Origin of the sequence: Streptomyces cavernicola (assembly GCF_029968035.1) — a bacterium.
Lineage (GTDB): Bacteria > Actinomycetota > Actinomycetes > Streptomycetales > Streptomycetaceae > Streptomyces > Streptomyces cavernicola.
In genome coordinates, this window is the sequence record NZ_JASCIQ010000049.1 from 1 (window position 1) to 54,856 (window position 54,856).

Consider the following 54,856-nt stretch of genomic DNA (forward strand, 5'->3'; position numbering starts at 1 on the left):
GCTGACTTGGGCCCCTTGCCCCGGGGCTGCCGCCCCCGGGCCTGCCTCGGGGCTCCGCCCGGGACCCCGTCTCGGGGGCCAGCCCCCGGAGCCCCCGCTCCTCAAACGCCGGAGGGGCTAACTTTGGCCCCTTGCCCCCCGCCCCGGGGCGGACCCCGCCGGAGGGGCTGGATTTAGACCCGGCAGGGGCTGGTCTTTCAGGGGCGCGGGGAACTGCGCGATCAGCCCCGACGGCGCGGCAGCCGAGAACGAACCGGGGTCCGGGGCGCAGCCCCGAACCAGGGGCGCGGGGAACTGCGCGATCAGCCCCGACGGCGCGGCAGCCGAGAACGAACCGGGGTCCGGGGCGCAGCCCCGAACCAGGGGCGCGGGGAACTGCGCGACCAGCCCCAACGGCGCGGCAGCCGAACGACAACCGGAGTAGGAGGGCGAAGCCCCGAACCGGCCGGGGCCAGGGCCAGGGGCGAAGCCCCGAAGCGGGGTCCAGGGGCGGCAGCCCCGGGGAGTGGGGGGCCTGGGGGCGCAGTCCCCGGAGTCGTCCGCTGAGGACTTTCGGGAAGGGGCGGGGAGGGGAAGAAAAAAGTCTCAGCCCAACGACCGCTCCCGCGTCTCCGGCAAAGCCAAAACGCACAGCAACGACACCACAGCCATAGCCGACACGTACCACCCCACCGCCCCCGACCCGAAAGCCCCCTGCAACCGCGTAGCGACCAGCGGAGCAACCGCCCCACCCGCAACCCCGCCCAGGTTGTAGGCGAACGAAGCCCCCGAGTACCGCACCCGAGCCCCGAACAGCTCCGGCAGGTACGCCCCCATCGGCCCGTACACCACACCCATGCAGAACAGCGCACCGCCGAGCGCGATTGCGATGAGGACCGGCCGCTCGGTGTCCATCAGCGGGAAGAGGACGAGCCCCCACACCACCGCGAGCCCACTTCCCGCCAGCACCAGGCGGCGCCGGCCGCCCGCGTCGGAGCGGGTCGCCGCGAACCAGGTGCCGGCCGCGAGGAACACGCAGGCCACCATGGAAAGGCCGAGCATCGTGTTCCGGGGGACGCCGAGCGTGTTCGTCCCGTACGCGAGGCAGTAGGTGGTGGCCGTGTAGAACAGGCCGTACGCGACGACCATGCCGCCGGCGCCGAGCAGCAGCTCGCGCGGGTGCCGCTTGAACACCTCGAGCGCGGGCGCCTTGCTGGCCTCCTGAGCGGCCATCACGCGCGCGAACACCGGCGTCTCGCTGATCTTCAGGCGGACGAACAGGCCGACCGCGACCAGCAGGAACGAAAGCAGGAACGGCACGCGCCAGCCCCAGCTGCGGAACGCCTCGTCGTCGAGGACGGAGGAGAGCAGCCAGAAGATGCCGGTCGCCGCGAAGAATCCCACGGACGGGCCGAGTTGGGGGAACGCGGCGAACATGCCGCGTCTGCCGCGCGGCGCGTGTTCCACGGCGAGCAGCGCAGCCCCGCCCCACTCGCCGCCGAGCCCGACGCCCTGCAGGAAGCGGAGCAGTACGAGCAGCAGCGGCGCCCAGATGCCCCACGTTCCGTAGCCGGGCAGCAGGCCGACGAGGGCCGTGGAGAGCCCCATCAGGAGCAGCGAGGCGACCAGGACGGACTTGCGGCCGACCCGGTCCCCGAAGTGCCCGAAGACCAGCGAGCCGATGGGGCGCGCCGCGAAGGCCACCGCGTACGTGGAGAACGCCGCGAGCGTGCCGTTGACCGGCGACAGGTTGGGGAAGAAGGCGTCGTTGAGGACGAGCGCGGCGGCCGTTCCGTAGACGTAGAAGTCGTAGAACTCGATGGCGGTGCCGATGAAGCTGGCCACCGCCACGCGGCGCAGGCTCTCCGGACTCTCGTTGCTCGCGTCGCTCTTGTCGCTCGCGTCCGTGGGAGCCGCGCCGGTGGCGGTCTTGCTGGTGGAGGGGTCGTCGTCGATCACGTCGGCACTGTGGCGATCGGTGTACCGTGCAGTCAATACGTGGGACGGCTGGTCCCGGATACTGAGACCGTATCGATGCCTGCGGCACCCCTCGGGCCGATCCTCAGCGGTACGCCAGATACTTCCGGCGCAGGTCCCGGAACTCCGCCAACTCGTCCTGCCAGGCGGCCACCACCTCGTCCGGGCCCGCGCCCGCGTCGATCATCGTGCGCACCTGCGTCGAACCGGTGAGCTTGTCGATCCAGTTGTCGCTGCGCCAGGCGAACCCGTCCCAGCTCCGCTTCGCCGTCACCAGGAGCCCGATCCCGGTCGCCACCGCGTCGAACGCCTCCCGGTCATGGACGTGCAGCTGCACTCCGCCGATCGTCTTGCCCTGGAACTTGGAGAACGTCGGCGCGAAGTACGCCTCCCTGAAGTGCACGCCGGGCAGGCCGAGTTCGTTCGCCGCCTGCGCCCACCTGCGGTCGATCCCCTCCGCGCCAAGGAGCTCGAACGGCCGCGTCGTGCCCCGCCCCTCCGACAGGTTCGTGGCCTCGAAGAGACAGGTGCCCGCGTACACCAGAGCCGTCTCGGGCGTCGGCATGTTCGGGCTCGGCGGTACCCACGGCAGCCCCGAGGAGTCGTAGAAGTCGTCCCGGCGCCAGCCCGACATCAGCACCGTGTCGAGCTCCACCGGCCGCTCCAGGAACTCCCCGTTGAACAGCCGCGCCAGCTCCGCCACCGTCATCCCGTGCGCCTGCGCGATCGGCTCGCGCCCCACGAACGTCGCGAACTCCTTGTGCAGTACGGGCCCTTCGGCCGACCTGCCGGACACCGGGTTCGGCCGGTCCAGGACCACGAACCGCTTCCCGGCCAGCTCGGCTGCGCCCATGCAGTCGTAGAGCGTCCAGATGTACGTGTAGAAGCGCGAGCCCGCGTCCTGGATGTCGAAGACGACGGTGTCCACGCGCACTTCCGTGAAGATGTCCGCCAGTGCCTGCCCGTCCGTGTGGTACGTGTCGAACACCGGCAGGCCCGTCGCCGGGTCGTCGTACCGGCCCTCCGAACTGCCCGCCTGCCCTGTGCCGCGGAAGCCGTGCTCGGGCCCGAACACCGCGACCAGGTCCACGCGTTCGTCCGCGTGCATCACGTCCACGATGTGCCGGACGTCGCGGTTCACGCCGGTCGGGTTGGTGACGATGCCGACGCGCTCGCCGGCCAGGAGCCCGTAGCCGTCGTCGGCGAGCCGCTCGAATCCGGTGCGCAGCCGGTGCCGGGCCGTGGGGTCCGCGACGAGGGCGGGGGAGGAGGCGGCGGCGGTCGCGGCGACCGCTCCCGTACCGGTGGCGAGCAGGCTCCGTCTGGAGAGATTCATTCCGTGACCTCCGTGACATCGATGAGCGCGGCGGCTGACATGCGCACGCACGCTACTGCGCCCCCGCCCCGCGCGGAACGAACCCGGCGCGGACCGTCGCGTCCGGCCCCTTCCCCCGTGGCATACCGACTGGTTAGTCTGCGATCGCGCAGAGCCAGTCCGAGAGGGGAGAGACCAGGGTGGAGAGCATGCGGGACAAGGCAGTCGTGGTCACGGGGGCGGGGGCCGGCATCGGCGCCGCCCTGGCCCGCCGGTTCGCGGCCGAGGGCGCGCGGGTGGCCGTCAACGACCTGGACGCGGACAAGGCGAAGGCCGTCGCCGAGGAGATCGGCGCCGTCGCGGTGCCCGGTGACGCCTCCGCGATCGTCGAGCCCGCGCGCGAGGCGCTCGGCGGCGTGGTCGACGTGTACTGCGCCAACGCGGGCCTAGCCTCCGGCGGTACCGAGGCCGCCGACGAACAGGTGTGGGCCACGGCCTGGGACGTGAACGTGATGGCTCATGTCCGTGCCGCGCACGCCCTGTTGCCCGGCTGGCTGGAGCGCGGCGAGGGCCGCTTCGTCTCCACCGTGTCGGCCGCGGGCCTGCTCACCATGGTCGGCGCCGCCCCGTACAGCGTCACCAAGCACGGCGCGTACGCCTTCGCCGAGTGGCTCTCGCTGACGTACAGGCACCGCGGGATCAAGGTGCACGCGATCTGCCCGCAGGGTGTGCGCACCGACATGCTGACCGCGTCGGGCTCGGCCGGTGAACTCGTCCTCGCGCCCAGCGCGATCGAGCCGGAGGACGTCGCCGAGGCCCTCTTCGCGGGCATCGCGGACGACCGCTTCCTGATCCTGCCGCACCCGGAGGTCGCGGGATACTACGCAGCGCGCGCCGCGGACCCCGACCGCTGGCTCGGCAACATGAACCACATCCAGCAGAAGTGGGAGGCGGCCCAGTGACCGACCCGGCCCCGAACGGGATCTACGCCGCCAAGCCCTGGCTCGACCGGCTCAGCGAGGCGCAGCGCGCCCCCGTCGAACCGCCGCCCTCCGTCGTGCACGCCTTCCGCGCCGCCGTCGCGAAAGCCCCGCGGCACACCGCCCTCGCCTACTTCGACGGCCGGCTCTCGTACGCCGAGACGGACGCGCTCAGCGACTCCGTCGCCGGACACCTCGCGGCCCGTGGCCTCGGCCCCGGCGACCGGGTGGCGATCATGCTGCAGAACACCCCGCACTTCGTCCTCGCCCTGCTCGGCGCCTGGAAGGCCGGGGCCACCGTCGTCCCCGTCAACCCGATGTACAAGGCGGGCGAGGTCCGGCACGTCCTGCACGACGCCGAGGTCGCCGCGCTCGTCTGCTCCGACCGCGCCTGGGACGCGTACCTGCGCGAGACCGCCGCCGAATCCCCGGTACGGATCGTGCTCACCGCCTGCGAACTCGACCTGCAGAGCCGCGGCGACGCCCGCGTCCTCGGCTTCGAACGGCTCCCGCAGCCGGCCGACGCCGACGACCTCCTCACCGTCGCCCGCGCCGGCGCCGAACCGCCCGAGGACCGCGAACCGGCCGCCGACGGCGTGGCGTTGATCAGCTACACCTCTGGCACCAGCGGCACCCCCAAGGGCGCCATGAACCTGCACGGCAACATCACGTACAACGCCGAACGGCAGCGCGGCGGGCACGGTATCGCCGAGGGCGCGACCTACTTCGCGCTCGCGCCGCTCTTCCACATCACCGGCATGGTCTGCGAGCTCGCCGCCTGCTTCGCCAACGCGGGCACCCTCGCCCTCGCGTACCGCTTCGACGCGGGCGTCGTCCTGGACGCGTTCCTCGAGCACCGGCCCGCCTATACCGTCGGCCCGTCCACCGCGTTCATGGCGCTCGCCGCGCACCCGGACGTCAGCCGCGACCACTTCTCCTCGTTCGAGGTGATCTCCTCCGGCGGCGCCCCGCTGCCGCCCGCCCTGGTGGAGAAGTTCCGCGCCGGCTTCGGCCCGTACATCCGCAACGGCTACGGGCTCACCGAGTGCACCGCGCCCTGCGCCTCCGTGCCGCCGCAGCACGAGGCGCCCGTCGACCCGGCCTCCGGGACGCTGTCCGTGGGCCTTCCCGGGCCGGACACGGTCGTACGGATCGTCGACGAGAACGGCGCCGACGTGCCCTTCGGCGAGCCCGGCGAGATCGCGGTCACCGGCCCGCAGGTCGTCCCCGGCTACTGGCGCCGCGCAGAGGCCACCCAGGACACCTTCCCCCAGGGCGAGTTGAGGACCGGCGACATCGGCTTCATGGACGCCGACGGCTGGCTCTACGTCGTCGACCGCAAGAAGGACATGATCAACGCCTCCGGCTTCAAGGTCTGGCCCCGCGAGGTCGAGGACGTCCTCTACGGCCACCCCGCCGTCCGCGAGGCCGCCGTCGTCGGTGTGCCCGACAGCTACCGCGGCGAGTCCGTGAAGGCGTACGTCAGCCTGCGCCCCGGCGCGAGCGCGGATCCGGACGAGCTCGGCGCGTACTGCAAGGAGCGGCTCGCCGCGTACAAGTACCCGCGCGAGGTGGAGATCCTGCCGGAGCTCCCGAAGACCACGAGTGGGAAGATCCTCCGACGGGAACTGCGTTCCCACCCGTAGATCGCATACGGTGCCCACCCGACAGCAGACGTACGTATGAAAGGCAGGTGGCGGCCATGGCCAAGGTGACGGAGTCCGACGCCGGCACGCCCGTCCCCCAGCGGCTCCTGGCCGCCGCCACCCGGCTCTTCGCCGAGCAGGGCTACGACCGCACCTCCGTGCAGGAGATCGTCGAGGCGGCAGGCGTCACCAAGGGCGCGCTGTACCACTACTTCGGCTCCAAGGAAGACCTGCTGCAGGAGGTCTACGCGCGTGTGCTGCGCCTCCAGCAGGAGCGCCTCGACGCGTACGCGGACTCGGACGCCCCTGTCGAGCAGCGGTTGCGGGACGCCGCCGCGGACGTCGTCGTCACCACCATCGAGAACCTCGACGACACCCGGATCTTCTTCCGCTCCATGCACCACCTGAGCCCCGAGAAGAACAAGCAGGTGCGCGCCGAACGCCGCCGCTACCACGAGCGGTTCCGCGCCCTGATCGAAGAGGGCCAGGAGGCGGGAGTCTTCGCCACCGCCACCCCGGCCGACCTCGTCGTGGACTACCACTTCGGCTCGGTCCACCACCTGCCGACCTGGTACCGCGAGGACGGCCCGCTCACGCCGCAGCAGGTCGCCGATCACCTCGCCGACCTGCTGCTGCGCTCGCTGCGCCCCTGACCTCCGGGACTACAGGTACTGCTTGAACTCCCGCCGGGCGAGGGAGCGTTGGTGCACCTCGTCCGGCCCGTCCGCGAGCATCAGCGTGCGCGCCGAGGCCCACAGCTCGGCCAGCGGGAAGTCCTGGCTGACACCGCCCGCGCCGTGCAGCTGCACCGCGCGGTCGATGATGTCGACGACCGTGCGCGGAGTGGCGATCTTGATGGCCTGGATCTCGGTGTGCGCGCCCTTGTTGCCGACCGTGTCCATCAGCCAGGCCGTCTTCAGGACGAGCAGCCGCAGCTGCTCCACCGCGACCCGGGCGTCCGCGACCCACTCCTGTACGACGCCCTGCTGCGCGAGCGGCTTGCCGAACGCCGTACGGGACACGGCGCGCTTGCACATCAGCTCGATGGCCCGCTCCGCCATGCCGATCAGGCGCATGCAGTGGTGGATACGGCCGGGGCCGAGCCGCGCCTGCGCGATGGCGAAGCCGCCGCCCTCCTCGCCGATCAGGCTGGACACGGGCACCCGCACCTGGTCGAAGACCACCTCGGCGTGCCCGCCGTGCCAGTGGTCCTCGTAGCCGTACACCGTCATCGCGCGCTTCACCGTGAGGCCCGGGGTGTCGCGCGGGACCAGGATCATCGACTGCTGCCGGCGCACGTCCTCGTTGTCCGGGTCGGTCTTGCCCATCACGATGAAGATCTTGCAGTCGGGGTTCATCGCCCCGGAGATGTACCACTTGCGCCCGGTGATGACGTACTCTCCCCCACTCTCGGCTCCGCTCGAGCGGGAGGTACCCCCATCCTCGCGCTCGATCCGGGTCTCGATGTTCGTCGCGTCCGACGAGGCCACCTCGGGCTCCGTCATCGCGAACGCCGAGCGGATCTCACCGGCGAGCAGCGGCTCCAGCCACTGCTTCTTCTGCTGCTCGTCGCCGAACTGCGCGAGCACCTCCATATTGCCGGTGTCCGGGGCCGCGCAGTTCAGCGCCGTCGGCGCCAACTGCGGGGCCCGGCCGGTGATTTCGGCAAGCGGCGCGTACTGCAGGTTGGTCAGCCCGGCCCCGTGCTCGGCGTCCGGCAGGAAGAGGTTCCACAGGCCCTGCCTGCGCGCCTCCGCCTTGAGGTCCTCGACGATCTGCGGGACCTCCCAGGGCGAGTCGAGCTGGGCGTGCTGCTCGTGCAGCACCGGCTGCGCCGGGTACACGTGCTCGTCCATGAAGGCGAGCAGCTTCGTGCGCAGCTCCTCGGTGCGGGCGTCGAATGCGAAGTCCATGGCGGATCAGCCTTCCTGAAGGGAGGTCAGGCCGTGCTCGATGAATTGCGGTACGAGTTCGCCGATGCGGTCGAAGCCGGGGCCGACGGTCTGCCCGAGCGTGTACCGGTAGTGGATGCCCTCGAGGATCACGGCGAGCTTGAACCAGGCGAACGCCGTGTACCAGGCGATCGCCGACACGTCGCGCCCCGAGCGCGCGGCGTACCGCTCGATCAGCTCCCGGGCGTCCGGGTGCCCCGGAGCCGAAGCGGTCGTGGAAATGGGGGAGTTGGGCAGTTCGAGCCGCGCGCTGTACATCGCGAGAAGCCCGAGGTCGGTCAGCGGGTCGCCGAGCGTCGACATCTCCCAGTCGAGGATCGCGGTGATCTGCTCGCGGTCGTCGATCAGGGCGTTGTCGAGCCGGTAGTCGCCGTGCACGACGGTGGCCGCGGGGGAGTGCGGCAGCTGTCGGCCGAGCGCCGCGTGCAGCTCGTCGATCCCCGCGAGGTCGCGGTTGCGGGAGGCGTCCAACTGCTTGCCCCAGCGCCGCAGTTGGCGGTCGAGGAAGCCCTCGGGCCGGCCGAAGTCGCCGAGCCCCACGGCCTCCGGGTCCACCGCGTGCAGCTCGACCAGCGCGTCCACCAGGTTGAAGCAGGCCTTACGGGTCCGCTCGGCCCCGATCGCCGCCAACTCGCCCGCGGTGCGGTACGGCGTGCCCTCCACGAACTTCATCACGTAGAACGGCGAACCGATCACCGACTCGTCCTCGCACAGAAGGACCGCCTCGGGCACCGGCACCGCGGTGTCCCGCAGCGCGCTGATCACCCGGTGCTCGCGCTTCATGTCGTGCGCGGTGGCGAGAACGTGCCCGAGCGGCGGGCGGCGCACCACCCAGCGGTCTTCGCCGTCGGTCACGGTGTACGTGAGGTTCGAGCGCCCGCCCTCGATCAGTCGCCCCTGGAGGGGGCCGTGCACGAGCCCGGGGCGCACGCGGTCGAGATGATCGCGCAGTACGTCGAGATCGAGGCCCGGTGGCTGGTCTGAGGCCATGCTGTCGCTCCCTGAGTGTTGACCCGTGCGTAAGTACTCCCAGGAGCATCATGCCGACCAGTCGGTATGCCGTCTACCCTGTCGGTCGAAAGTGATCGGGCTCTCGCGGGGCGGGGCCGCCGCCCGTCCGGGTCAGGCCGGCCGGGGCGCGGCCGGCCGGGGTGGGGCAACGAGAACCCCCGGGCAACAAGAACCCCCGGGCAACGAGAACCCCCGCCCGCCGCACCCTTCCGGCGGGCTCACACGGGAGAGCCTGCCAGTCGGGGCGGGAGCGGGGGAAGTGCGGTTCGGGCCGACCGTCTCAGTGGTCGTCCCAGTGGCCGTCGTGCGCGGCGTGCCGGTGCCCGTCGTGGAGGTAGTCGACGTGGTCGCCGTGCAGCACCGACTCGTGGCCGCAGTCCTGGCCGTGCTGGTGCGTGTGCTCCTCGTGGGCCTGGTGCTCGGCGGGCTCGCACTCGTCCCAGTGCCCGGCGTGCTCGCGGTGCATGTGGCCGTCGTGCGCGTAGTCCACATGATCGCCGTGGGGGACGGCCGGGTGCCCGCAGCCCTCGCCGTGCGTGTGCTCGTGGGTGGGGTGCTCCAGGTGGAGGGTGGTCATACTGCTCACCTTCGGTGCGTTCCGGGGGTGGGTGACGGCACCAGGCTAGCCCTGTATGCCCGATTAGTCCGTGCGTAACGCCGGGGCGCGGACGGTGCTTTCGGGGGCGCGGGCGGTGTTCCCAGGGGCCCGGGGAACTGCGCACCCCCGCCACGACGGCGCGAAAGCCGAACGGCGCCCCCGCGCAAGGGCGGACCCGGGGAGGGGCGAGCACCCCTCACCGCCCCTCAGCGCACCACGGCCACCGCGAACACCGCGAGCGCGATCGTGCAGCCCACCGCCCCGAACGCCGTCGCCCGGCGCATCGGCCTGGGGCGCGCGCTCGCGAGGGCTCGGATGCGCCGGCCCGCGACCAGCACGAACACCAGCCACAGGACCAGCGAGAGTCCGGCCGCGAGCAGGGCGAGCGGGCCCGAGCCGCCGTTCAGTGCCTGCTTGCCCGCGAGCAGCGCGGCGACCATGAACGACAACGTCGTACGCCGCCACGCGAGTCGGGTCCGCTCCGGCTGAAGTCCGGGGTCTCGCGCGGGGGTTGCGGTCGAGGCGGCCTCGCTCATCCGCGCACCGGGGTGTCGCCGCAGCCTCGTACGCGCACCGGGGCGTCGCTGCCCCCTCGTGCCGGCCGGGTCATCCCTCGGCCCAGTCGAACAGCACGACCACCACCATCGCGAGGGCGACGAGCCCGACCGCCAGGGCGAGCAGCGCGGGGAACCGGGACACCGGCAGGTCCTCGCCGCGGCGCATCGCCAGCTCGCAGCGCACCCAGTGGTTCACGGCCCGCAGCGCGCACAGCACGCCCACCACGAGCAGCGCGAGCGCGAGCGTGATCCGCCACCCCCCGCGCAGGTCCGGCAGGAACTGATCGACGGCGAAACCGCCGCCCACCAGCGCGAGCGCCGTACGGATCCAGGCGAGGAAGGTCCGCTCGTTGGCCAGCGAGAAGCGGTAGTCGGGCGTCTCGCCCTCGTCCCGCACCCGCGCGGGCGCGAACCACAGCCGCAGCGACTCCACGAACCCATTCATTATCCGCACCCTACCCGCGTCCGATCACGCCGCCCCGATCCCGCCCGGTCGTGCCCGGTCACCGCGCACGCCAGGCCTGGAGCCGCTCGTACGCGGCGAGGCCGTCAGGCACCCAGTCCCACTCGCCGAGCCGGCGCTCCACCTCAGCCTCGGTCAGGAAGGCGTGCCAGGCGACCTCCTCGACCTGCGGGGACACCGGAAGCTCGCAGCGCACCTCGTAGACGTACGACCACCAGGTGTGCTCGTCCGTCTCGTACAGGAACTTGAACAGCGGTACGGGCTGCGGGAGTCCGGAGACGCCCAGCTCCTCCTCGGCCTCGCGCAGCGCCGCCGTGTCGTAGGACTCGCCCGCTCCGACGACGCCGCCCACGAACATGTCGTACATCGAGGGGAAGACCAGCTTCGTCGGCGTCCGCCGGTGCACGAAGATCCGGTCCTCCGCGTCGCGGGCGAGGATGAACGCGCAGCGGTGGCGCAGCCCCTTCGCATAGGCCTCGCCGCGCGGGGACCGCCCCACGACGCGGTCCTGCTCGTCCACGATGTCGATGATCTCCTCAGCGCTCATGGCCGCCATCCAACCCGTGCCCCACCAGGCACGTCCACCGCAGCGGTTGACGCCCCGCACCTGTGTCCCGAAGATCTAACCCATCGGTAACACCTGCCTGAGCCCGACCCCGTGCCTTCGCCGCGAAGCGCACCGCCGACAGGACGGATGACCATGGCGTACGACGCTGATGTGATCGTGATCGGGGCGGGCCTCGCCGGTCTCGTGGCCACCGCCGAACTCGTGGACGCGGGGCGGAAGGTGATCCTCCTCGACCAGGAGCCCGAGCAGTCCATCGGCGGTCAGGCGCACTGGTCCTTCGGCGGCCTGTTCTTCGTCGACTCGCCCGAGCAGCGCCGGATGCGGATCAGGGACAGCCACGCTCTGGCCCTGCAGGACTGGATGGGCACCGCGGGCTTCGACCGCGAGGAGGACCACTGGCCGCGCAAGTGGGCCGAGGCGTATGTGGACTTCGCGGCGGGCGAGAAGCGCCCCTGGCTGCACGCGCAGGGCGTCCGCTTCTTCCCGGTGGTCGGCTGGGCGGAGCGCGGCGGGTACGACGCGACCGGGCACGGCAACTCCGTGCCCCGCTTCCACATCACCTGGGGGACCGGTCCCGGGCTCGTCGCGCCCTTCGAGCGGCGCGTGCGCGAGGGCGTCGCGCACGGTCTTGTCGAGCTGCGGTTCCGGCACCGCGTGACCGGCCTCGGCCGCAGCGCGGGGACCGTCGACACCGTCAGCGGCGAGGTCCTCGAACCCTCCGGCATCGAGCGCGGCGAGGAGTCCAGCCGCACCGTCACCGGCCTCTTCGAGCTCAAGGCCCAGGCGGTGATCGTCACTTCGGGCGGCATCGGCGGCAACCACGACCTGGTCCGCGCCAACTGGCCCGAGCGCCTGGGCAGTCCGCCGGCCAGGATGCTCTCCGGCGTCCCCGCACACGTCGACGGACTGATGATCGGCATCGCGGAGGACGCGGGCGGCCATGTCGTCAACCGCGACCGGATGTGGCACTACACCGAGGGCATCGAGAACTGGAACCCGATCTGGAGCAAGCACGGCATCCGCATCCTGCCCGGCCCGTCCTCGCTCTGGCTGGACGCCCGCGGCAAGCGCCTCCCCGTCCCGCTCTTCCCCGGCTTCGACACGCTCGGCACCCTCGACCACATCATGCACAGCGGGTACGACCACACCTGGTTCGTGCTCAACAAGCGCATCATCGGCAAGGAGTTCACCCTCTCCGGCTCCGAGCAGAACCCGGACCTGACCGGCAAGTCCGTACGCGACGTGCTCGGGCGCGCGCGGGCGGACGTGCCCGGACCGGTCAAGGCGTTCATGGACCACGGCAACGACTTCGTCGTGGAGAACGACCTCTCCGCCCTCGTCCGCCGCATGAACGAGCTCACCGACGAGCCGCTCATCGACGAGGCCGAGCTGCGCCGCGAGATCACCGCCCGCGACCGTGAGATCGCCAACCCCTTCACCAAGGACCTGCAGATCACGGCGATGCGCGGCTCCCGCAAGTTCCTCGGCGACAAGCTGATCCGCACCGCGTCCCCGCACCGCGTCCTCGACCCGAAGGCGGGCCCGCTCGTCGCCGTACGCCTGAACATCCTCACCCGCAAGTCCCTGGGCGGCCTGGAGACCGACCTGACCTCGCGCGTGCTCACGGAGGGCGGCGACCCCCTGCCCGGTGTGTACGCGGCGGGCGAGGCGGCCGGGTTCGGCGGTGGTGGAGTGCACGGCTATCGCTCCCTCGAAGGCACGTTCCTCGGCGGCTGCATCTTCTCGGGCCGCGCGGCGGGGCGCGCGGCGGCTCGGGCGGTGGGGTAGGCCGTCAGGGCAGGCCGCCGGGGCGGGGCGGTTCAGACGGCGTCGGCCCCGGTGGCGCGTACGACCCGGAAGCGCTCGGCGACGACCCGCGTGGCGTCGTCGACCGTGAACCCCGGGTCGCCGAGCGCAGCCCGTATCCCGTCGCTGTGCCAGAACTCCTCGTGTGCCGACCGCCATTCGGCCACCGTCGCGTACCCCTCGCCTTCGTCCAGGGCGTGCTGCAGGTCGACCTCGCCCAGCGCGATGACGCGTATGCCGGTGGTCTCCACGACGGCGACGGGCCGCCCGGCGGAGTCGATCAGCGCCTGACGGTCCCCTGGCCGGGGCAGCTCCTCGCCCTCCAGGAACAGACCCGTCGTCGACGTCTTCGCTCCGGAAAGGACCGCCGCGACCAGCGCGTCCCGCAGCGGCCCCGGGAAGGCGAACTCGAGAGGCGGCAGCCCGTCGGCGGCGACCGGGTCGGCGGGCATCGGCTTCGGCTTCGGCTGCGGTTGTGGATTCATGGTCTTCCCCCGTTCGTTCCACTGTCGCCGAGGCTACGTCCCGCCACTGACAATCCGCCCCTGACTATTCGCTCGGGCCTCAACTGGCCTCGTACTCCCAGGAGTTGCTGAATCGATTACTCCCGGCCCGGCCTTGACGGGAGGGGGTCCTGGCGCTTAGCTGTGCGTGATCATCCGGTCTGCGGTGAGTGATCACCGGCCACCGCAGGCCCGCCTTGCCCCACCTCACTCACCGCACCCACGACCGCAGACCGCAACTCCCCGCCCCCACCCTCGTCCCCGCCCTCCGCTTGACCGCCGTGATGGGAAGGACTCGCCGAGGTGTCCCCACCGCCTCCCCCGCTCGGGCGCGCCCGCAAGCGCGCCGCGCACATCTTCGACCCCGCCCTCGACGACACCGAACTGGCCGCCGCGCGCACCGCGTTGGAGCGCGGCCGCTGGACGGAGACCCGTACCCTCCTCGCCGCCACCGGCCGTGACTGGGACCGCCGCGGCCACCGCCTCGTCGTCCTCGGACAGTCGCCCGCCACGCGCGCGTGGGCGCAGGAGTGGCGGCTCGTCGAACCGGAGAGCGCGGACGCCGCCGCCCTGCTCGCCTGCGCCTCGGTCTGGCGTGCTCTGCGCGGCAAGGAGCGCCCCGAGCGCGCCCAGGAGGCCTGCCGTGCAGCCGCCGCCCTCGACGCCGAGGACCCCACGCCGTGGCTCGCCCTGCTGCTCCTCGCCCGCAACCTCGGCTCCGAGGAGGACGTGGTCCGCCTCTTCGACGAGGTCCGCCACCGCCACCCCCAGCACCACCACGCCCACCACCTGATGGTCGGCCGCCTCGCCGAGCGCCGCGCCGACCTGGGCCAGGACCCGCTGCACGAGGTGTACGACTTCGCCTCCTGGGCCGTCGACCAGGCCCCGCCGGACTCCCCGCTCGCGATCCTCCCGGTCGTCGCGCACGCCGAGCGCTACCGGGTCCTCGCCCGGGTCGCCCGCGCCGCGGCCCCGCCGGAGCGCTCCGGCCACTGGTCGGGACGCAGGGCCAGGCTCGTCATGAAGGCCGCGTTCGACTGGTGGCTGGAGTGGGACGGGGCCCAGCACCCGCGCGGCCGCATCGACCTCAACTTCCTTGCGCACGCCAAGTTCTGCGAGGGGCGCGCGGCGGAGGCGGCGGCCCTGTTCCACCGCATCGGGCACCACGCCACCGAGGAACCCTGGGCGTATCCGGGGCGCGACCCCGCACAGGCCTTCGGCGCCGCCCGCAACGCGGCCCTCGGCGCCGCCTGACCCCGACCGTGACTCCGAACCTCCCACCCACCCCCGAGAGGACCGACCCCACCATGTCGACGGGCAGTTCGAGCAGCACGCGCGACCGCGGCGCCAGGCGCGACGGCCGGATCAACACGTACAAGGGCGAGGAGCGCGCCCTGCGCTCCGGCCGGCTCGGCACGGCGGGCCTGCTGCTCTCCGTCCTCGCCGCCAGCGCGCCCCTGATGGTCGTGGCCGGAGTCATGCCCACCACGTTCGGCGTGATGGGCATGGTCGGACAGCCGCTGCTCTTCGTCATCCTCGGCCTGGTCCTGGCCCTGTTCAGCGTCGGGTACGCGGAGATGAGCCGGCACGTCCACAACGCCGGGGCCTTCTACGCGTACATCTCCCGGGGCCTCGGCGGCACCGCGGGCGCGGGCGCCTCCCTTGTGGCCCTGGTGGCGTACAGCGCCATGCAGGTCGGTATCTACGGCATCTTCGGCTTCGAGGTGTCCGCCCTGTTCGGCGCCTATCTGGGCATCCAACTCGCCTGGTGGATACCGGCATTGGCGGCCGTCGCCCTCGTCGCCGCACTGGCCTGGTTGAAAATCGACCTCAACGCGCGCGTACTGGGCGTTCTGCTGCTCATCGAGTGCCTCCTGGTCGTCGTCTTCGACGTGGCGGCGGTCGCCGAGCCCGCGTCCTCGGGGCTCGCGCTCACCGCGTTCGACCCGGACTCGCTGACCGGCGCGGGCTTCGGCACGGCCCTCTGCTTCTGCATCGCCGCCTTCGTCGGCTTCGAGCAGGCCCCGGTGTACGCGGAGGAGACCAGCAGGCCCCAAGTGGTCGTCGCCCGCGTGATGTTCCTCGCGGTGGGCTTCGCCGCGCTGTTCTTCGCGATCAGCTCGTGGGCGCTCACGGTCGCGGCGGGACCGGCCGGGATCGTCGACGCGGCCCGCGAGCAGGGCCCCGGCCTCCTCTTCGGCCTCACCGAGGACCGCCTTGGCGGCGGCTTCACGGACGTCCTGCACATCCTCTTCGTCACCGGGATGTTCGCGGCGATGCTCAGCTTCCACAACGTCGTCGCGCGGTACGCCTTCGCCATGGGCCGCGAGGGCCTGCTGCCCGGCGCGTTCGGCCGCACCAACAAGGCGAGCGGGGCGCCCGGTTCGGGCTCGCTCCTGCAGACGGTGATCTCGGTGGCGGTCGTCGTCGCCTTCGCCGCCACCGACGACAGGCCGGTCGGCGATCCGACGGTGCCGGTGCTCCGCCTCTTCACCTGGATGGGCAACGTCGGCGCCCTCGGCGTCATCGTCCTCATGGCCGCCGCGTCCCTCGCCGTGATCGTCTTCTTCGCCCGCCGCGGCGCCGCCCGCGCCCAGGCCTGGCGGCTCGTCGCGGCGGCGCTCTCGGGGCTCGCGCTGCTGGTGATCGCCGGGTACACGGTGAAGGACTTCGACGTCCTGGTCGGCGCGGGCCCCGGCTCCGCCCTCGCGTGGGCGCTGCCCGCGGTGATCGGCGTGGCGGCGCTGGGCGGACTGATCCACGGTGCGGTACTGCGGGCCCGCCGTCCGGAGGTCCATGCGCGCATCGGGCTCGGGAACGAGGCGTTCCAGCTGGAGAAGGCAGCGAACTAGCGGTCGCCCTCACCGGCCCCCCCACGTCGGACGGGCCGGTCTCGCCCCGGCCCCCTGCCGCAGGAATACGTCACGACCTCGGCTGGACCCTGCTCGGGGCCACGCCCCCGGCCCCGGGGCTTCGCCCGTGCCCCGGTCGTCGTTCGGCTGGCGCGTCGAGGTGGCTGGTCGCGCAGTTCCCCGCGCCCCTGTCGGGGCCCCGATCTGCTCGGGCTCAGAGAAGGCGGCCCTCTGGCGGTTGAGGGGCGGGGCCCCGAGCCCTGCTTTGGAGTTTCGCCCGTGGCCTCCGCTCGGGGCTGCCCCCTCCGGCCCTCTGCCCGAGGCTTCGCCTCGGCTCGCTGCTCGCCCCGGGGCTTCGCCCCGTGCCCCGGTTGCCTTTCGGCTGCCCGTGTCGTTGTGGCTGGTCGCGCAGTTCCCCGCGCCCCTGTCTGGGCCCATCGCTGGCCCAGTCCGCAAAGTTCAGCCCTCACCTCGCAAGAATCTAGATCCCCGGCCTCTGAGGGGAGGAGGTAAAGCCAGCGCCTCCCGCGTCTCTGGGGGCAAATCCAGCCTTTCCGGCACCTGAGGGCCGGGGCGAAATCAGCCCCTCCGGCGTTTGAGGAGCGGGGGTCCGGGGGCTGGCCCCCGAGGCGGGGCAGGGGGCGGCAGACCCGAAGCGGGACCCAGGGACGGCAGCCCCGGGTAGGGGCCTGGGGCCGCAGCCACGAAACGGGGGCCAGGGCCAGCAGCCACGAAGCGGGGTCCAGGGTGGCCGTCGTCCCGAGCCGCGGGGAGCCTGGGGGAGCCCCGCCACGAGCGGCGGGAGCCTGGGGCCCCCGAGCGGCGGGAGCCTGGTGGAGCCCCGCCCCGAGCCGCGGGGGCCTGGGGGAGCCCCCCGACCCGTCCGGTAGGACTGTCGGGAAGGGGCGGGGTGGGGAAAAGATGACGGAACGCGGACGAACCCCGCCCGCCTCTGGCTCCCCCACCCCCCAAGTGCTGAACTCGAGCCGTGAACCCCACCCCATCCGACGACCCCGAAACCGACCCCGGAACCGACACCGACCCCGGAACCGCCCCCGAAACCGACACCGCCCCCGAAACCGAAGCCGACACCAACCCCGAAACCGCCCCCGACGCGGACGCGCAAGGCACCCCCCTAGGCCGCCGAGTAATCCTCGGCATGCTCGGCCTCGGCGCAGCCGGAATCGCCGCCGCCCCCCTCCTGCAGCGCAGCGTGGAAGCCCTGGCTCAACAGGACCCCACCGGCCTCACCGACGCCCTGCCCGCCGGCGGCGCCTTCCGGTACTACTCGGTGACCGCCTCCGTACCCCCGAAGAGCGCCCGCAGCTACCGCCTCCGCGTGGACGGCCTCGTCGACCGCCCCAGCACGTACACCCTCGCCGACCTGCGCGCGCAGCCGCAGACGCGGATCGTGCGCGACGTGCAGTGCGTGACCGGCTGGCGCGTCCCCGAGACCCCCTTCGAGGGCGTGCGGCTCTCCCGCCTCCTCGACGCCGCCGGGGTCCGCCCCGAGGCCCGCGCGGTCCGTTTCACCTGCTTCGACGGCGCGTACAGCGAGAGCCTCACCCTCGACCAGGCCCGCAGGGACGACGTCCTCGTGGCCCTGCGCATGCAGGACAAGCCGGTCGGCTACGAGCACGGAGGGCCCGTACGCCTCTATGTCGCGCCCATGTACTTCTACAAGTCGGCCAAGTGGCTGTCCGGCATCACCGTCACCGAGGACGTCAGGCCCGGATACTGGGAGGAGCGAGGCTATGACGTGGACGCGTGGGTCGGCCGGTCCAACGGCCGCGACGACGCCCCGACGGCCTGAACAGGCCGTGCGCACCCGCCGGTTCAGCCCCGCCGAGTTCTGGGCGCACGCCGCGACCGCCGCCCTGATGCTGCTCTGCATCGCCTCGGCGGCCTGCCTGTACGTCCCCGGGCTCGCCCAGCTCGTCGGCCGCCGTGCGCTCGTCGTGACCGTGCACGAGTGGTCGGGGCTGCTGCTTCCGCTGCCGCTCCTCGTGGGCCTCGCGTCCCGCGCGCTCCGCGCCGACCTGCGCCGCCTGGACCGCTTCGGCGCGCAGGACCGCCGCTGGCTGCGGGCCGCGCTCCGCCGCGAGCGGGGGCCGCGCCCGCAGGGCAAGTTCAACGCGGGCCAGAAGCTGTACGCGGCCTGGATCGCAGGGGCGGTCCTGGTGATGCTCGGCACCGGCCTGCTGATGTGGTTCACCGGCCTCGCCCCGCTCGCCGTCCGCACCGGCGCGACCTTCGTGCACGACTGGCTGGCCCTCGCCGTGGGCGTGGTGGTGGCCGGACACATCGCCATGGCCCTGCGCATGTGGTCCCGACAGAGCGCGGCCCGTCAGCTCCAACTCCCCGACGGCGAGCCGGAGTTCACCGACCGCACCCGCTCCTAGACCCCAGCGGGCGGCTACTCGTACACGTCCCCGTCGACGTACACCCAGGCCCCGTCGAGCCGCTCGAACCGGCTGCGCTCGTGCAGCGCGCCCGGCCTGCCGCCCTCCACGTACCGGGCTCGGAACGTCACCGTGCCCGTGCTGTGGAACGCGCTGCCCTCCGAGCTGTCCAGGATCTCCAGGCCCACCCAGCGCATCGACCCGCCGGGCTCGAAGCCGATCCGCGGCGGCCGGGTGCGTGGGTGCCAGGTGCGGAGCAGATACGCCTCGTCCTCGACGGCGAACGCCGCATAGCGGGAGCGCATCAACTCCTCCGGAGAGGCCGCTGCAACCTTGCCGGAATGCAATCTTCCGCAACACTCGACGTAGGCGAGCGGCTGTCCGCAGGGGCACGGTGAGGTCGTACGACGAGACATGCCGCCCATTGTGCCGTGCCCGCGGCGAGGCGGCTCGGGCGGCGTGTGGCCAGGTCACCCCTTGTGCGGAGCGAAGATTTGGTATCCCATTTACCAAACGGTTTCGGCCGGTCCTCAGGGGCCAGGCGAGCGTTCCAGCCTTGATCGCCCCGCGTTCACCTGTGGTTTTCTCCCGGGAACCTCTTGACCGCTTAGGGAAACCGGCCGTAGCGTCCTGGCTCACCTGCTTCGAAAAACCGATTCCGTATACCGGAATTCCCGGAAGGGTGACTGGTGTGACCACAGCACAGGAAGCATCGTGCACAGGAGAGATGTCCACGGACGCCTCTAATGCGAGTGCCACGGGCACCAGCACCCGGCTCTACAGTCCGGACCTTGCGCCCACAAAGAAGGAAGGCCGCAACTGGAGCGGCTACAGCGTCTTCACCCTGTGGGCCAATGACGTGCACAGCCTCGGCAACTACGCCTTCGCCCTGGGCCTGTTCGCCCTCGGCCTCGGCGTCTGGGACATCCTCGCGGCGTTCCTGCTCGCCTCCGTCTTCCTCTTCGGCCTGCTGAGCCTCTCCGGCTACATGGGCTCGAAGACGGGCGTCCCGTTCCCCGTGATGAGCCGCATCGCGTTCGGCGTCCGCGGGGCCCAGCTCCCCGCCATGATCCGCGGCGGCGTCGCCATCGCCTGGTTCGGCATCCAGACCTACCTGGCCGCCACGGTGCTCTCCGCACTGCTCAAGGCCCTCATCCCGCCCCTCGCGGCCCTGGAAGAGACCTCCGTGCTCGGCCTCTCGCTGCTCGGCTGGGTCTCGTTCCTCGGCCTGTGGGTCATCCAGGTGCTGATCGTCAGCTTCGGCATGGACGCGATCCGCAAGTACGTCGAGCTGGCCGCCCCCGCCGTGCTCATCACCATGCTGGGCCTGGCCGTCTGGATGTTCACCAAGGCCGACATGTCCATCGCCATGGACGCGGGCAACGCCTTCACCGGCGCCGACCGCTGGGTGCACATCCTCGAGGCCGCCGCGCTCTGGGTCGTCATCTACGGCACGTTCGTGCTCAACTTCTGCGACTTCACGCGCTCCGCCAAGAGCAACCGGTCGATCAACATCGGCAACCTCGTCGGCATCCCCGTGAACATGCTGTTCTTCGCCGGCATCGTGGTCGTCCTCAGCGGCGCGCAGTTCAAGCTCGACGGCAAGGTCGTCACCAGCGCCTCCGACATCGTGCAGACCATCCCGAATACGTTCCTGCTGGTCCTCGCCTCGCTGGCGCTGATCGTCCTGACGGTCGCGGTCAACCTGATGGCCAACTTCGTCGCGCCCGTCTACACGCTGGTGAACCTCTTCCCGCGCAAGCTCAACTTCCGCCGCGCGGGCGTCGTCAGCGCCTCGATCGGCCTGGTCATCCTGCCCTGGAACCTCTACAACAACCCGGTCGTCGTCAACTACTTCCTCGGCGGACTCGGCGCGCTCCTCGGCCCGGTCTTCGGCATCGTCATGGCCGACTACTGGCTGATCCGCAAGACCCGCGTCAACGTCCCGCACCTCTACACCGAGCACCCCGAGGCCACGTACGCGTACTGCAAGGGCATCAACCCGCGCGCGATCGGCGCCTTCGTCCCGGCCTCCGCCGTCGCCGTGATCATCGCGCTCGTCCCGACCTTCAAGAGCATCTCGGGCTTCTCCTGGTTCATCGGCGCGCTGCTCGCCGCCGTGCTCTTCGTCGTCCTGCCCGGCCGGCCCACCTGCCCGGCGGAGGACGTCGACGGCGAGGACATCGCCGTACCGAGCGTCTGAACCGGCTCCACCGGACCCACCCGCACCACCACGCGAGATCAGGAACAACACCCCATGCGACTCCTTGTCGTCAACGTCAACACCACCGAATCGATGACGAAGAGCATCGGTGAGCAAGCGGCCGCCGTAGCCTCCCCGGGCACCGAGATCGTGGCGCTCACCCCGGACTTCGGGCCGGAGTCCTGCGAGGGCAACTACGAGAGCTACCTCGCCGCCATCGCCGTCATGGAGAAGGTGCGCGCCTACCCGGAGCCCTTCGACGCCGTCATCCAGGCCGGCTACGGCGAGCACGGCCGCGAGGGCCTCCAGGAACTGCTCGACGTCCCCGTCGTCGACATCACGGAGGCGGCCGCCAGCACCGCGCAGTTCCTCGGCCACAAGTACTCGGTCGTCACCACCCTCGACCGGGCCGTGCCGCTCATCGAGGACCGGCTCAAGCTCGCCGGGCTCACCGACCGGCTCGCCTCCGTCCGCGCCAGCGGCCTGGGCGTCCTCGACCTGGAGCGCGACCCGGACGCCGCCGTCGCCGCGATCGTCGAACAGGCCGCGGCCGCCGTCGAGCAGGACCACGCCGAGGTCATCTGTCTCGGCTGCGGCGGCATGGCGGGCCTGACCGAGCAGGTCGTCGCCCGTACCGGTGTCCCGGTCGTCGACGGCGTCGCCGCGGCCGTCACGATCGCCGAGTCCCTGGTCCGCCTCGGCCTGAAGACCTCCAAGGTCCGTACGTACGCGCCGCCGCGCCCGAAGCAGTTCAAGGCGTGGCCCCCGGCCAACTGACGGCCTCCTGACGGCCCCACACACCCCCGCCCCGCCCGGCGCGCCAAGAGCCCGGCCGGGGCGGACGTGTGTCCGGACCCCGAACCGGCCACGCCCCTACGGGAGTTGAGCCCCCGAACGATGCCCGGGACGAACGATTCCCGGGATGACCGCACAACGAAAGAGCCCCTCGGTTCCGATGGAACCGAGGGGCTCTTCTCTGTGTCCGAGGGGGGACTTGAACCCCCACGCCCGATAAAGGGCACTAGCACCTCAAGCTAGCGCGTCTGCCATTCCGCCACCCGGACCGGTGACCCGCGGTTTCCCGCGGCGACGTGGAAAACAATAGCAAACATTCGAGGTGCTCCGATCCACCCCCTGCGGCCGTGAACAGGGCATTGCGGGCAACGGCCCGCCTTGGGGCGACGGGGGTCGGCGCGCGAGTATGTGAGGGACCACCAGCGGCAACTCGGGAGGAACCACGTGAGCGAGTCGAGCAGGGGCGAGAGGACACCGTCGGTCTCCGGCGAGGACGAGGTCGTCGACCTCTGCCGGGACCTGATCCGCATCGACACCAGCAACTACGGCGACCACTCGGGGCCGGGAGAGCGCAAGGCCGCCGAGTACGTGGCGGAGAAGCTCGCCGAGGTCGGCCTCGAACCGAAGGTCTTCGAGTCCCACCCTGGCCGCGCCTCCACCGTCGCGCGCATCGAGGGCGAGGACCCGTCCAAGCCCGCGCTCCTCATCCACGGCCACACCGACGTCGTACCGGCCAACGCGCAGGACTGGACCCACCACCCCTTCTCCGGCGAGGTCGCCGACGGCTGCGTCTGGGGCCGCGGCGCGGTCGACATGAAGGACATGGACGCCATGACCCTCGCGGTCGTACGGGAGCGGATGCGCAGCGGCCGCAAGCCCCCGCGCGACATCGTCCTCGCCTTCCTCGCCGACGAGGAGGCCGGCGGTACGTACGGGGCCCGTCACCTCGTCGACAAGCACCCGGACCTCTTCGAGGGCGTCACCGAGGCGATCGGCGAGGTCGGCGGCTTCTCCTTCACGGTGAACGAGAACCTCCGCCTCTATCTCGTCGAGACCGCCCAGAAGGGCATGCACTGGATGCGGCTCACCGTGGACGGCACGGCGGGTCACGGCTCCATGACGAACGACGACAACGCCATCACGGAGCTGTGCGAGGCCGTCGGCCGGCTCGGGCGGCACAACTGGCCGATCCGCGTCACCAAGACCGTCCGCTCCTTCCTCGACGAGCTCTCCGACGCCCTCGGCGCCGAGCTCGACCCGGAGAACATGGACGAGACGCTCGCCAAGCTCGGCGGCATCGCCAAGATGGTCGGCGCGACCCTCAAGAACTCCGCGGCCCCCACGATGCTCGGCGCCGGCTACAAGGTGAACGTCATCCCCGGCCAGGCCACCGCCCACGTCGACGGCCGCTTCCTGCCCGGCTACGAGCAGGAGTTCCTCGCCGACCTCGACCGGCTCCTCGGCCCGCGCGTCCAGCGCGAGGACGTGCACGCCGACAAGGCCCTGGAGACCGACTTCGACGGCAAGCTCGTCGACGCCATGCAGAGCGCCCTGAAGGCCGAGGACCCGATCGCGCGCGCCGTGCCGTACATGCTCTCCGGCGGCACCGACGCCAAGTCCTTCGACGACCTCGGCATCCGCTGCTTCGGCTTCGCGCCGCTGCAGCTGCCGCCGGAGCTGGACTTCGCGGGCATGTTCCACGGCGTGGACGAGCGGGTCCCGGTGGACGGCCTCAAGTTCGGCGTGCGCGTCCTCGACCGGTTCATCGACGCGTCCTGAGCCCCGGCCCCCGTACGGTCAAGAATCGCCTGCGTGTGCGCAGTTGACTGAAACGGGTGAATGGGGCCGTTCGGTCGTAGCCCCCGTCACCTCTCCTCGTTACAGGTGGTGCAGTCCGCGGCTGGGACTGCACTGCCAACAAGGAGGAATAATGATCAAGAAGGTCGTCGCTGCTGCGGCTGCCACTGGTGGTCTGGTGCTCGCCGGCGCGGGTCTGGCCGTCGCCGACTCGGGCGCTCAGGGCGCTGCCGTGAACTCCCCGGGCGTGCTTTCGGGCAACGTCGTCCAGGCGCCCGTGCACGTGCCGGTGAACGTCTGCGGCAACACGGTCTCCGTGATCGGGCTGCTGAACCCCGCCTTCGGCAACACTTGCGCCAACAACTGACGTGTTGTGCCTCACCCCTTGAGGGGTTGAGCCCGCGGCCCCGGAGTGCGCGCCTTGCACTCCGGGGCTGCTGGGCATTAGAGCGCACGCTCCACTGTGGGGCGTGCGCGTTCCCAGTAGTTCCAAGACAGGGAAGTACCTATGCGACAGGTCACGCGCAAAGGCCTGATCACCGTGGCGGCCGCGAGCGGCGTACTCGCCGTCACCGGTTACGCACACGCCGACTCGGGCGCCGACGGCGGCACCGAGCGGTCGCCCGGCGTCGCCTCCGGGAACAGCGTCCAGGCCCCGATCGAGGTGCCCGTCAACGTCTGCGGCAACACCGTGAACGTCGTCGGCCTCCTCAACCCGGCCGCCGGCAACGACTGCAGCAACAACTCCGACGGAGACGGCGGTTCGACCGACTCGGGCAGCGGGGCGACCGCCGACGGCGGCGCATCCGACTCACCCGGCGTCCTCTCCGGCAACAGCGTTCAGGCCCCGATCTCGGTGCCGGTGAACGCCTGCGGCAACGGGGTCACGGGCGTCGGCGCCCTCAACCCCACCACCGGCAACGACTGCGGCAACGGCGAAGGGGCGCTCACGACCCCGGAGGCCCCCCGTGCGCCGCAGGACCCCCGGGACCCGGTCGCCGAGGACCGGGCCAAGAGCCCGACGAACGAGCCGAAGACGCAGCTCGTCACCTCGACCCGGAGCGTCGGGGAGCTCGCGGAGACGGGCAGCGACCTGCCGCTCGGCATCGCGGTTCCGGTGGGCGCGGGCATGCTGCTCGCGGGCACCGTGCTCTACCGCAAGGCCTCCGTGCGCGCCTGACGCACACGGGGAGTTACGACGACGGAGTGGGTCCCGTCAGGACGGCGCCCACTCCGTTCGCATGGCGGGCGGGCTCACCAGGTGGCGCGCAGCTGCCGGATGATCCGGCGGCGCAACCGCACCTTGCGGCTGCCGTCCCTGCGCAGGCTCAGTCGGTCCAACTCCCAGTGCCCGTACTCGGCGTGGTCGGTCAGTAGTCGGGCCGCTTCCTTGCGGGACACCCCGCGCGGCACATACACGTCGACAAATTCGTATTCCGGCATCGCATCTATTGTGCGGGCAGCGCCCCGGTACGGATAGCGTCTGCACTATGTCTGATGCTGCGCAGCCCACAGCTGCCGAGGTTCGTGCCGCCGCCGAGGCGGTCAAGGCCGCGCTCGACGCCCACCTGGCGGCCGTCGAGCAGAGGTCGGGGGAGGACGACTCGGGCGTCCATGAGGCGTTCAACCAGCTGGCCGCGGCGGCGGAGGCGTACGACGAGCTGCTGTACGACGCCTACGACGAGGTCACACCCTTCGAGATTCCGGGCGCGGACGACGGCCTGCCGCCGTACACCGGGCCGGAGGAGCCGAACGCCGTGAGCGTACTGATCCGCCGCGACTACACCGTGGCCGAGCCGCAGCGGCTGCGGGCCCAGGCCCAGCGCATCGCGGATCTGGAGACCGACACCGCCGCGGGCGAGCCCTCGGCCGCGGGCGTCGTGGGGCACAGCGTGCACGCCGCGCTCGGGGTGCTCTTCGGCGAGTTCGAACCGGACGAAATCGCCTCGCGGCACAAGGAGTTCGGCCTGGAGGAGGGCGACTCCACGCTGTGGGTGGCGGCCGCCGACGAGCCGGCCGAGCCGGGGGAGTGGCTGGACGCGCCCTTCGACCAGGCGGACCCGCAGCAGATCGTGTGCCGCTTCGACGTCAGCTCGGTCTTCGACGAGGAGCTCGACGACGAGCTGGACGACGCCCGCCCCGCCGGCGGCCGCGGCGCAGCCGCCCGCACAGCGCCGCAGGACCTCGACGGCCTCGCCTGAGGCCGACACCGGGCGCCCTGGCCGCGCTCGGTGACGCACCGCCTGCCGTCGGTCACGGCCGGGCGCCCGCCGGGTCACTCCCGCCGGGCGCCCCTGTGCGTACGGGGTCAGGCGTCCTGGCGCGCTGCGGCCTCGGGCGCGGGGACCTGCGTACGCAGCAGCATCTGCAGCCGGGTCGTACGCGGCTTCGCCGGGCGCTCGGCCACCGAGCGGGGCAGGGCCTGCTCCACTCCGTGCACCACCGACAGATGCCGCTCTCCGCGCCCGAAGGCGGTGTAGACCCACGCTCTGGTCAGGCCCTGCGCCGCGTCGCCCGGCAGGACGACGACGGCCGCGGGCCAGCGCTGTCCGACGGCCTGGTGCGCGGTCAGCGCCCAGCCGTGCCGCACGGCCTGCTCCACGCGCTCCTTGCGGACGACGACGGGCCGGCCCTCGCACTCCAGGTGCAGTCCGTCCGCGTCGGCCCGCACCACACGGCCCTGTACGGTCCGGCCGGGCGCGGGGGAGTACGCGATGCGGTCGCCGGGGTCGAAGCCGCCGAACCGGCCGGGGCCGGGGTTGAGCCGCTCCTTCAGGGCGACGTTCAACGCCCGGGTGCCCGCGGCGCCGCCGTGCCCCACGGTGATCACCTGCGTCGCGTCGGCGGGCAGGCCGAAGGCGCGGGGCACCGACTCGGCGACGAGCTGCACCGTGCGGTGCACGGCCTCGCCCGCGTCCCGCACCGGGACGATCACCACTTCCTTGTTCGGCGCGGCCACCTGGTTCAGCTCGCCGATGCCGATGCCCGAGACCAGCTCGCCGATCGGGCCCTCGTCCGGGACCCGCGAGACGACGACGGGGCAGGCGCGGGCGGCGAGCAGGTCGGCGAAGACCCGGCCGGGGCCCGCCGACCACAGCACGCCCGGATCGCCGCTCAGCACCAGCCGCGCGCCGTCGGGCAGCGACTCCACGAGCATCGCCGCGCCCTCGACGTCCAGTTGCGGGGCGTCGAGCAGCACGAGCAGGTCGAGCTCGAACGCGCCCTCGGCGTCCCGGCCGGGGCCTGCCGCGCCGGAGAGCAGCTCGGCCACGGTCACGACGACGGCCGAACCGGAAGCCGCCTCCCCGGCTGCCTCGGCCTCGCCGAAGAGCGCGGCCACCCTGCGCGCGAACTCCCGCTTCCCGTACGGCGCGTGGGCTGCCGCACAGACCCGCAGCCCGGCCGCTGCTGCGGCGGCGACCAGGGCGGCGGGCTCGGTCCGGGCCGCCTCGCCTCCGGTGTGCAGCACGAGGCTGCTGCCCGCGACGGCACGGATCAGCTCGGCCGTCGAGCCGCGGACGGAACCGGCGGCCGCGAGTAGGGCGGCCTGCTGTGGACTCTCCTCCTTGGGAAGGCAGTTGAGCACCCTTGCCAGGCCGTCCGCGAGGCTCTCCTCCGCCAGGGCGTAGCGCTCCAGGCCGACGAGGACGCGGACGGGCTGCTCCTGCTCCGCTGCCTCGTCGCCCTCGCCTGTGTCGGTGGTCGCCGCCGGGGCGGTCGGGGTGCCGGGGGATTCCTCCAGGGCGTCCTGGAAGACGAGCAGGTCGCCCTCGGCGATCGCGCTCTGCACGGAGGCGTCGGCGTCCGCCACTCCGTACCGCCCGAGGGTGGATTCCAGGGCCGGGGCGTCGAGGGCCGTGTGGCCGGCGACGGCCGCCTGCTCCAGGAGCCAGACGGCGACGGCGCGGTTGCGGCGCTCGTCGTCCGGTCGGCAGGCGTCGCCGAGCAGGGCGCGGGCGAATCCGTCGGCCTGCTCCGGGCGCACGCCCGTGACCCGCAGAAGCTGCCAGGGGTCCTCGCGGAGCACGCTCTCCGCCCCGTCGCCCAGCGCCGTGGCCGCCTGTTCGGCGAGCGCGGCCGGGGCGCCGCCTTCGGCGAGCACCGCCCGGACCGCGTCGACGGTCTCGGCGGCGGGGCCCGCCGGGGCGCTCACCGGCGCCGGACGCTCGGGCCTGCGGGCCGGCTCGGGGGCGGGGCGCCGGGGCGTGGACTCGGGCTCGAACACCGCGCGGGCCGGCTTCTCGCCGCTCTCCACGGCGCGGACGGCGGCGAGGAGGTCGGCCGCCGTGCCGCTGAGCTTCGTACCGCTCTCGATCGGGGCCTCGCGCTCGGCCTTGCGCCGCTCGATCCGCTCTCGAAGCTCCCGCTGCGCGGCCAACTCGGCCTCGGCTTCGGAGGGTTGAGCGGCAGCGTCCTCGGCGGGCTCTGCCTGGGACTCGGTGGGCTGAGCTCCCTCTTCTGCACCGGTCTCGGTGTCCTGGGCCCCGCCTTCGGCGGTCTCAACGCCGGACGGCCGCTCCGCAGCCGCATCCTCCGTCGTGTCCTCGGCCGAGGCCGTGCGTGTCAGGGCGTCCTCCGCTGCCGGCTCGGGTGCGGTGCTGCCGGTCTCGTCCGTGGCGGCGGACTCCGTACTCACAGGGTGCTCCAGTCCTGGTCGGGGTAGCGGTGCACGGGCGCCGACACGTCGTCGAGAGCCCTGCAGATCTCGTCAGGAAGACTAAGGCTCTCCACTGACAACGCGGCCGTGAGCTGCTGGGCGTTGCGCGCGCCCACGATCGGCGCGGCCACCCCCGGCCGGTCCCGCACCCATGCCAGGGCCACCTCAAGAGGCGTGACCGCGAGCCCGTCCGCCGCCGTCGCCACCGCGTCCACCACATGCCCCGCGGCCTCGTCGAGGTACGGCTCCACGAACGGGGCCATCTGCTCGGACGCGCCCCGCGAGTCGGCGGGCGTGGAGTGGCGGTACTTGCCGGTGAGGACGCCGCGGCCGAGGGGCGAGGACGGCAGCAGCCCGATGCCCAGGTCGAGCGCGGCAGGCAGCACCTCCCGCTCCACGCCGCGCTGCAGGAGCGAGTACTCCATCTGCGTACTGGCGAGACGGGTGCGCACGCCCGGGGCCGCGAGCTGCCAGGTGGCGGCCTTGGCGAGCTGCCAGCCGCAGAAGTTGGACACCCCGGCATAGCGGGCGCGGCCGCTGGACACCGCGATGTCGAGGGCCTGCAGGGTCTCGTCGAGGGGCGTCGACGGGTCGAAGGCGTGCACCTGCCACAGGTCCACATAGTCCGTGCCGAGGCGCTGCAGCGAGGCGTCGAGGGCCGCGAGGAGGTGGCCGCGCGAGCCGTCGAAGCGCCGATCCGGGTCGGGCACGCTGCCGGCCTTGGTGGCGATGACGAGCTCGCGCCGGGGCACCAGGCCCTCGACGAGCTGCCCCAGGACGTACTCGGCCTCGCCCCCGCCGTACACGTCCGCCGTGTCGACGAGCGTGCCGCCGGCCTCCCAGAAGACCTTCAACTGGTGGGCGGCGTCGTGCTCGTCGGTGTCACGGCCCCAGGTGAGGGTGCCGAGGCCGATCCTGGACACGCGCAGGCCGGTGCGGCCGAGATGCCTCTGCTCCATGGGCGCTGAGGTTACTGCGGACCCGCCGAACCTGGGCAGCCCTGTGGATAACCACCCCTGACGGATCGCACCCCAGCGCGCTAGAGTCCGGGCGACAGGCACGTTACTCATGGGTAAGGGGTTCGGCGCATGCGACTCGGGATCAACCTCGGCTACTGGGGCGCGGGGATGGACGCGGACAATCTCGCCGTCGCCAAGGAGGCGGACAGGCTCGGCTACTCGGTCTGCTGGGCGGCCGAGGCGTACGGCTCCGACGCGGCGACCGTCCTCTCCTGGGTCGCCGCCCAGACGGAGCGGATCGACGTCGGCTCCGCGATCTTCCAGATCCCGGCCCGCCAGCCCGCGATGACCGCCATGACGGCCGCCACCCTCGACTCCCTCTCCGGCGGCCGCTTCCGCCTCGGCCTCGGCGTCTCGGGCCCGCAGGTCTCCGAGGGCTGGTACGGCGTGAAGTTCGACAAGCCGCTCGCGCGCACCCGCGAGTACGTCGAGATCGTCCGCAAGGCGATGAGCCGCGAGCGCCTCTCGTACGACGGTGAGCACTGGACGCTGCCGCTGCCCGACGGGCCCGGCAAGCCGATCAAGCTCACCGTGCACCCCGCCCGCGAGCACATCCCGGTCTACATCGCGGCCATCGGCCCGAAGAACCTGGAGCAGACCGGCGAGATCGCCGAGGGTGCGCTGCTGATCTTCCCGTCCGCCGAGCACATCGAGGAGACCACACTCCGGCACCTCCGCGCGGGCCGCGAGAAGGCCGGCCTGACGATGGACGGCCTCGACGTCTGCCCGACCCTGCCGCTGGCGCTCGGCGGCTCCGACGCCGCCTCCGTCGCCACTCTCGCCGACACCTTCCGCCCCTACACGGCGCTCTACGTGGGCGGCATGGGCAGCCGCAAGCAGAACTTCTACAACCAGCTCGCGCAGCGCATGGGGTACGAGAAGGAGGCCGCCGAGATCCAGGACAAGTACCTGTCCGGCGACAAGGAGGGCGCTGCCGCCGCCGTGCCGCAGCAGCTGATCGACTCCACCACGCTGCTCGGCTCCGTGGAGCGGATCGCCGACCGGATGCAGGCGTACGCGGAGGCCGGGGTGACGACGCTGACCCTCGCCCCGGCCGGGTTCACGCTCGACGAGCGGCTCGCCGCGCTGCGTGCCGGGACCGAGGCCCTGGAGCGCGCCGGACTGGCCTGAGGCGGGGGAGGGAGTTCTCTACGGCCGTGGTGGGGGCTCGGGGGTCTTCCCCGCCACGGCCGTTACCCGTAACAACGCCCTGAAGGCCGGTCGGTTACGCGTCCGGCGGGCTTCCGGGAGGCCGGTCCCACGCGCGCGTGGTGCGGGTTTCGAGTCCACCTTTCGGCCGAGTTGTCCGACACTGGTGTTGCCCGTCACCTCGCACCGCATTTGACTCGTTCTGCGCGGGGGCACCCACGCGGGCGTGCCAGGAGGTGGCAGTCATGCTTTCGGCCAAGAGTCTGTTCTCCGAGATCCTCGACGACGACGAGTCGTTCCGGCTCTTCTGCTCCATCGCGGCCAGCGGGGAGTCCCAGGGCGGCTGGGAGAACGGCCGGATCGCCGCCCTCGTACCCGAGAGCCAGCGCGGCCTCGCCCCCAAGATCAGCCGGCACGGGGCGGACGAGGACAAACACGGGCGGATCTTCAACGCCCTCCTCAAGAAGCGCCGCCTCGAACCCTGCGAGGTCCCGCCCGAGACCGACTACACGATGCTCCTCGAACGGCACGGCATCGGCCTCGCCCACGAGCAGCTCAAGGCCGACCGGCCGCTCGGCGAGCAGGACATCATCACCTACCTCGCGCACAGCAGAGTCACCGAACAGCGCGCCTCCGAGCAGATGGACCTGCTGCGCAAGCACTTCGCCGACCACCCCGACATCGGCCGCGCGGTCAAGATGATCTCCCACGACGAGGACAACCATCTCGCGTACTGCCACGAGGAGTTGCTGCGGTTCGCGTACGCCGGGCACGGCCGGGAGATCCAGCGGATCCTGCGCGAGAGCGCGCACGCCGAGATCCGCATCTACCGCGACGTGAGCCTCGCCGTCATGGCGCACATGGGCCGCATCCTCGGCTGGTCCCGCCCCAAGGCCGCCCTGCTCGCCGCGGGCATCCACGCCGTGTACGCGTACGAGCTGGCCGGCGGCTGGCGGCGCATGGTGTCCCTGAAGATGCCGGAGCGCCGCAACGCCCTTGGCGGGCCCGCCACTTCGGCCCCCGAGTTCGCGTAGCCGCTGACCCCTTCGACCGGTTACAGCCAGCCGCGGCGCTTGAACAGCCGGTACAGGCCGTAGACCAGGCCCACCATGAGCAGCACCACCGCCGGGTAGCCCCAGGTGTGCTTCAGCTCCGGCATGTGCTCGAAGTTCATGCCGTACACGCCCGCGATCATCGTGGGGACGGCGGCCATGGCGGCCCAGGCGGAGATCTTGCGCATGTCGTCGTTCTGCCGCACCCCGGTCTGCGCCAGGTGCGCGGACAGGATGTCCGACACGAGGCGGTCCAGGCCCTCCACGTTCTCGTTGGCGCGGGTCAGGTGGTCGCTGACGTCGCGGAAGAACGGCTGCGCCTCCTCGTGCACGAACGGCACCGCCGCGCCCGCGAGCCGGGTCATGGGGGCCGCCAACGGAATGGTGGCGCGGCGGAATTCGAGGACCTGGCGCTTGAAGTTGTAGATGCGGCCCGCGGTGTGCCGGGTGTCGCCGCCCGGAGTCGGCTCGAACACCTCCGCCTCCAACGCCTCCAGATCCAGGTGCAGTTCGGACGCCACGTCGATGTAGTGGTCCACCACGGCGTCGCTCACCGCGTACAGCACCGCCGTCGGGCCCTGCCGCAGCACCTCCGGGTCCGCCTCCAGGCGCCTGCGTACGGCCGCGAGCGGCGCGCCCACGCCGTGCCGCACCGTCACCACGAACGCGTCGCCGACGAACAGCATCAGCTCGCCGGAGTCGATGGTGTCCGCGGCCTCGTCGTAGACGATCGGCTTGAGGACCATGAACAGCGAGTCGTCGTACACCTCGAGCTTCGGCCGCTGGTGCGCCTTGAGGGCGTCCTCCACGGCCAGCGGGTGCAGGCCGAACTCGGCCGAGACATGGTCGAACTCCCGCGCCGTCGGCTCGTGCAGGCCGATCCACAGGAACGCGTCGCCGCTCGCCCTGGCCTGCCCGAGGGCGGTCGAGAAGTCCTCCGCACAGTCCGTGCGGCGGCCTTCGCGATAGATGGCGCAGTCCACGATCATTGCGCGCATTCTCCCGTGATCCGGGCCTGACCGCACCCCCGAGGCCCGCGCCGCCTACGCTGGCGGGCATGCCCACTCTGATCCTCGTCCGGCACGGCCGGTCCACCGCCAACACCGCGGCCGTGCTCGCCGGACGGACGCCGGGAGTGGCCCTCGACGAGCGCGGCGCCGCCCAGGCCGCCGCACTGCCCGGCCGCCTCGCCGGGCTGCCCATCGCCACGGCCGTGAGCAGCCCGCTGCAGCGCTGCCGGCAGACCCTGGAGCCGCTGCTCGCCGCCCGCCCGGAGCTCACGCTGCACACCGAGGACGGCATCAACGAGTGCGACTACGGCGACTGGTCGGGCCGCAAGCTCGCCGAGCTCGCCGACGAGCCGCTCATGCAGGTCGTCCAGCAGCACCCCTCCGCCGCGGCCTTCCCCGGCGGCGAGTCCATGCGCGCCATGCAGCACCGCGCCGCCGAGGCGGTACGGGGGTGGAACGCGCGCGTGGAGCGTGATTTCGGCTCCGACGCCATGTACCTGATGTGCTCCCACGGAGACATCATCAAATCCCTCGTCGCCGAGGCGCTCGGGCTGCACCTGGACCTGTTCCAGCGGATCTCCGTCGAGCCCTGCTCGGTCACCGTCATCCGGTACACCCGCCTGCGCCCCTTCCTCGTACGCCTCGGCGACACCGGGGACCTCGGCGGGCTCGCGCCGCGGGAGAACGGGACCGAGGCGGGCGGGGGCGGCGACGCCACCGTCGGGGGCGGTGCGGGCGCACCGTGATCGTCGCCCGCAGTAGGGTGACCCACGTCTACTGCGGCCCGTGACGCAGCACTTCACGGCGCAGTGACCGACAGCCGCAGTACCCGATAGTGAGGGAGAGGACAGGACGTGTCCCGTCAGGTGTTCCTCTATGACCCGCCGGAACGTTTCGTGGCCGGCACGGTCGGGCTCCCCGGGCGCCGAACGTTCTTCCTGCAGGCCTCCGCCGGTGGCCGGGTCACGAGCGTCGCCCTGGAGAAGACCCAGGTCGCCGCGCTCGCCGAGCGGATGGACGAGCTGCTCGACGAGGTCGTGCGGCGCAGCGGCGGCAGCGCACCCGTGCCCGCCGTCGCGCCCAGCGAGATCTCCGACAGCGCGCCCCTCGACACCCCCGTCGACGAGGAGTTCCGCGTCGGCACCATGGCGCTCGCCTGGGACGGCGAGGAGCAGCGCATGGTCGTCGAGGCCCAGGCGCTCGTCGAGCTCGACGCCGACGACGAGGAGGACCTCGCCGAGGCCGAGGAACGGCTGCTCCAGGACGACGAGAACGGTCCGCCCATGCTGCGCGTACGGCTCTCCGGAGCGCAGGCCAGGGCTTTCGCCAAGCGCGCCCTGGACGTCGTGAACGCGGGCCGCCCGCCGTGCCCGCTGTGCAGCCTGCCGCTCGACCCGGAAGGACACGTATGCCCGCGTCAGAACGGATACCGGCGCGGCCTGTGACCGCAGCCGCGGAGGCCGTCGAGCTGCTCACGCACGGCGAGCTCACCGTGCGCGGTCGGATCCGCGAAGCCTCCAACGCCGTGCTGTTCTGCTCGGTCGAGCACGAGGGCGCGAGCGCCCACTGCGTGTACAAGCCGGTCGCCGGCGAGCGCCCGCTGTGGGACTTCCCCGACGGCACCCTCGCCGAGCGCGAGGTCGCCGCGTACGAGGTCTCGCAGGCCACCGGCTGGGACCTCGTACCGCCGACCGTGCTGCGGGACGGGCCGCACGGCGAGGGCATGGTCCAGCTGTGGATCGAGCCGGCTCCGCAGGACGAGGCGCCCGAACTCCTCGCGCTCGTCGACACGGAGGAGCCCGGCGAGGGCTGGAAGGCCGTCGGCTTCGCCGAGGTCGGCGAGGGGCGCACGGCGCTCCTCGTGCACGCCGACGACCCGCGCCTGCGCCGCCTCGCCGTCCTCGACGCCGTGATCAACAACTCCGACCGCAAGGGCGGCCACCTGCTGCCCGCGCCGGACGGCAAGCTGTACGGGATCGACCACGGCGTCACGTTCCACGTCGAGGACAAGCTGCGCACCCTGCTGTGGGGCTGGGCCGGGGAGCCGCTGACCGCGGAGGCCGTCGAGGTCCTCACCGCCCTCGCGCGGGAGCTCGCCGACGGCGCGGCCCTCGCGGACCGGCTCGTGGAGTTGATCACGCCCGCCGAGGTCGACGCCGTACGGGCGCGGGTGGCCGAGTTGTTGCGGTCCGGGCTGCATCCGGCGCCGAACGGTTCGTGGCCCGCGATCCCCTGGCCGCCCGTGTGAGCGCTGGGCGCCGCCTGCCCTGAGCCCGGCCGGACGGATCGGCTGCGGCACATCGGCGGCCGGGGCGCAAGAGTGCCTTCCCGGTCAGAAGATCCGGTCCGGTTCGTATCCGGAAGGGGCGTCCGGTTAGTCTCGAAGCATGCATGCCTGGCCCGCTTCCGAGGTCCCCGCCCTGCCCGGCAAGGGCCGCGACCTCAGGATCCACGACACCGCGACCGGTGGGCTCATCGCCCTCGACCCCGGTCCTGTCGCCCGTATCTACGTCTGCGGCATCACGCCGTACGACGCGACCCACATGGGTCACGCGGCGACCTACAACGCGTTCGACCTCGTGCAGCGCGTGTGGCTCGACACCAAGCGGCAGGTTCACTACGTCCAGAACGTGACCGACGTGGACGATCCGCTCCTGGAGCGGGCCGTGCGCGACGGTGTGGACTGGACCGGCCTCGCGGAGCGCGAGACCGCACTCTTCCGCGAGGACATGACCGCCCTGCGGATGCTGCCCCCGCAGCAGTACATAGGCGCCGTCGAGGCCATACCCGGGATCGTCCCGCTGGTCGAGCGACTGCGTGACATGGGCGCCGCCTACGAGTTGGACGGCGACATCTACTTCTCCGTGGAGTCCGACGCCCACTTCGGCGAGGTCTCCCGGCTCGACGCCGCCGCCATGAAGGTGCTCTCCGCGGAGCGCGGCGGCGACCCCGAGCGCCCCGGCAAGAAGAACCCGCTCGACCCGATGCTGTGGATGGCGGCCCGCGAGGGCGAGCCCAGCTGGGAGGGCGCGAGCCTCGGCCGCGGCCGGCCCGGCTGGCACATCGAGTGCGTCGCCATCGCCCTCGAACACCTCGGCATGGGCTTCGACGTCCAGGGCGGCGGCTCCGACCTGGCCTTCCCGCACCACGAGATGGGCGCGTCGCACGCCCAGGTCCTCACCGGCGAGCACCCCTTCGCCAAGGCGTACGTGCACGCCGGCATGGTCGCCCTGGACGGCGAGAAGATGTCGAAGTCCAAGGGCAACCTGGTCTTCGTCTCCAAGCTGCGCCGCGACGGCGTCGACCCGGCCGCGATCCGGCTCGCGCTCCTCGCCCACCACTACCGCGCCGACTGGGAGTGGACCGACCAGGTCCTGCAGGACGCCGTGGACCGCCTGGACCGCTGGCGCGCCGCCGTCTCCCGGCCGGACGGGCCGGGCGCGGAGGCGCTCGTCGAGGAGATCCGCGAGGCCCTGTCCGACGACCTGGACGCCCCGAAGGCGCTCGCGGCCGTCGACCGCTGGGTCGCACTCCAGACCGCCGAGGGCGGTACGGACGAGGGGGCGCCCGGTGTGGTGTCCCGTGCGGTGGACGCGCTGCTCGGCGTGGCGCTTTAGCGGTACGCGTACGACGAAGGCGCCGGACGAGTTCTGCTCGTCCGGCGCCTTCGTGTTTGCTCCCCGCCCCGCCCCTTCCCGAAATCCTGCGGAGCTTCGGGGGCCAGCCCCCGGACCCCCGCTCCTCAAACGCCGGAGGGGCTGGATTTAGTCGTCGTCGGCCTGGTCGTCGTCCTCGGGCTGTTCGTCCTTCGGCTGTGGCTTGGGCTTCGGGGGGCGGGTGCGGTCGCTGGTCGTGTCCCGGAGGAACGGGCTCGTGTCGCCGCCGTCCGTGGCGTGGCCGGGGCCCGTGGGGCCGCCGTCGCGCCGGCGCAGGTAGCGCTCGAACTCGCGGGCGATGGCCTCGCCCGACGCCTCGGGCAGCTCCGCCGTGTCCCGGGCCTCCTCCAGGCTCTGCACGTACTCGGCGACCTCGCTGTCCTCGGCCGCCAGCTGGTCCACGCCCAGCTGCCAGGCGCGCGCGTCCTCGGCCAGCTCGCCCAGCGGGATGCGCAGGTCGATCAGGTCCTCGAGGCGGTTGAGGAGGGCCAGGGTGGCCTTCGGGTTCGGCGGCTGCGAGACGTAGTGCGGGACGGCGGCCCAGAGCGAGACGGCGGGGACGCCCGCGTGCGTGCAGGCCTCCTGGAGGATGCCGACGATGCCGGTGGGGCCCTCGTACCGCGTCTCCTCCAGGTTCATCGTGCGCGCCAGGTCCGGGTCGGACGTGACGCCGCTGACCGGGACGGGCCGGGTGTGCGGGGTGTCGCCGAGCAGGGCGCCGAGGATCACGACGAGCTCCACGCCCAGCTCGTGGGCGAAGCCCAGGATCTCGTTGCAGAACGAGCGCCAGCGCATGGACGGTTCGATGCCGCGCACCAGGACGAGGTCGCGCGGCTTGTCACCGCCGACCCGGACGACGGAGAGCCGGGTCGTCGGCCAGGTGATCTTGCGGACGCCGCCGTCCAGCCACACCGTGGGGCGGTTGACCTGGAAGTCGTAGTAGTCCTCCGCGTCCAGGGCGGCGAACACCTCGCCCTTCCACTCGCGGTCGAGGTGCGCGACCGCGGTGGAGGCGGCGTCGCCTGCGTCGTTCCAGCCCTCGAACGCGACCACCATGACCGGGTCGACCAGCTCGGGAACCCCCTCGAGCTCGATCACCCAGCGCCTCCTTCCGACGTTTCCTCGCGTACGCCCCAACCTTACGGCGTCCGAGGGGGGCCTCCGCAGCCCCCTTGCACGCCCTGTGGCCCGCACGCCAGAGGTAATGCATGCGCCTGAGCGCAGAGGTCTATTCCTCCGAGCTGTGAACGGTCAACTGTGCGAGGAGGGCAGGGGGTTGGCGGCTCGCAGCGTCGAGCGCAGCCACTGCTCCACGCTCGCGATGTGCACGGTGGCCCAGGAACGGGCGGCCTCCGCGTCCCGGTCGCGCAGGGCGGCCAGGATCATGCGGTGTTCGTGGAGGGTCCGGCTGACCGCGTCCTCCTGGGTGAGGCCGCGCCAGACCCGGGCCCGCGTCGTCGGCCCGGACAGGCCGTCGAGGAGCGAGCAGAGCACGGAGTTGCCGGAGGCCTGCACGATGCCGCGGTGGAATTCCAGGTCGGACGCGACCAGTTCCTCGACCGAGGGCGCCGGGCCGAGGGCGTCCAGCTGGGCCTGCAGCGCGTCGATCCGGGCGTCCTCGATGCGGGTGCAGGCGGCCGCCGTCGCCGCGGGTTCCAGGATGCGGCGGACCGCGAGGAACTCCAGGACGGTGTCGTCGCGGTGGAAGTCGACCACGAAACTCAGGGCTTCCAGGAGGAGTTGCGGGTCGAGGCTGGTGACGTATGTGCCGTCGCCCTGGCGCACGTCGAGGATGCGGATCAGGGCGAGGGCGCGGACCGCCTCGCGTAGGGAGTTGCGGGACAGGCCGAGGTCGGCGGCGAGCTCGCTCTCCTTGGGCAGGCGGTCGCCGGGGCGCAGTGCGCCGGAGACGATCATGCCCTTGATCTTCTCGATCGCCTCGTCCGTGACCGCCATGGAGCCCCCGCTTCGACCAGCCGGAACGCCTGTGTCGGCGCCCGGTAGACATCCGATGTATCGGCTCATTATGGCCCCGGGTGGGAGGTAGGCGTATGTGTTTCAGGGCTAAGATTTCTTCGGCGGCTCGCGGGAGCCGCGTAGCAGTGCGGGGCAGAGGCCGTGCGGCCGGGCAGAGGGGAAGGCAGTCGCAGATGACGGGGAACAGTGCCGGGAAGTCCGTGGAGCGGGCTCAGGGGAAGTCGACCGGCAGGTCGGCAGGCAGGTCTGCGGGGAAGTCCGCGGAGACGGCGACCGGGCGTGCGGCCGCGAAGCCTGCGGGGAAGTCCGCGGGCAGGCCCGCAGGGAAGACCACCGCCCGGACCACCGCCAAGTCCCCGGCGACGCCGAGCACGAAGCCCGGCGCGAAGCCCAGCGCCAAGCCCACCTCGAAGCCCGCCGGGCGGAACGGAGCCGGTCGTATGGACGCCGTCGCGTCGATCATCGAGGACTGGGCGCGCGAGCGGCCCGAGCTCGACACCTCGCCGCTTGAGGTCCTCGCCCGCCTGCACCGCACCTTCCTGCGCTACAACACCCGGCTGACCTCCGCCATAGACCAGCACGGCCTGGCCGTGGCCGGTTTCGACGTCCTGACCGCGCTGCGCCGGGCCGGCGCCCCGTACCGGCTCACCGCGGGGCAGCTGGCCGATTCGGGGCTTGTCTCCTCGGCCGGCGTGACGCTGCGCATCGACCGCCTGGAGAAGGACGGCCTGATCGTGCGGGAGCGGGACGCCGACGACCGGCGCGTCGTGTACTCGCGGCTCACGGACGCCGGTCTGGCCAAGGTCGACGAGGTGTTCGCGGAGCACCTGGACAACGAGCGGCGCATGCTGGCCGGGCTCTCCCCTGCCGAGCGCCGTCAACTGGCCCGGCTGCTCTCCAAGTTGGAGCGGTCCATCGAGGAATCCGCGGAGGAGTCCGACGAGGCCTGAACCGGCCGTACGAGGAGCCACACCCCGCAGACGAGGGTCATCGCCTGCGCCCCGGCGAGCAGGGCGAAGCCCGCACCGAAGCCGTGCCCGCCGCTCGCCGCGATGGCCACGCCCATCAGCGTCGGCATGAACGCCGAGACCAGGTTCCCGACGCCGTTGACCACCCCGTACGCGCTGCCCACGAACCGGGCGGGCGCGCAGTGCTGGACGAGGGTGGGGATCGCGGGCCCCTGCAGGCCCCAGAAGCCGCCGGCCAGGATCAGGCCGGTCGCCGCGAGGCCGTCGCTGTCCGCACCGGCGACGAGCAGCACGCACACCGCCGTGCCGGTCGCGCCGACGACGAACGGCAGCGCGAGCAGCCGCCGCGGCAGCCGGTCGAGCAGCAGCCCGCCGAGGAAGCCGGACACCAGCGACATCAGGAACGGCAGCGCGGACACCAGGCCCATCGCCTTCAGGGAGAAGTGCCGATCGTCCAGCAGGTACGCGGGCAGCCACGCGCTCGACCCCTACAGGTACGCGAGCGTGGCGATCTCGATCAGCAGGATCGGACCCAGGCGCGGCATCCGCAGCGCGCCCTTGAGCGTCGCCCCGACCCCCTCACGCCGGGCCCCCGCCACACCCCGGCCGCGCACGAACAGAGCGATCAGCGGCAACCCGATCACCGCGTTCAGGGCGGCCCGCCTCGTGCGGCGCGAAGCGCTCCCGCACGTACATCGTCTTCCGCGAGAACAACGGCCCCTCGGCCGCGCTCAGTTGTGCCCGCACCCTCCGCCATCGCGTCGTGGGGCTCGCCCCTGCGCTGCGGCCTCAGGCTGTCGTCGGCTGGGCGCGCAGTTCCCCGCGCCCCTTCAGAGGCGCGGGGAAGGCCGAAAAGAGACAGTCACCCGACGGGAGTCGCTTGCGCCTCGGCGCCCGCGCGGAACAGGCGGCGGAGGCGGACGACGCCGAGGTCGTGCTGGTAGAGGTTCTCCTGCTGGTCGGCGTCGGCCGGCATGGCCTCAAGCATCACGCGGTCCTGCTCCAGGACCTCCCAGTGGCGCTCCTCGATCAGCGTCTTGTAGAGGAACCGCCAGCTGTCGCGCTGCCAGCCCTGGACCTTGCGGTAGCGCCAGAAGAAGACCGCGCAGCGCTCCTCGTCGAGCGGCCGGACCATGCCGACGATGCCGAACGGTCCGCCGGGGCCTGCCGACGGCGGGTACGGGATGGACAGGTCCACCCAGTCCACGCCGGTGCGGCACAGCTCGACCCAGTCGAAGTTGACGCCCCGCTGGTCGGTCTTCTCGAAGAAGTAGCCGCGCTCGGTCTCCCGGATGCGGAACTTGGCGGTCGTGTCGCCCTCGAACATCGTGTGCGAGTCGTGGTGCAGGAACGCGCCGTGCATCGGGTCGAGCAGGTTCTCCACCGCGTACCGCCACGGCACGTTCCACTCCGCGTAGCAGAGGAACGCGTCGGTGTCCGGGTCGGTGAGCGGGTCGGGGAGCGTCAGCTCGACCGGCTGCGGCTGCTCCTCGGAGCCGAAGTAGGCGAGGACCGCGCCCGCGATCTCCCGCACCGGCAGGGAGCGCACCAGCTGCTTGCCCTCCAGGTTGCAGCCGGGCAGGCCGGGCACGGACGACACGGTGCCGTCGGTCTCGACCTCCACGCCGTGGTACCAGCAGGCCACCCGGTCGCCCAGGTGCTTGCCCAGGGAGAGCGGGGCGCCGCGGTGCGGGCAGCGGTCGGCGAGCATGCTCAGGGTGCCGTCGGAACGGCGGAAAAGCAGCCACTGCTCGCCGAGGACGGTGACCTTGCGCATCGCGCCGGGGGCCACGAAGTCGGAGGGGACGACCGGGTGCCACTGGCCGCGCAGGCCGGTCGCGTAGATCTGGTCGGCAGTCATGGTCATCTCGGTCACGCTCCCAGTCGGTGCATCTCGGCGCGGAAGGACTCCTCGGTCCACGGGCTGCCGTCGGGCGCGTGCACCTGACGGTTGTTCAGGCCACGCACCACGTCGGCGAGTTCGTGGCCGTCCTTGGTGAAGACGTCTTCGAGGGTGGCGGCCAGCTTGTACTCGTACGGGGTCGGCTCGTGCCTGCGGGACTGGTGGATCTCCAGGTACGGCCAGGTCTCGGTGTTCATGGCGGTGCTCCCAGGGGGGCTCAGAGGTCGAGGGCGAGGCGGCCGGACGTGCAGCGCGAGACGCAGATCATCATCGAGGCGTTCGCGGCGTGCTCGGCTTCGGACAGCAGGAAGTCGCGGTGGTCGGGGGTGCCGTCGAGCACCCGGGTCTCGCAGGAGCCGCAGATGCCGTCGCGGCAGGAGCTCTCCACGTTCAGGCCGGCCTGCTCGGCGGCCTCCAGGATCGAGGTGTCGGGCCCGACGGTGAGGGTGAGCCCGGAGGTGCGGCACTCGACCTCGAACTCCCCGTCGTCGCCGGACCGTTCGACGGTCGGCGCGGCGAACCGCTCAAGGCGCAGCACCTCCGCCGGGCACACGCCCTCCACCGCGGCGAGCAGCGGCTCGGGGCCGCAGGAGTAGACGAGCGTGCCCTCGGGCAGCTCGGCGAGCGCCCCTGCGAGGTCGATGTGGCCCTGCTCGTCCTGCGGTACGAGCGTCAAGTCCCCGCCGAGCGCGGCCAGTTGGTCGGTGAACGCCATCGAGGCACGGCTGCGGCCGCCGTACACCATGCGCCAGGCGGCGCCGCGCCGGGCGGCCTCGCGGGCCATCGCGAGGATCGGCGTGACACCGATGCCGCCCGCGACGAACACGTACCCGGCGGCCTCCTCCAGGGCGAAGTGGTTGCGCGGCTCGGACACGGTGACGGTCTGGCCGGGCCGCAGCTTGGTGTGGACGTGCCGCGAACCGCCGCGCGAGTTCGGCTCGTCGAGCACGCCGATGCGGTACGAGCCGCCCGCGGCCGGGTCGCCGCACAGGCTGTACTGGCGGACCTGCCCGCCCACGTGCACGTCGATGTGCGCGCCGGGCGTCCAGGCGGGCAGCGGCTTGCCGTCGGGGTGGGCGAGTTCGACGGACAGGACGCCCTCGGCCTCCCAGGTCATCCGCCGTACGAGGAGTTCGAGGCGACGGTCTTCGGTCGTGGTGGTCATAGCGGCCTCCCTACGCGGCGGGGATCTTGACGGGCGGGGTGAACGGGTTCTTCATCGGGCCGAGCGCCGCCAGGTCCACCTCGACGAGCACGGGCCCGTCGGAGGCGACGGCCTCGTCGATCACGGCCTTCGCGTCCTCGGCGTCCGCGATCCGCAGGTACGGCAACCGGCAGGCCTGGGCGAGGAGTTCGAAGTCGGGCGTGGTCAGGTCGACGCCGGAGCGGCGGTCGGCGTACCGGTCCTGCATGTTGCGCAGCACGCCGTAGCCGCCGTCGTTGAAGACGAGCAGGGTCATGCGCGGCCGCTCCTGGGCGAGGGTGAGGAGTTCGCCGAGGTGGACCGCGAGGCCGCCGTCGCCGGCGATCGCGACCGTCGGCCGCTCCGGGTCGGCGAGCGCCGCCCCGATGCCCATGCCGAGGCCCTGCCCGATGCCGCCGCCGCGCGGGAAGACGTTCGCCTTCGGGTCGTACATCTCCAGGAGGCGGTTGCCCCAGCTGCTGGAGGCGATGGTGACGTCGCGGGCGACCACGGCGTCCCGGGGGAGCGCGGCGCGCAGCGCGTCGCAGATCGCCGCCTGCGGGCCGATGTTGTCGTGCAGTGCGGCCCGGACGTCGGTGCGGACCTGGCCGACCCGCTCGGTCCACGCGGGCTCGGCGCGGCGGGCGTGCGGCAGCAGGGCCTTGAGGGTGTCGGCCGCGTCGCCGTGCAGGGCGTGCGTCGCCGGGTACACGCGGCCGAGCGCCGCCGCGTCGACGTCGATCTGGATGTGCTGCTCGGGAAGTTCGAGCGCGTAGTCGGACGTCTCGTTGGAGCGGAAGTGTGTGCCCACGGTGAGCAGCAGGTCCGCGTCGGCCAGCAGCGTGCGGCCGGCCGGGGTGGTGGCGAAGTTGCCGATGACCTGCGGGTGGTCCTCGGGGACGCTGCCACGCCCGGAGTTGGAGGTGAGCAGCCCGGCCCCGGTCGCCTCGACGAGCGCGGCCAGCTCGGGCCCGGCCGTGCACGCGCCGCCGCCCGCCCAGATCAGCGGACGCTCGGCCGAGGCCAACAGCTCGGCGGCGGCGGCGAGTTCAGCCGAATCGGCCGTCGGCGCGGGGGTCTCGGCAACGGTCGCGGGAGCGTCCGTCTGGGCCGCGTACTGCAGGTCGATCGGCCACTCGACGCTCGCCGGGCCGCCCGGCGCGGCCAGGGCTGCGGCGGCCGCCTCGCGCAGGATCCGGCCCGCCTCGTCGGCGGACGTCACCGTCGCCGCGTACTTCGAGACGGCGGTCAGCATGCCCAGCTGGTCCTTGGTCTCGTGGATGAACCCGCGGCCGCTGCCCAGGAACTCCGTCTCGACCTGGCCGGTGACGTGCAGCACCGACGTGCCCGAGGCCAGCGCCTCGACGAGCGAGCCGGCCGCGTTGCCCGCGCCGGTGCCCGTCGAGGTGAGGGCGCAGCCGAGGGTGCCGCGGGCCCGGCCGTAGGCGTCGGCCGCGTTCACGGCGGTCGCCTCGTGCCGCACGGGCACGAACCGCAGCTCGCGGTCGACGGCCTCCACGAGGGGCAGGTTGTGGACCGAGACAATCCCGAAGACCGTGTCGATGCCGAGTTCCTTCAGGACGGCGACGAGGAGCGCGCCTCCATGGTCGTAACGCATGCGGGTACTCCTCAGAGAATGCCGCGGCCGACTCCGCCGCAGACGTCGATGCTGGTTCCGGTGATGTACGAAGCCCGCGGCGAGAGCAGCGCGAGGATCGCGTACGCGACCTCCTCGGCGCGGCCGAGCCGCCCGAGCGCGATGCCCCGGTCCGCGGCGAGCTCCGCCTGCCAGTCCTCGTAGGAGAGGCCCGAGTCGGCAGCGGCATGGCGGCGGGTCCACTGGCCGGTGTCGACCAGGCCCAGGCAGACCGAGTTGACCCGGACGCCGTCCGAAGCCAGCTCCTGGGACAGGGACTTGGAGAGGTTGAGGATGCCGGCGCGGGCGGCGCTGGTGGTGATCAGACGCGTCTCGGGCTGCTTGGCGAGGACCGCGTTGACGTTGACGACGGACGCCGCGTCCGAGGCCGACAGATACGCGCGGGCGGCCTGCAGCGGGTTGAGCACGCCCGCGAACTTCAGCTCCAGCTCGTCGCGCCAGTCGTCCTCGGTGGTGTCGTCGAGGCGCTTCATCCGGGACTGCCCGGCGTTGTTGACGAGCCCGTCCACGCGCCCGCCGAAGGCCTCGGCGGAGCTCCGCACGAACTCCCGCACGGCGTCGGCGTCGCGTACGTCGCACACGGCGGTGCAGAGCCGCTCGTGCTCCCCGATGCGCTTCAGGCGCTCGGCGTCACGGCCGCAGGTGGCGACGTTCGCGCCCTCGTCGAGCAGGGCGCGGACCGTGGCCAGGCCGACGCCCGAGCTGCCTCCGGTGACCACATAGGTCCGGTCGGCGAGGCCCAGATCCATAATCCTTCTCCAGTACGGGAGTTGGGGCTGATTGCAGGTGGTGGCAGTGGGTCAGTGCATGGTGAAGCCGCCGTTGACGGCGACCACCTGTCCGGTCAGGTAGCGCGACTCCTCGGAGAGGAGGAACGCGGCGAGCCCGACCAGGTCGTCCGGCTGCTGCGGCCGGGAGATCGCCCGGTTCGCGGCGTACAGTCCGTGCCGCTCCTCCGGGACCGACTCGGTCGCCTCGCCCTCGGTGAGGCCGGGCGCGAGGGCGTTCACGGTGATGCCGCGCTCGCCCAGCTCCCGTGCCATGGCCCGGGTCAGGGCGATGACGGCGCCCTTGGACGCGATGTAGTGCGCGAGCCGGGGCGAGCCGTAGAGCGCCGCGTCCGATGCGACGTTCACGATCCGTCCGACCGGGCCGAACAGCGGGTGCAGGGCCTTCGCGACGAGCCAGGGGCCGCGCGCGTTGACGGTCATCAGGCGGTCCCAGGTCTCGATGTCGATGTCCTGGAACTCCTTGCCGCCCACCCCGTTGGCGAGTGCGGCGTTGTTGACCAGGCCGTAGAGCCCGCCCAACTTCCGTACGGCGTCGGCCAGTTCGTCGACCGAGGCCGGGTCGGCCACGTCGCAGCGGACGAACCGGGCGTCGATGCCCTCGCCCCGCAGCTGCTCCGCGGCGGCCTCGCCGCGCTCGGCGTCGACCTCGGCGACGACGACCCGGAAGCCGTCCTCGCCGGCCCGGCGGGCCATGGCCAGTCCCAGGCCACGGCCCGCCCCGGTCACGACGACGAGCCGGCGGCCGTCGAAGGACTGGTCAGTCACGGGTGATCCCGTACAGCGGCGAGTACTCGGGGTACGTCGGGACCTGCGGCTTCTGCGTGCCGATGACGACGCAGAACAGGGCGTCGGTGTCGCCCTCGTTCTTCAGGGAGCGGGTCACGCCGGCCGGGACGACGATCATGTCGCGGTAGCCGAGGGTGCGGTACTCGACCTCGTCGGGGCCGCGGTGGATGCCCACGCGGACCTGGCCCTCCAGGACGAAGAAGGCCTCTTCCACGTCGTGGTGGGTGTGGGCCGGGCCCTCGCCGCCCGGGGGAAGCAGCATGTTGGAGAAGGTGAAGCCGCCGGAGGGCAGGATGCGGTTGTCGCCCTCGTGGTTGCCGGTCGCGCCGGAGCCGACGTAGCGGATCTGTGCGCGCTTGTACTGCGGGCCGGCCTTCTCCTGGAAGGAGAGGGTGCCCCAGTCGGGCTCGCGGGACTCCTTGGAGGCGATCAGCGAGTCGGTGTACTTGCCGAGGTCGCCGCCGTTGTCGTACTCAGTGGTGGTCAGAGGCATGAGCGTGTCCTTTGCGAAGCGGTGACGATGTGCAGGTGGGACAGGACCCAGGCGTTGAACCGCTCGGGCTGTTCCTGGTTGGCCAGGTGACCGGCGTCCTTGACGATCACGTAGGCGCATTTGTGCAGTCCGCCGGCGAGTACCTGGGAGGCCTCGATTCCGGTGACCGTGTCGCGGTCGCCGCAGACCACGAGGGTCGGCGCGGTGACGGCGGACAGTTCGGGGCGCAGGTCGGCGGCGGCCATCGATTCGGCGGCGTACCCGTAGCCGGGCAGCCGGACCGAGCCGGCCATGGTGTCGACGACCCGGTCGACGAGCGCGGTGGGCGCCTCGGGCGAGACGAGCCGGGGCCCGCGCAGCGAGGCGAAGGCGCGCGGCCCGACCTCGGCGAGCTCCGTGACGCGGGCCCGCATCCCCGCGGCCTTCTCCGGGTCGGTCCCGGAGCCGGCGCTGGAGTCGGCGACGATCAGCGAGGCCACGAGCTCCGGGTGCCGGGCGGCGAGCCGCAGCGCGATCACGCCGCCCCAGGAGACGCCGAGGACGTGCGCGGGCTCGCCGTACGAACGGATCACGTCGGCGGCCGCGTCCGCGAACCCGTCCAGGTCCAACGGCTCTTCCGGGTCGGAGGACTTGGCGTATCCGGGCGCGTCCCAGGCGACGACGCGGGCGTGCGCGGAGAGCGCGTCCAGCTGCGGCGCGAACGCCGCCGAGGACGAGCCGATGCCGTGCAGGCAGAAGAGCAGCGGCCCTGCCGTGCCCGCCTCCTCGACGTGGACGGCGGTCACGGGCCGGGCGGCGGTCGCAGTCCGGGCGGCGGTCAAAGGATCTGTCCCGTCCGACCGGCGAGCGCCGCGAGCGAGCGGAGCACCGCGTACGGGACGACCTGGCTGGTGGCCGGGTTGCCCGGGTCGGGGGCGTGGGCGACCTCGAAGCGGTACGCGCCGTGCGTTCCGGAGGCTTCTACGACGTGGCGCGTGCGGGTCGCGCCCGGGTCCGCGACGACCTGGACCCGCACAGCGTCCAGGTCGCCGACGGCCAGGGCGACCGAGGCCGCGACGTTGGTCGACTTGGGGAACTTCACGGGGACGTCCCGCGCGGTGCCCGCCATCACCTCGACGGGGCCGGTGGCCGACCGCATCCGGGCCAGCAACTCCTCGTCCATCCACGGCTGTTCGAGGGTCGAGGGCAGCTTGGTGGTGGTGAGGCGCACCTCGTCGAGTGGGCCGAGCTGCCGTACGGCCTGCAGCAGGTCGAGGCCGCCGACGGCGCCGCCGGTGAAGTACACCCGGCCGGGGCCCGCCGCGAGCAGCCGCTTGGCGAGCTCGTCGTCGGTGAGCGCCCCGGTGGAGGCCACGAGCAGATCGGTGCCGGAGCTGAGGACGCGCTCGCCCCACTCCCGTACGACGCCCTGACCTGCGGCTTCCACGATCAGGTCGCAGCCGTCGATGGCCTCCTCGAAGGTGACCTGCGGCGCGGGCGCGGCCTCGCCGAGCGGCCGGTTGTCGACGATGGAGGTCAACTCGGCGCCCTCGATCTCCCCTTGGGCGAGTGCGGTGCCGACGACGCGGCCGATGGCGCCCCAGCCGACGAGTCCGACCTTCAGAATCCTGGTCACTTCTGCTCTCCTTCCGGCCGTCCGGCCATGTGGCAGCGGATGTCCTTCGACGGCGGCCCGGCCGTGCCCCACAGGTCGGACAGCTCCGGGACCCGCCGCCACACCTTGGCGATCCAGCGGTCCTCGACGATCTGCGCGACCTCGGAGGTGTACTCGCAGACGAGTCCGGTCGGGTCGGTGAAGTAGGAGAAGGTGTTGTTGCCGGGCCCGTGCCGACCGGGACCCCACTGCGGGACGATCCCGTGGTGCCGAAGCCGTCCGAGGCCGCGCATGAAGTGGTCGACCGAGCTCATCTCGTACGCCACGTGGTTGAGGGAGACCCACTCGGCCTGGTTGAACGCGATGCAGTGGTGGTCGGCGTTGCAGCGCAGGAACGCCATCTGGTGCTCGGACCAGTCGGAGACCCGCAGGCCGAGCACGTCGCAGTAGAAGGCGACGGCCGCGTCGATGTCGGGGGTGTTGAGGACGGTGTGCGTGACGCCGACCGGCACGGCTGCCTCGCGGCCGCGCGGCGTGACCGCCCAGGTCTCGGCGGACAGTTCGATCAGGCGGCCCTCGTGGTCGTGGAACCGAAGGCCGTAGCCGCCGCCGACCTGGTCGAGCGGGCCGGGCCCGGCGACCGGCTGGATGCCGCGGGCTTCGAGCCGCCGCGCCGCCTCGTCGATCTCGGCGGGGGTGGCCACGGCGAACACGATCCGGCCGAGGCCGGTGCGCTCGGAGCGGGTCAGCTGCAGGGCGTGGTGCTCCTCGCCGGTGCCGCGCAGCCAGCTCGCGCTGTGCTCGGACTCGACGACCTCCAGGCCCCAGGCGTCCTCGTAGAAGTCGGTGGCCTCGGCGAAGGCCGGGGTGAGCAGCTCGACCGAGCGCAGCGCGCGCAGCCGGGCGATCGGGGGGTGGTGGGTCATGTGAACTCTCCGGCGGGGGTGGTCAGTTGGCCCAGGGCAGCGGTGCCGACGAGGTGCCCCAGTAGAGGGACTTCTGCCGCTGGTACTGGCGGATCCCGTCCCGGCCCTTCTCACGGCCGAGGCCGCTGTCCTTCATGCCGCCGAACGGGGTGGAGATGCTGAACTGCTTGTACGTGTTGATCCAGACGGTGCCCGCGTCGATCCGGCGCGCGATCCGCCAGGCGGCCCGGTGGTCCCGCGTCCAGATCCCGCAGGCCAGGCCGTACACGGAGTCGTTGGCCTGCGCGACCAGGTCCTCCTCGTCGTCGAAGGGAAGCGCCACGAGCACCGGCCCGAAGATCTCCTCCTGGCAGACCCGCGCGTCGTTGGAGAGCCCGTCGAGCACGGTCGGCAGGTAGTACGCCCCGTCGGCGTACCGCTCGCCCTCCGGCACGGCCCCGCCGGCGAGCACGTTCGCGCCCTCGGAGCGGGCCAGGTCCACGTACGCGGCGACCGAGTCCCGGTGCTTGTGGTGCACGAGCGGCGCGACCTGCGTGTCCGGGGCCGTACCGGGGCCGACTCGCAACTTCCGTACGCGCTCCGCGAGTTGACCGACGAAGTCGTTGTACAGCGAACGCGCCACGAAGAGCCGGGAACCGGCGATGCAGGACTGCCCGCTGGACGAGAACACCCCGAACATCACCCCGGCGAGGGCCTGTTCGACGTCGGCGTCCGCCAGGACGACCGTCGGAGACTTGCCGCCCAGCTCCAGAGAGACCGGCATCAGCTTCTCGGCGGCGGCGTGGGCGAGGGTGCGCCCGGTCGAGGTGCCGCCGGTGAACGACACCTTGCCGACGAGCGGGTGGCGCACGATGGCGTCCCCGACCACGCTGCCACGGCCGGGAAGGACCGCCAACAGGGCGGTGGGCAGGCCGAGTTCACCGAGCGCGCGGGTCACGAGGCGGCCGAGCGCGAGCGAGACCAGCGGCGTCCAGTCGGCGGGCTTCAGGAGTACCGCGTTGCCGCCGGCGAGGGCCGGGGCGAGCTTCTGCGCGTCGCTCGCGACCGGCGAGTTCCACGGGTTGATCGCGCCCACGACGCCGATCGGCTCGTACACGCTCATCGTCACGTACGCCCCGCGCGCCGGGGTGATCGCCTCCTCGGCGGTCTCCAGGGCGGCGGCCGTGTACCGGAACGTGCCGGCGGCGCTCGCGACCAGGGCGCGGGTCTCGGTGAGCGACTTGCCGGTGTCCGCGGTCTGCAGCGCGGCCAGCTGCTCCGCCTCGGCGTCGATCAACTCCGCGATACGGACGAGGAGTCGAGCGCGCTGGTGGGGGAGCAGTTCGCGCCAGCGGGGGTCCGCCGCCGCGTTCGCCGCGGCCTCGGCCGCCTCGGCGACCTCCTCGACGGTGACCGCGTGCACGGTGGCGAGCGTGCGTCCGGTGGCCGGGTCGACGGTCTCGGTCGGGGCGCCTGCACCGCGGCGCCACTGGCCGGCGATCAGTGCCTCGTCCGGGGGAGTCGGGGGCATTCGGGTCTCCTTGCGGCGGCGGTCTACGGCCAAGTGCCTCGGTCGGCGACCTCGGCTAAGCGCTAGAAATCTAAGGGCTTAAATATCTGCCGCGCAAGACCCCTCCCGCAAAACTTTGTTGGTCAATTCCCTGCCCAAGCTCTTGACGTCAGCAGGTGAGGCGGGGGATACAAGTTAAGCCCTAAGAAATTTTGGGCTTACCGATTCCTGGCCCTGCGGTGATTCTTCGTTCATCATCAGGTCCAGGGGTAGGACTCGGTTTCTCGTCCCAGGCATCGGCCTTCCGCCCGGGGCCCCAGACCCGCCGCCCCTCTCACGCCGCGGAGTACCTGCATGACCCTCAACGCACCCGACACGACGCCGGACGCCGGCGTCCGGGCCTCCATCTCCGCCCGCTTCGAGCGACTTCCGCTCTCCCGCTGGCACATCACCGTCCGCCTGATCGTCGGCGCCGTGACCTTCTTCGAGGCCTTCGACCAGCTCCTCATCGCCTACGCGATGCCCGCACTGCGGACCGAGTTCCAGCTCTCCACCTCCGCGGCCACGCTGATGCTCACCATCGGCTCGCTCGGCATGCTCGTGGGCGCCCTGCTCTCCGGCCGCCTCGCCGACCGCATCGGCCGGGTCAAGGTCATCGCCCTGTGCATCGCGGTCTCCAGCCTCGCCAACCTGGCCCTCGCCGCGACCACCTCACCCGAGCAGTTCATGGCGCTCCGCTTCGTACAGGGCCTGGCGATCGGCGGCGAGGTCCCGGTCGCGGCCACCTTCATCGCCGAGATCACCCGCAGTCACAAGCGCGGACGCTTCGTACTTCTCTACGAACTCGTCTTCCCGGCCGGCCTCACCGTCGGCGCCCTCGTCGCCGCCTGGGTCGTGCCGATCCTCGGCTGGCGCTGGATGTACGCCCTCGCGGCGATCCCCGGGGTCCTCTGCTTCCTGGTCCAGAAGATGGTCCCGGAGTCCCCGCGCTGGCTCGCCGACCACGGCAGGGCCGAAGAGGCCGAGGCCACCATGGTCCGCATCGAGAAGGCGGTCGAGCGCGCCACCGGCGAACCGCTGCCCCCGGTCGGCGAGGCCCTGCCCGTCACCCCGCCCGGCAAGGGCTCCTCGGGCCTGCGCGGCCTGCTCAGCGGCCGCTACCGCCGCCGCACCCTCGTCGTCGGCGCCCTCTGGTTCTGCGGTTACTTCGTCAACTACGGCATCTCGTCCTGGCTCCCGACGATCTACCTGAACCGCTACCACCTGTCCCTCTCGGACGCCCTGCTCTACTCCACGGTCACGTCCTGCGCCGGCCTGCTCGGCTGCCTGGTCGTCGCCCTCACCGTGGACGGGGCCGGCCGGCGCAAGGTCATCACCGCCTGCCTCGGCGGGGCCGCGGCCGTGCTGCTCCTGCTCGCCTGGCTCGGCGCGAACACCCCGCTCCAGGTCCTGGTCTGGTCGTCCCTGGCCGCGGTCTTCTTCTTCGGCGCCAACATCTGCCTGTACGTGTACACGCCGGAGCTCTTCCCGACCCGCATGCGGGCCCTCGGTAGCAGCGTCGGCGGCGCCTTCAACCGCATCGGCGTCATCCTCGGCCCGATCGCCGTCGGCGCGGTCTACGCGGGCGGCGAGATCGGCACGGTCTTCCTGGTCCTCGGCGGCGTAGCCCTCGCGGGCGCGGTCGTCGCGGGCATCGGCGCGGAGGAGACGGCGGGGCGGCGCCTGGAGGAGGTCTCGCCTTGACGGAAGGGGCCCTGGGAGCTCCACCCCCAGACCCCCGATCGCGCTGAGGCGCTCGTCCTCAAACGCCGGAGGGGCTGATTTTTCAGCCCCTCCGGCGTTTGAGGAGGCCCGTCCGGCGAGGACTTTCGGGAAGGGGCGGGGAGGGGAAAAATCCACCCATGACCACCCCCGCAGCCGCCCTCGACACCTACTGCACCACCCTCCTCCGCCAGACGGAACTCCTCTCCGCCCACACCCGCGGAGCGAACCCGGCCCTCCCCGTCCCCACCTGCCCCGGCTGGACCCTCGCCGACCTCCTCCGGCACGTGGAGGCCACGTACTCCTGGGCCGAACGCCTCGTCCGCACCCGCGCGACCAGCCCCGAGCACCTCGGCGACACCCACGCCCAGGACGCTCCCGTCAACGCCGCCCACCTTGCCGCGACCCTCCGCGAAGCCGGCCCCCACGTGGAACTGTGGTCGCCCGCACCCCCGCACACCCCCCTCTTCTGGGCCCGCCGCATGGCCGTGGAGGCGACCGTCCACCGCTACGACGCGACCCGCGCCCTCGGCATCCCGTACGAGCTCGACCCGCGCACCGCGCTCATCGGCCTCGACGAGTGGACCGAGATGAGCGCACTGCCGCAGGCCTTCCCCTCCGAACAGGCCCGACGAGAACTCCTCGGCCCGGACCGCACGGTCCACCTCCACACCACCGACGCCCCGGGCGAGTGGCTCATCGACCTCACCGGCGACAACGGCCAGGACATCGCCGTACGGCACCAGCACCGCAGCGCCGCCGTCGCCGTCCGCGCCCCCGCCGCCGACCTGCTCCTGCTGATGTACGGCCGCCGCACCCTCGACGACGACGGCATCGAGTCCTTCGGCGACACCGCGCTGTTCACCGACTGGCTGCGGAAGTGCGGCGACTGGTCCCGCCGGGAGTAGCCGGGCGCACGCGAGCGGGGCGGCCACCGCAGTGACCGCCCCGCTCAACTCCCGTACAGGAAACGCTACTTGGACTCGCCGAGCATCGCCTCGACCTTGCCCCGCACCTCGTCCGTGGCAAGGCCCCGGATCGTCAGGGTCGTACGCCGGCGAAGGACGTCGTCCGCGGTCTCGGCCCACTCGTGGTCGCGCGCGTACGCGACCTGCGCCCAGATCTCCGGGGCGTCCGGGTGGATGCGCTCCCCGAGGGCCGGGTTCTCGTTGGCAAGGCGCGCGATGTCGAAGGACAGCGAGCCGTAGTGCGTGGCCAGGTGCCGCGCGGTGTCGGCCGACATCCGCGGACCGGGCGTACCGCCGTCGACCAGGAGCCGGTGCGCGACCGCCTGAGGGTTCGAGATACCCGGCAGCGGGAGCTTCTTCGGCAGCTGCGAGATCGGCTGCATGTCCTCGCCGAGCGGGTGACCGGGCAGCTCCGCCAGCTTGTTCATGATCGTCCGGCCGATGTGCCGGAACGTCGTCCACTTGCCGCCCGCGACCGACAGCATCCCGCCGCGCCCCTCGGTGACGACCGTCTCGCGCTTGGCCTTGGAGGTGTCCCCGGGCCCGCCGGGCAGGACCCGCAGACCCGCGAAGGAGTACGTGATCAGGTCCCGGGACAGCTGCTGGTCGCGGATCGAGAACGCCGCCTCGTCCAGGATCTGCGCCGTGTCCTTCTCGGTGACGGACACCTCGCGCGGGTCGCCCTCGTACTCCTCGTCCGTGGTGCCGAGCAGCAGCATGTCCTCCCAGGGCAGGGCGAACGTGATGCGGTACTTGTCGATCGGCGTGGCCAGGGCCGCCTTCCACGGGGCGGTGCGCTTGAGGACCAGGTGCGCGCCCTTGGAGAGGCGTATGGAGGGCGCCGCGTTCTCGTCCTCCATCTTGCGCAGGTGATCCACCCACGGGCCGGTGGCGTTGAGGACGAGGCGCGCGTTCACGCCGAACTCCTCGCCGTCCGTCCGGTCCTTCAGGTCGGCGCCCGTGACCCGGCCCTTGGTGAAGCGCAGGCCGGTGACCTCGGCGTGGTTGAGGACGACGGCGCCCGCGTCGACGGCCGCGCGGACCGTCATCAGGGCCATCCGCGCGTCGTTCATCTGGTCGTCGCCGTACACGGCCACGGCCTTCAGGTTGTCCGTGCGCAGCTCCGGCACGTCCTGCGCGGCCTTCGACGGCGAGAGCAGGTGCCCGACGCCGTCGCCGAACGCGGACAGGGCGCTGTACGCGAAGACGCCCGCGCCCAGCTTGGCCGCGCCGTGCGGGCCGCCCTTGTAGACGGGCAGGTAGAAGGTCAGCGGGTTGGCGAGGTGCGGCGCCACCTGACGGGACACCGCACGCCGCTCGAAGTGGTTCTCCGCGACCAGCTTCACCGCGCCGGTCTGCAGGTAGCGCAGACCGCCGTGGAGCAGCTTGGAGGAGGCCGACGAGGTCGCGCCGGCGAAGTCGCCGGCGTCCACGAGGGCCACCCGCAGGCCGGCCTGCGCCGCGTGCCAGGCGGTGGAGATGCCCAGAATGCCGCCGCCGACGACGAGCAGGTCGTACGTCGCCTTCGCCAGCTGTTCGCGGGTCTCCGCGCGGCTCGGGTTCGAACCGCCCGCCGGGTGCAGCCCGAGCGCCGGGTAGGCGGGGCCGTTCTGCAGGGTGGGGGTGCTCATGGGTGTTTGCTCCTCGTCAGCTCGTCCTCGAGGTCGAAAGGTCCGGGGACCCGGCGGGCCGGGTCAGTCCTCGGACGGCTCGTCCTCGATCCAGCCCATGGTCCGCTCGACGGCCTTGAGCCAGTTCTTGTACTCGCGGTCCCGCTGTGCGGCGGGCATGCGGGGGGTCCACTCGGCGGCCCGGCGCCAGTTGGCGCGCAGGGCGTCGGTGTCCGGCCAGAAGCCGACGGCGAGGCCGGCGGCGTAGGCCGCACCGAGGCAGGTGGTCTCGGCGACCATGGGGCGCACGACCGGTGCGTCCGTGAAGTCGGAGATCGTCTGCATCAGCAGGTTGTTGGAGGTCATGCCGCCGTCGACCTTGAGGGCCGCGAGGTCGACGCCGGAGTCCTTCGTCATGGCGTCGGTGATCTCCCGGGTCTGCCAGGCGGTGGCTTCCAGGACGGCGCGCGCGATGTGCGCCTTGGTCACGTACCGGGTGAGTCCGGCGATCACACCGCGGGCGTCGGAGCGCCAGTACGGGGCGAACAGGCCGGAGAAGGCCGGTACGAAGTAGGCGCCGCCGTTGTCCTCGACCGAGGACGCGAGGGTCTCGATCTCGGCGGCGGACTGGATGAGCCCCATCTGGTCGCGCATCCACTGCACGAGGGAGCCGGTGACGGCGATGGAGCCTTCGAGGGCGTAGACCGGCTTCTGCTCGCCGATCTGGTAGCCCACGGTGGTGAGCAGGCCGTTGTACGAGTTGACGGGCTGGTCACCGGTGTTCATCAGCATGAAGGTGCCGG

General features: G+C 72.2%; 55 protein-coding genes and 1 tRNA gene (1 of these 56 cut by a window edge). 23 read left to right on the forward strand and 33 right to left on the reverse strand.

The window, feature by feature from the left end:
• Positions 1-585: 585 nt before the first annotated feature.
• Complete coding sequence (locus QIS96_RS32885; RefSeq protein ID WP_408907294.1) at positions 586-1,938, reverse strand: MFS transporter; 1,353 nt, start codon at positions 1,936-1,938, stop codon at positions 586-588.
• 103 nt (positions 1,939-2,041) lie between these two features.
• Entirely contained in the window at positions 2,042-3,292 is a 1,251-nt protein-coding gene (locus tag QIS96_RS32890) for an exo-beta-N-acetylmuramidase NamZ family protein (RefSeq protein ID WP_282546483.1), read from the reverse strand.
• 188 nt (positions 3,293-3,480) lie between these two features.
• Here QIS96_RS32890 and QIS96_RS32895 point away from each other — a divergent pair, with 188 nt between their 5' ends.
• Genes QIS96_RS32895 through QIS96_RS32905 form a run of 3 tightly spaced genes read left to right on the forward strand, consistent with a single transcriptional unit; the run spans position 3,481 to position 6,550 of the window.
• Positions 3,481-4,233, forward strand: a complete 753-nt coding sequence (locus QIS96_RS32895; protein WP_282546484.1) for an SDR family oxidoreductase — start codon at positions 3,481-3,483, stop codon at positions 4,231-4,233.
• Complete coding sequence (locus QIS96_RS32900) at positions 4,215-5,897, forward strand: class I adenylate-forming enzyme family protein (protein WP_282546485.1); 1,683 nt, start codon at positions 4,215-4,217, stop codon at positions 5,895-5,897. Before QIS96_RS32895 ends, QIS96_RS32900 begins: the two co-directional genes overlap by 19 nt.
• Before the next feature lie 56 nt (positions 5,898-5,953).
• Positions 5,954-6,550, forward strand: coding sequence for a TetR/AcrR family transcriptional regulator (locus tag QIS96_RS32905; protein ID WP_282546486.1), 597 nt, complete (start codon positions 5,954-5,956; stop codon positions 6,548-6,550).
• A gap of 9 nt (positions 6,551-6,559) precedes the next feature.
• Here the strand turns inward: QIS96_RS32905 and QIS96_RS32910 are convergent, their stop codons facing one another.
• The 6 genes from QIS96_RS32910 to QIS96_RS32935 all read right to left on the reverse strand — a co-directional run bounded on the left by QIS96_RS32910 (position 6,560) and on the right by QIS96_RS32935 (position 11,025).
• A complete protein-coding gene (locus QIS96_RS32910) occupies positions 6,560-7,810 on the reverse strand; it encodes an acyl-CoA dehydrogenase family protein (protein WP_282546487.1) in 1,251 nt (416 codons plus the stop codon).
• 6 nt (positions 7,811-7,816) lie between these two features.
• On the reverse strand, positions 7,817-8,839 hold the full coding sequence (locus tag QIS96_RS32915; protein WP_282546488.1) for a phosphotransferase family protein: 1,023 nt from the start codon (positions 8,837-8,839) through the stop codon (positions 7,817-7,819).
• A gap of 301 nt (positions 8,840-9,140) precedes the next feature.
• Positions 9,141-9,437, reverse strand: a complete 297-nt coding sequence (locus QIS96_RS32920) for a hypothetical protein (RefSeq protein WP_282546489.1) — start codon at positions 9,435-9,437, stop codon at positions 9,141-9,143.
• Between the two features lie 227 nt (positions 9,438-9,664).
• Positions 9,665-9,994, reverse strand: a complete 330-nt coding sequence (locus QIS96_RS32925) for a DUF202 domain-containing protein (protein ID WP_282546490.1) — start codon at positions 9,992-9,994, stop codon at positions 9,665-9,667.
• A gap of 70 nt (positions 9,995-10,064) precedes the next feature.
• The gene (locus tag QIS96_RS32930; RefSeq protein ID WP_282546491.1) at positions 10,065-10,460 is read right to left on the reverse strand and encodes a YidH family protein; all 396 of its coding nucleotides are present in this window, start codon (positions 10,458-10,460) and stop codon (positions 10,065-10,067) included.
• Between the two features lie 58 nt (positions 10,461-10,518).
• Complete coding sequence (locus QIS96_RS32935; protein WP_282546492.1) at positions 10,519-11,025, reverse strand: NUDIX hydrolase; 507 nt, start codon at positions 11,023-11,025, stop codon at positions 10,519-10,521.
• Between the two features lie 153 nt (positions 11,026-11,178).
• Here QIS96_RS32935 and QIS96_RS32940 point away from each other — a divergent pair, with 153 nt between their 5' ends.
• Positions 11,179-12,834, forward strand: a complete 1,656-nt coding sequence (locus tag QIS96_RS32940; RefSeq protein ID WP_282546493.1) for an FAD-binding dehydrogenase — start codon at positions 11,179-11,181, stop codon at positions 12,832-12,834.
• Between the two features lie 32 nt (positions 12,835-12,866).
• Here the strand turns inward: QIS96_RS32940 and QIS96_RS32945 are convergent, their stop codons facing one another.
• On the reverse strand, positions 12,867-13,304 hold the full coding sequence (locus QIS96_RS32945; RefSeq protein WP_282546538.1) for an ASCH domain-containing protein: 438 nt from the start codon (positions 13,302-13,304) through the stop codon (positions 12,867-12,869).
• Between the two features lie 354 nt (positions 13,305-13,658).
• Here QIS96_RS32945 and QIS96_RS32950 point away from each other — a divergent pair, with 354 nt between their 5' ends.
• The 4 genes from QIS96_RS32950 (at position 13,659) to QIS96_RS32965 (ending at position 18,609) form a co-directional block, all read left to right on the forward strand.
• Positions 13,659-14,609 carry a hypothetical protein gene (locus tag QIS96_RS32950; RefSeq protein ID WP_282546494.1) on the forward strand — a complete coding sequence of 317 codons (951 nt, stop codon included), beginning with the start codon at positions 13,659-13,661 and terminating at the stop codon, positions 14,607-14,609.
• 53 nt (positions 14,610-14,662) lie between these two features.
• A complete protein-coding gene (locus QIS96_RS32955; RefSeq protein ID WP_282546495.1) occupies positions 14,663-16,207 on the forward strand; it encodes an APC family permease in 1,545 nt (514 codons plus the stop codon).
• Between the two features lie 988 nt (positions 16,208-17,195).
• A complete protein-coding gene (locus QIS96_RS32960; RefSeq protein ID WP_408907295.1) occupies positions 17,196-18,020 on the forward strand; it encodes a molybdopterin-dependent oxidoreductase in 825 nt (274 codons plus the stop codon).
• A gap of 67 nt (positions 18,021-18,087) precedes the next feature.
• On the forward strand, positions 18,088-18,609 hold the full coding sequence (locus tag QIS96_RS32965; RefSeq protein ID WP_408907296.1) for a cytochrome b/b6 domain-containing protein: 522 nt from the start codon (positions 18,088-18,090) through the stop codon (positions 18,607-18,609).
• A gap of 14 nt (positions 18,610-18,623) precedes the next feature.
• Here the strand turns inward: QIS96_RS32965 and QIS96_RS32970 are convergent, their stop codons facing one another.
• Complete coding sequence (locus QIS96_RS32970; protein WP_282546497.1) at positions 18,624-19,034, reverse strand: YchJ family protein; 411 nt, start codon at positions 19,032-19,034, stop codon at positions 18,624-18,626.
• Positions 19,035-19,336: 302 nt separating this feature from the next.
• Between QIS96_RS32970 and QIS96_RS32975 the strand changes: the two genes are divergently transcribed.
• Positions 19,337-20,812, forward strand: coding sequence for an NCS1 family nucleobase:cation symporter-1 (locus QIS96_RS32975; protein WP_282546498.1), 1,476 nt, complete (start codon positions 19,337-19,339; stop codon positions 20,810-20,812).
• 54 nt (positions 20,813-20,866) lie between these two features.
• Complete coding sequence (locus QIS96_RS32980) at positions 20,867-21,589, forward strand: aspartate/glutamate racemase family protein (protein WP_282546499.1); 723 nt, start codon at positions 20,867-20,869, stop codon at positions 21,587-21,589.
• 202 nt (positions 21,590-21,791) lie between these two features.
• Here QIS96_RS32980 and QIS96_RS32985 read toward each other — a convergent pair.
• Positions 21,792-21,876: transfer RNA gene (locus tag QIS96_RS32985), tRNA-Leu, on the reverse strand.
• Positions 21,877-22,051: 175 nt separating this feature from the next.
• Between QIS96_RS32985 and QIS96_RS32990 the strand changes: the two genes are divergently transcribed.
• The 3 genes from QIS96_RS32990 to QIS96_RS33000 all read left to right on the forward strand — a co-directional run bounded on the left by QIS96_RS32990 (position 22,052) and on the right by QIS96_RS33000 (position 24,584).
• Positions 22,052-23,386: a M20/M25/M40 family metallo-hydrolase gene (locus tag QIS96_RS32990; RefSeq protein WP_282546500.1), complete on the forward strand. Its 1,335-nt coding sequence runs from the start codon at positions 22,052-22,054 to the stop codon at positions 23,384-23,386.
• A gap of 151 nt (positions 23,387-23,537) precedes the next feature.
• Positions 23,538-23,771: a chaplin ChpH gene (gene chpH, locus QIS96_RS32995; protein WP_282546501.1), complete on the forward strand. Its 234-nt coding sequence runs from the start codon at positions 23,538-23,540 to the stop codon at positions 23,769-23,771.
• Between the two features lie 141 nt (positions 23,772-23,912).
• A complete protein-coding gene (locus QIS96_RS33000) occupies positions 23,913-24,584 on the forward strand; it encodes a chaplin (protein WP_282546502.1) in 672 nt (223 codons plus the stop codon).
• Positions 24,585-24,658: 74 nt separating this feature from the next.
• On the opposite strand, the gene QIS96_RS33005 is transcribed toward QIS96_RS33000, so the two are convergent.
• Positions 24,659-24,847, reverse strand: a complete 189-nt coding sequence (locus QIS96_RS33005) for a DUF5703 family protein (RefSeq protein ID WP_282546503.1) — start codon at positions 24,845-24,847, stop codon at positions 24,659-24,661.
• Positions 24,848-24,894: 47 nt separating this feature from the next.
• On the opposite strand from QIS96_RS33005, the gene QIS96_RS33010 reads away from it, so the two are divergent.
• Positions 24,895-25,605, forward strand: a complete 711-nt coding sequence (locus tag QIS96_RS33010) for a hypothetical protein (RefSeq protein WP_282546504.1) — start codon at positions 24,895-24,897, stop codon at positions 25,603-25,605.
• A 107-nt stretch (positions 25,606-25,712) separates the two neighbouring features.
• Here QIS96_RS33010 and QIS96_RS33015 read toward each other — a convergent pair whose 3' ends face one another.
• A complete protein-coding gene (locus tag QIS96_RS33015) occupies positions 25,713-28,040 on the reverse strand; it encodes a helix-hairpin-helix domain-containing protein (RefSeq protein WP_282546505.1) in 2,328 nt (775 codons plus the stop codon).
• A complete protein-coding gene (locus QIS96_RS33020; protein WP_282546506.1) occupies positions 28,037-29,020 on the reverse strand; it encodes an aldo/keto reductase in 984 nt (327 codons plus the stop codon). The genes QIS96_RS33015 and QIS96_RS33020 overlap by 4 nt, the downstream gene beginning before the upstream one ends.
• 129 nt (positions 29,021-29,149) lie before the next feature.
• Here QIS96_RS33020 and QIS96_RS33025 point away from each other — a divergent pair, with 129 nt between their 5' ends.
• Together QIS96_RS33025 and QIS96_RS33030 are read left to right on the forward strand one after the other, a co-directional pair.
• On the forward strand, positions 29,150-30,211 hold the full coding sequence (locus QIS96_RS33025; RefSeq protein WP_282546507.1) for an LLM class F420-dependent oxidoreductase: 1,062 nt from the start codon (positions 29,150-29,152) through the stop codon (positions 30,209-30,211).
• A 263-nt stretch (positions 30,212-30,474) separates the two neighbouring features.
• Positions 30,475-31,263, forward strand: coding sequence for a ferritin-like domain-containing protein (locus QIS96_RS33030; protein WP_282546508.1), 789 nt, complete (start codon positions 30,475-30,477; stop codon positions 31,261-31,263).
• A gap of 20 nt (positions 31,264-31,283) precedes the next feature.
• On the opposite strand, the gene corA is transcribed toward QIS96_RS33030, so the two are convergent.
• Positions 31,284-32,279, reverse strand: a complete 996-nt coding sequence (gene corA, locus QIS96_RS33035; protein ID WP_282546509.1) for a magnesium/cobalt transporter CorA — start codon at positions 32,277-32,279, stop codon at positions 31,284-31,286.
• Between the two features lie 59 nt (positions 32,280-32,338).
• Between corA and QIS96_RS33040 the strand changes: the two genes are divergently transcribed.
• The 4 genes from QIS96_RS33040 to mshC all read left to right on the forward strand — a co-directional run bounded on the left by QIS96_RS33040 (position 32,339) and on the right by mshC (position 35,908).
• On the forward strand, positions 32,339-33,037 hold the full coding sequence (locus tag QIS96_RS33040) for a histidine phosphatase family protein (protein WP_282546510.1): 699 nt from the start codon (positions 32,339-32,341) through the stop codon (positions 33,035-33,037).
• 108 nt (positions 33,038-33,145) lie between these two features.
• A complete protein-coding gene (locus QIS96_RS33045; RefSeq protein ID WP_282546511.1) occupies positions 33,146-33,736 on the forward strand; it encodes a DUF3090 domain-containing protein in 591 nt (196 codons plus the stop codon).
• A complete protein-coding gene (locus tag QIS96_RS33050; RefSeq protein ID WP_282546512.1) occupies positions 33,700-34,539 on the forward strand; it encodes an SCO1664 family protein in 840 nt (279 codons plus the stop codon). The genes QIS96_RS33045 and QIS96_RS33050 overlap by 37 nt, the downstream gene beginning before the upstream one ends.
• Before the next feature lie 139 nt (positions 34,540-34,678).
• A complete protein-coding gene (gene mshC / locus QIS96_RS33055) occupies positions 34,679-35,908 on the forward strand; it encodes a cysteine--1-D-myo-inosityl 2-amino-2-deoxy-alpha-D-glucopyranoside ligase (protein ID WP_282546513.1) in 1,230 nt (409 codons plus the stop codon).
• 147 nt (positions 35,909-36,055) lie between these two features.
• Here mshC and QIS96_RS33060 read toward each other — a convergent pair whose 3' ends face one another.
• The 3 genes from QIS96_RS33060 to QIS96_RS33070 all read right to left on the reverse strand — a co-directional run bounded on the left by QIS96_RS33060 (position 36,056) and on the right by QIS96_RS33070 (position 38,387).
• Entirely contained in the window at positions 36,056-37,045 is a 990-nt protein-coding gene (locus tag QIS96_RS33060) for a PAC2 family protein (RefSeq protein ID WP_282546514.1), read from the reverse strand.
• A gap of 153 nt (positions 37,046-37,198) precedes the next feature.
• Complete coding sequence (locus QIS96_RS33065) at positions 37,199-37,903, reverse strand: FadR/GntR family transcriptional regulator (protein WP_282546515.1); 705 nt, start codon at positions 37,901-37,903, stop codon at positions 37,199-37,201.
• Positions 37,904-38,135: 232 nt separating this feature from the next.
• Positions 38,136-38,387, reverse strand: a complete 252-nt coding sequence (locus QIS96_RS33070; protein WP_282546516.1) for a hypothetical protein — start codon at positions 38,385-38,387, stop codon at positions 38,136-38,138.
• Between QIS96_RS33070 and QIS96_RS33075 the strand changes: the two genes are divergently transcribed.
• Positions 38,365-38,874: a MarR family winged helix-turn-helix transcriptional regulator gene (locus QIS96_RS33075; RefSeq protein ID WP_282546517.1), complete on the forward strand. Its 510-nt coding sequence runs from the start codon at positions 38,365-38,367 to the stop codon at positions 38,872-38,874. The two genes, QIS96_RS33070 and QIS96_RS33075, sit on opposite strands and share 23 nt — an antisense overlap.
• On the opposite strand, the gene QIS96_RS33080 is transcribed toward QIS96_RS33075, so the two are convergent.
• The 13 genes from QIS96_RS33080 to QIS96_RS33140 form a co-directional block, all read right to left on the reverse strand.
• Positions 38,802-39,320: an MFS transporter gene (locus QIS96_RS33080; RefSeq protein ID WP_282546518.1), complete on the reverse strand. Its 519-nt coding sequence runs from the start codon at positions 39,318-39,320 to the stop codon at positions 38,802-38,804. The two genes, QIS96_RS33075 and QIS96_RS33080, sit on opposite strands and share 73 nt — an antisense overlap.
• Before the next feature lie 60 nt (positions 39,321-39,380).
• Positions 39,381-39,536, reverse strand: a complete 156-nt coding sequence (locus QIS96_RS33085; protein WP_282546519.1) for a hypothetical protein — start codon at positions 39,534-39,536, stop codon at positions 39,381-39,383.
• Between the two features lie 218 nt (positions 39,537-39,754).
• Positions 39,755-40,759: an aromatic ring-hydroxylating oxygenase subunit alpha gene (locus QIS96_RS33090; RefSeq protein ID WP_282546520.1), complete on the reverse strand. Its 1,005-nt coding sequence runs from the start codon at positions 40,757-40,759 to the stop codon at positions 39,755-39,757.
• Between the two features lie 5 nt (positions 40,760-40,764).
• On the reverse strand, positions 40,765-40,992 hold the full coding sequence (locus QIS96_RS33095; protein WP_282546521.1) for a recombinase-like helix-turn-helix domain-containing protein: 228 nt from the start codon (positions 40,990-40,992) through the stop codon (positions 40,765-40,767).
• Positions 40,993-41,012: 20 nt separating this feature from the next.
• Positions 41,013-41,960, reverse strand: a complete 948-nt coding sequence (locus QIS96_RS33100) for a PDR/VanB family oxidoreductase (protein ID WP_282546522.1) — start codon at positions 41,958-41,960, stop codon at positions 41,013-41,015.
• 10 nt (positions 41,961-41,970) lie between these two features.
• A complete protein-coding gene (locus tag QIS96_RS33105; protein WP_282546523.1) occupies positions 41,971-43,596 on the reverse strand; it encodes a thiamine pyrophosphate-binding protein in 1,626 nt (541 codons plus the stop codon).
• A gap of 11 nt (positions 43,597-43,607) precedes the next feature.
• The gene (locus QIS96_RS33110; RefSeq protein ID WP_282546524.1) at positions 43,608-44,384 is read right to left on the reverse strand and encodes an SDR family oxidoreductase; all 777 of its coding nucleotides are present in this window, start codon (positions 44,382-44,384) and stop codon (positions 43,608-43,610) included.
• Positions 44,385-44,435: 51 nt separating this feature from the next.
• Entirely contained in the window at positions 44,436-45,191 is a 756-nt protein-coding gene (locus QIS96_RS33115; RefSeq protein ID WP_282546525.1) for an SDR family oxidoreductase, read from the reverse strand.
• Entirely contained in the window at positions 45,184-45,705 is a 522-nt protein-coding gene (locus QIS96_RS33120; protein ID WP_282546526.1) for a cupin domain-containing protein, read from the reverse strand. The genes QIS96_RS33115 and QIS96_RS33120 overlap by 8 nt, the downstream gene beginning before the upstream one ends.
• A complete protein-coding gene (locus QIS96_RS33125; RefSeq protein ID WP_282546527.1) occupies positions 45,696-46,526 on the reverse strand; it encodes an alpha/beta fold hydrolase in 831 nt (276 codons plus the stop codon). The genes QIS96_RS33120 and QIS96_RS33125 overlap by 10 nt, the downstream gene beginning before the upstream one ends.
• Complete coding sequence (locus tag QIS96_RS33130; protein ID WP_282546528.1) at positions 46,523-47,320, reverse strand: aspartate dehydrogenase domain-containing protein; 798 nt, start codon at positions 47,318-47,320, stop codon at positions 46,523-46,525. Before QIS96_RS33130 ends, QIS96_RS33125 begins: the two co-directional genes overlap by 4 nt.
• A complete protein-coding gene (locus QIS96_RS33135; RefSeq protein ID WP_282546529.1) occupies positions 47,317-48,225 on the reverse strand; it encodes a VOC family protein in 909 nt (302 codons plus the stop codon). Before QIS96_RS33135 ends, QIS96_RS33130 begins: the two co-directional genes overlap by 4 nt.
• Before the next feature lie 22 nt (positions 48,226-48,247).
• Complete coding sequence (locus QIS96_RS33140; RefSeq protein ID WP_282546530.1) at positions 48,248-49,735, reverse strand: aldehyde dehydrogenase family protein; 1,488 nt, start codon at positions 49,733-49,735, stop codon at positions 48,248-48,250.
• 333 nt (positions 49,736-50,068) lie between these two features.
• Between QIS96_RS33140 and QIS96_RS33145 the strand changes: the two genes are divergently transcribed.
• A complete protein-coding gene (locus tag QIS96_RS33145) occupies positions 50,069-51,457 on the forward strand; it encodes an MFS transporter (RefSeq protein WP_282546531.1) in 1,389 nt (462 codons plus the stop codon).
• 158 nt (positions 51,458-51,615) lie between these two features.
• Positions 51,616-52,383, forward strand: coding sequence for a maleylpyruvate isomerase family mycothiol-dependent enzyme (locus QIS96_RS33150; protein WP_282546532.1), 768 nt, complete (start codon positions 51,616-51,618; stop codon positions 52,381-52,383).
• A gap of 65 nt (positions 52,384-52,448) precedes the next feature.
• Here the strand turns inward: QIS96_RS33150 and QIS96_RS33155 are convergent, their stop codons facing one another.
• Both QIS96_RS33155 and glpK read right to left on the reverse strand, forming a co-directional pair.
• A complete protein-coding gene (locus QIS96_RS33155; RefSeq protein WP_282546533.1) occupies positions 52,449-54,074 on the reverse strand; it encodes a glycerol-3-phosphate dehydrogenase/oxidase in 1,626 nt (541 codons plus the stop codon).
• 63 nt (positions 54,075-54,137) lie between these two features.
• Positions 54,138-54,856 carry the end of a glycerol kinase GlpK gene (glpK, locus tag QIS96_RS33160; RefSeq protein ID WP_282546534.1) on the reverse strand. The gene runs 817 nt beyond the window's last position, so only the last 719 of its 1,536 coding nucleotides appear in the window; its start codon lies off the right edge, out of view; its stop codon occupies positions 54,138-54,140.

Bases quoted from the DNA above. Each gene is read 5' to 3' on its own strand.
- QIS96_RS32940 (WP_282546493.1), top strand. From the start codon at position 11,179: ATGGCGTACGACGCTGATGTGATCGTGATCGGGGCGGGCCTCGCCGGT.
- QIS96_RS33030 (WP_282546508.1), top strand. From the start codon at position 30,475: ATGCTTTCGGCCAAGAGTCTGTTCTCCGAGATCCTCGACGACGACGAG.
- QIS96_RS33140 (WP_282546530.1), bottom strand. From the start codon at position 49,735: ATGCCCCCGACTCCCCCGGACGAGGCACTGATCGCCGGCCAGTGGCGC.
- QIS96_RS32935 (WP_282546492.1), bottom strand. From the start codon at position 11,025: ATGAGCGCTGAGGAGATCATCGACATCGTGGACGAGCAGGACCGCGTC.
- QIS96_RS33150 (WP_282546532.1), top strand. From the start codon at position 51,616: ATGACCACCCCCGCAGCCGCCCTCGACACCTACTGCACCACCCTCCTC.
- QIS96_RS33110 (WP_282546524.1), bottom strand. From the start codon at position 44,384: ATGGATCTGGGCCTCGCCGACCGGACCTATGTGGTCACCGGAGGCAGC.
- QIS96_RS32890 (WP_282546483.1), bottom strand. From the start codon at position 3,292: ATGAATCTCTCCAGACGGAGCCTGCTCGCCACCGGTACGGGAGCGGTC.
- QIS96_RS32955 (WP_282546495.1), top strand. From the start codon at position 14,663: ATGTCGACGGGCAGTTCGAGCAGCACGCGCGACCGCGGCGCCAGGCGC.
- QIS96_RS33040 (WP_282546510.1), top strand. From the start codon at position 32,339: ATGCCCACTCTGATCCTCGTCCGGCACGGCCGGTCCACCGCCAACACC.
- QIS96_RS32930 (WP_282546491.1), bottom strand. From the start codon at position 10,460: ATGAATGGGTTCGTGGAGTCGCTGCGGCTGTGGTTCGCGCCCGCGCGG.
- QIS96_RS32910 (WP_282546487.1), bottom strand. From the start codon at position 7,810: ATGGACTTCGCATTCGACGCCCGCACCGAGGAGCTGCGCACGAAGCTG.
- QIS96_RS32920 (WP_282546489.1), bottom strand. From the start codon at position 9,437: ATGACCACCCTCCACCTGGAGCACCCCACCCACGAGCACACGCACGGC.
- QIS96_RS33005 (WP_282546503.1), bottom strand. From the start codon at position 24,847: ATGCCGGAATACGAATTTGTCGACGTGTATGTGCCGCGCGGGGTGTCC.
- QIS96_RS33080 (WP_282546518.1), bottom strand. From the start codon at position 39,320: ATGGGCCTGGTGTCCGCGCTGCCGTTCCTGATGTCGCTGGTGTCCGGC.
- QIS96_RS32975 (WP_282546498.1), top strand. From the start codon at position 19,337: ATGTCCACGGACGCCTCTAATGCGAGTGCCACGGGCACCAGCACCCGG.
- QIS96_RS32945 (WP_282546538.1), bottom strand. From the start codon at position 13,304: ATGCCCGCCGACCCGGTCGCCGCCGACGGGCTGCCGCCTCTCGAGTTC.
- QIS96_RS33065 (WP_282546515.1), bottom strand. From the start codon at position 37,903: ATGGCGGTCACGGACGAGGCGATCGAGAAGATCAAGGGCATGATCGTC.
- QIS96_RS33075 (WP_282546517.1), top strand. From the start codon at position 38,365: ATGGACGCCGTCGCGTCGATCATCGAGGACTGGGCGCGCGAGCGGCCC.
- QIS96_RS33020 (WP_282546506.1), bottom strand. From the start codon at position 29,020: ATGGAGCAGAGGCATCTCGGCCGCACCGGCCTGCGCGTGTCCAGGATC.
- QIS96_RS32980 (WP_282546499.1), top strand. From the start codon at position 20,867: ATGCGACTCCTTGTCGTCAACGTCAACACCACCGAATCGATGACGAAG.
- QIS96_RS32925 (WP_282546490.1), bottom strand. From the start codon at position 9,994: ATGAGCGAGGCCGCCTCGACCGCAACCCCCGCGCGAGACCCCGGACTT.
- mshC (WP_282546513.1), top strand. From the start codon at position 34,679: ATGCATGCCTGGCCCGCTTCCGAGGTCCCCGCCCTGCCCGGCAAGGGC.
- QIS96_RS33120 (WP_282546526.1), bottom strand. From the start codon at position 45,705: ATGCCTCTGACCACCACTGAGTACGACAACGGCGGCGACCTCGGCAAG.
- QIS96_RS33135 (WP_282546529.1), bottom strand. From the start codon at position 48,225: ATGACCCACCACCCCCCGATCGCCCGGCTGCGCGCGCTGCGCTCGGTC.
- QIS96_RS33155 (WP_282546533.1), bottom strand. From the start codon at position 54,074: ATGAGCACCCCCACCCTGCAGAACGGCCCCGCCTACCCGGCGCTCGGG.
- QIS96_RS33100 (WP_282546522.1), bottom strand. From the start codon at position 41,960: ATGACCACCACGACCGAAGACCGTCGCCTCGAACTCCTCGTACGGCGG.
- QIS96_RS33000 (WP_282546502.1), top strand. From the start codon at position 23,913: ATGCGACAGGTCACGCGCAAAGGCCTGATCACCGTGGCGGCCGCGAGC.
- QIS96_RS32965 (WP_408907296.1), top strand. From the start codon at position 18,088: ATGCTGCTCTGCATCGCCTCGGCGGCCTGCCTGTACGTCCCCGGGCTC.
- QIS96_RS33095 (WP_282546521.1), bottom strand. From the start codon at position 40,992: ATGAACACCGAGACCTGGCCGTACCTGGAGATCCACCAGTCCCGCAGG.
- QIS96_RS33025 (WP_282546507.1), top strand. From the start codon at position 29,150: ATGCGACTCGGGATCAACCTCGGCTACTGGGGCGCGGGGATGGACGCG.
- QIS96_RS33070 (WP_282546516.1), bottom strand. From the start codon at position 38,387: ATGATCGACGCGACGGCGTCCATACGACCGGCTCCGTTCCGCCCGGCG.
- QIS96_RS32905 (WP_282546486.1), top strand. From the start codon at position 5,954: ATGGCCAAGGTGACGGAGTCCGACGCCGGCACGCCCGTCCCCCAGCGG.
- QIS96_RS33050 (WP_282546512.1), top strand. From the start codon at position 33,700: ATGCCCGCGTCAGAACGGATACCGGCGCGGCCTGTGACCGCAGCCGCG.
- QIS96_RS33105 (WP_282546523.1), bottom strand. From the start codon at position 43,596: ATGCGTTACGACCATGGAGGCGCGCTCCTCGTCGCCGTCCTGAAGGAA.
- QIS96_RS32895 (WP_282546484.1), top strand. From the start codon at position 3,481: ATGCGGGACAAGGCAGTCGTGGTCACGGGGGCGGGGGCCGGCATCGGC.
- QIS96_RS32970 (WP_282546497.1), bottom strand. From the start codon at position 19,034: ATGGGCGGCATGTCTCGTCGTACGACCTCACCGTGCCCCTGCGGACAG.
- chpH (WP_282546501.1), top strand. From the start codon at position 23,538: ATGATCAAGAAGGTCGTCGCTGCTGCGGCTGCCACTGGTGGTCTGGTG.
- QIS96_RS33090 (WP_282546520.1), bottom strand. From the start codon at position 40,759: ATGACCATGACTGCCGACCAGATCTACGCGACCGGCCTGCGCGGCCAG.
- QIS96_RS33145 (WP_282546531.1), top strand. From the start codon at position 50,069: ATGACCCTCAACGCACCCGACACGACGCCGGACGCCGGCGTCCGGGCC.
- QIS96_RS33010 (WP_282546504.1), top strand. From the start codon at position 24,895: ATGTCTGATGCTGCGCAGCCCACAGCTGCCGAGGTTCGTGCCGCCGCC.
- corA (WP_282546509.1), bottom strand. From the start codon at position 32,279: ATGCGCGCAATGATCGTGGACTGCGCCATCTATCGCGAAGGCCGCCGC.
- QIS96_RS32915 (WP_282546488.1), bottom strand. From the start codon at position 8,839: ATGGCCTCAGACCAGCCACCGGGCCTCGATCTCGACGTACTGCGCGAT.